This window comes from Variovorax multivorans, from assembly GCF_051216835.1.
GTDB lineage: Bacteria > Pseudomonadota > Gammaproteobacteria > Burkholderiales > Burkholderiaceae_C > Variovorax.
Genome location: NZ_JBPJZL010000003.1, coordinates 217,178 through 271,584, shown reverse-complemented (window position 1 = coordinate 271,584; position 54,407 = coordinate 217,178). Strand labels below are relative to the sequence as shown.

General features: G+C 66.7%; 56 protein-coding genes (2 of these 56 running past the window's edge). 27 read left to right on the top strand and 29 right to left on the bottom strand.

Features of this window, described 5'->3' with window-relative positions:
- From ACSFCA_RS08310 to ACSFCA_RS08290, 5 genes are all read left to right on the top strand, one after another.
- Nucleotides 1-1,776, top strand: the 3' portion of a protein-coding gene (locus ACSFCA_RS08310) for a DUF4118 domain-containing protein (RefSeq protein ID WP_435459285.1). It extends 969 nt beyond the left edge of the window; 1,776 of the gene's 2,745 nt are visible here — the last part of the coding sequence; the start codon falls outside the window, past its left edge; its stop codon occupies nt 1,774-1,776.
- Nucleotides 1,777-1,781: 5 nt separating this feature from the next.
- Nucleotides 1,782-2,474 (top strand): two-component system response regulator KdpE, encoded by a 693-nt coding sequence (kdpE, locus tag ACSFCA_RS08305; protein ID WP_093179898.1) that lies wholly within the window; start codon nt 1,782-1,784, stop codon nt 2,472-2,474.
- Between the two features lie 125 nt (nt 2,475-2,599).
- Nucleotides 2,600-3,496 carry a TorF family putative porin gene (locus tag ACSFCA_RS08300; RefSeq protein WP_435459286.1) on the top strand — a complete coding sequence of 299 codons (897 nt, stop codon included), beginning with the start codon at nt 2,600-2,602 and terminating at the stop codon, nt 3,494-3,496.
- Between the two features lie 427 nt (nt 3,497-3,923).
- Nucleotides 3,924-4,268, top strand: coding sequence for a hypothetical protein (locus ACSFCA_RS08295; protein WP_435459287.1), 345 nt, complete (start codon nt 3,924-3,926; stop codon nt 4,266-4,268).
- Nucleotides 4,258-4,968, top strand: coding sequence for a DUF1826 domain-containing protein (locus tag ACSFCA_RS08290; protein WP_435459288.1), 711 nt, complete (start codon nt 4,258-4,260; stop codon nt 4,966-4,968). Before ACSFCA_RS08295 ends, ACSFCA_RS08290 begins: the two co-directional genes overlap by 11 nt.
- Before the next feature lie 72 nt (nt 4,969-5,040).
- Here ACSFCA_RS08290 and hpaI read toward each other — a convergent pair whose 3' ends face one another.
- From hpaI to ACSFCA_RS08270, 4 genes are read right to left on the bottom strand one after another with little or no spacing between them, the layout of a single operon-like run.
- Nucleotides 5,041-5,850 (bottom strand): 4-hydroxy-2-oxoheptanedioate aldolase, encoded by an 810-nt coding sequence (hpaI, locus tag ACSFCA_RS08285; RefSeq protein ID WP_435459289.1) that lies wholly within the window; start codon nt 5,848-5,850, stop codon nt 5,041-5,043.
- Between the two features lie 41 nt (nt 5,851-5,891).
- Nucleotides 5,892-7,364 (bottom strand): NAD-dependent succinate-semialdehyde dehydrogenase, encoded by a 1,473-nt coding sequence (locus tag ACSFCA_RS08280; protein WP_435459290.1) that lies wholly within the window; start codon nt 7,362-7,364, stop codon nt 5,892-5,894.
- A gap of 31 nt (nt 7,365-7,395) precedes the next feature.
- Nucleotides 7,396-8,919, bottom strand: a complete 1,524-nt coding sequence (locus ACSFCA_RS08275; protein WP_435459291.1) for a UxaA family hydrolase — start codon at nt 8,917-8,919, stop codon at nt 7,396-7,398.
- A gap of 55 nt (nt 8,920-8,974) precedes the next feature.
- Nucleotides 8,975-9,970 carry a tripartite tricarboxylate transporter substrate binding protein gene (locus ACSFCA_RS08270; RefSeq protein WP_258353135.1) on the bottom strand — a complete coding sequence of 332 codons (996 nt, stop codon included), beginning with the start codon at nt 9,968-9,970 and terminating at the stop codon, nt 8,975-8,977.
- 139 nt (nt 9,971-10,109) lie between these two features.
- On the opposite strand from ACSFCA_RS08270, the gene ACSFCA_RS08265 reads away from it, so the two are divergent.
- Nucleotides 10,110-11,042, top strand: a complete 933-nt coding sequence (locus tag ACSFCA_RS08265) for a LysR substrate-binding domain-containing protein (RefSeq protein WP_435459292.1) — start codon at nt 10,110-10,112, stop codon at nt 11,040-11,042.
- On the opposite strand, the gene ACSFCA_RS08260 is transcribed toward ACSFCA_RS08265, so the two are convergent.
- On the bottom strand, nt 11,039-11,485 hold the full coding sequence (locus ACSFCA_RS08260; RefSeq protein WP_258353137.1) for a universal stress protein: 447 nt from the start codon (nt 11,483-11,485) through the stop codon (nt 11,039-11,041). The two genes, ACSFCA_RS08265 and ACSFCA_RS08260, sit on opposite strands and share 4 nt — an antisense overlap.
- A gap of 132 nt (nt 11,486-11,617) precedes the next feature.
- On the opposite strand from ACSFCA_RS08260, the gene ACSFCA_RS08255 reads away from it, so the two are divergent.
- Nucleotides 11,618-11,980 (top strand): FlxA-like family protein, encoded by a 363-nt coding sequence (locus ACSFCA_RS08255; RefSeq protein WP_258353138.1) that lies wholly within the window; start codon nt 11,618-11,620, stop codon nt 11,978-11,980.
- Between the two features lies 1 nt (nt 11,981).
- Here ACSFCA_RS08255 and ACSFCA_RS08250 read toward each other — a convergent pair whose 3' ends face one another.
- The gene (locus ACSFCA_RS08250) at nt 11,982-12,530 is read right to left on the bottom strand and encodes a MarR family winged helix-turn-helix transcriptional regulator (protein WP_435459293.1); all 549 of its coding nucleotides are present in this window, start codon (nt 12,528-12,530) and stop codon (nt 11,982-11,984) included.
- 188 nt (nt 12,531-12,718) lie between these two features.
- Here ACSFCA_RS08250 and ACSFCA_RS08245 point away from each other — a divergent pair, with 188 nt between their 5' ends.
- Nucleotides 12,719-13,705: a tripartite tricarboxylate transporter substrate-binding protein gene (locus tag ACSFCA_RS08245; RefSeq protein WP_258353140.1), complete on the top strand. Its 987-nt coding sequence runs from the start codon at nt 12,719-12,721 to the stop codon at nt 13,703-13,705.
- Between the two features lie 27 nt (nt 13,706-13,732).
- Here the strand turns inward: ACSFCA_RS08245 and ACSFCA_RS08240 are convergent, their stop codons facing one another.
- From ACSFCA_RS08240 to ACSFCA_RS08225, 4 genes are read right to left on the bottom strand one after another with little or no spacing between them, the layout of a single operon-like run.
- Nucleotides 13,733-14,899, bottom strand: coding sequence for a mandelate racemase/muconate lactonizing enzyme family protein (locus ACSFCA_RS08240; protein WP_435459294.1), 1,167 nt, complete (start codon nt 14,897-14,899; stop codon nt 13,733-13,735).
- A gap of 35 nt (nt 14,900-14,934) precedes the next feature.
- Nucleotides 14,935-15,642, bottom strand: coding sequence for an SDR family NAD(P)-dependent oxidoreductase (locus ACSFCA_RS08235; RefSeq protein ID WP_435459295.1), 708 nt, complete (start codon nt 15,640-15,642; stop codon nt 14,935-14,937).
- Complete coding sequence (locus ACSFCA_RS08230) at nt 15,632-16,603, bottom strand: Bug family tripartite tricarboxylate transporter substrate binding protein (protein WP_435459296.1); 972 nt, start codon at nt 16,601-16,603, stop codon at nt 15,632-15,634. The genes ACSFCA_RS08235 and ACSFCA_RS08230 overlap by 11 nt, the downstream gene beginning before the upstream one ends.
- A gap of 59 nt (nt 16,604-16,662) precedes the next feature.
- On the bottom strand, nt 16,663-17,601 hold the full coding sequence (locus ACSFCA_RS08225) for a dihydrodipicolinate synthase family protein (RefSeq protein ID WP_093057350.1): 939 nt from the start codon (nt 17,599-17,601) through the stop codon (nt 16,663-16,665).
- 108 nt (nt 17,602-17,709) lie between these two features.
- Here ACSFCA_RS08225 and ACSFCA_RS08220 point away from each other — a divergent pair, with 108 nt between their 5' ends.
- Nucleotides 17,710-18,645 carry a LysR family transcriptional regulator gene (locus ACSFCA_RS08220; RefSeq protein WP_435459430.1) on the top strand — a complete coding sequence of 312 codons (936 nt, stop codon included), beginning with the start codon at nt 17,710-17,712 and terminating at the stop codon, nt 18,643-18,645.
- A gap of 11 nt (nt 18,646-18,656) precedes the next feature.
- Here the strand turns inward: ACSFCA_RS08220 and ACSFCA_RS08215 are convergent, their stop codons facing one another.
- Nucleotides 18,657-19,328: an RraA family protein gene (locus ACSFCA_RS08215; protein WP_097198134.1), complete on the bottom strand. Its 672-nt coding sequence runs from the start codon at nt 19,326-19,328 to the stop codon at nt 18,657-18,659.
- A gap of 29 nt (nt 19,329-19,357) precedes the next feature.
- Complete coding sequence (locus ACSFCA_RS08210) at nt 19,358-20,572, bottom strand: aspartate transaminase (protein ID WP_435459297.1); 1,215 nt, start codon at nt 20,570-20,572, stop codon at nt 19,358-19,360.
- Between the two features lie 136 nt (nt 20,573-20,708).
- Between ACSFCA_RS08210 and nac the strand changes: the two genes are divergently transcribed.
- The 12 genes from nac (at nt 20,709) to ACSFCA_RS08150 (ending at nt 30,797) form a co-directional block, all read left to right on the top strand.
- Nucleotides 20,709-21,647, top strand: coding sequence for a nitrogen assimilation transcriptional regulator NAC (gene nac / locus ACSFCA_RS08205; protein WP_176928866.1), 939 nt, complete (start codon nt 20,709-20,711; stop codon nt 21,645-21,647).
- Nucleotides 21,648-21,783: 136 nt separating this feature from the next.
- Complete coding sequence (locus ACSFCA_RS08200) at nt 21,784-22,212, top strand: acetyl-CoA carboxylase biotin carboxyl carrier protein (protein WP_093077628.1); 429 nt, start codon at nt 21,784-21,786, stop codon at nt 22,210-22,212.
- A gap of 13 nt (nt 22,213-22,225) precedes the next feature.
- Complete coding sequence (gene accC, locus ACSFCA_RS08195; RefSeq protein ID WP_258353146.1) at nt 22,226-23,578, top strand: acetyl-CoA carboxylase biotin carboxylase subunit; 1,353 nt, start codon at nt 22,226-22,228, stop codon at nt 23,576-23,578.
- A complete protein-coding gene (gene pxpB, locus ACSFCA_RS08190; RefSeq protein WP_435459298.1) occupies nt 23,575-24,246 on the top strand; it encodes a 5-oxoprolinase subunit PxpB in 672 nt (223 codons plus the stop codon). Before accC ends, pxpB begins: the two co-directional genes overlap by 4 nt.
- Complete coding sequence (locus ACSFCA_RS08185; protein ID WP_435459299.1) at nt 24,243-25,226, top strand: 5-oxoprolinase subunit C family protein; 984 nt, start codon at nt 24,243-24,245, stop codon at nt 25,224-25,226. Before pxpB ends, ACSFCA_RS08185 begins: the two co-directional genes overlap by 4 nt.
- A 272-nt stretch (nt 25,227-25,498) precedes the next feature.
- On the top strand, nt 25,499-25,894 hold the full coding sequence (locus ACSFCA_RS08180; protein WP_435459300.1) for an acetyl-CoA carboxylase biotin carboxyl carrier protein: 396 nt from the start codon (nt 25,499-25,501) through the stop codon (nt 25,892-25,894).
- Nucleotides 25,895-25,915: 21 nt separating this feature from the next.
- A complete protein-coding gene (locus tag ACSFCA_RS08175) occupies nt 25,916-26,680 on the top strand; it encodes a LamB/YcsF family protein (protein WP_435459301.1) in 765 nt (254 codons plus the stop codon).
- A gap of 165 nt (nt 26,681-26,845) precedes the next feature.
- A complete protein-coding gene (locus ACSFCA_RS08170; RefSeq protein ID WP_093057360.1) occupies nt 26,846-27,598 on the top strand; it encodes an SDR family oxidoreductase in 753 nt (250 codons plus the stop codon).
- A 37-nt stretch (nt 27,599-27,635) separates the two neighbouring features.
- Nucleotides 27,636-28,337 carry an amino acid ABC transporter permease gene (locus tag ACSFCA_RS08165; protein ID WP_258353152.1) on the top strand — a complete coding sequence of 234 codons (702 nt, stop codon included), beginning with the start codon at nt 27,636-27,638 and terminating at the stop codon, nt 28,335-28,337.
- Between the two features lie 12 nt (nt 28,338-28,349).
- The gene (locus tag ACSFCA_RS08160) at nt 28,350-29,108 is read left to right on the top strand and encodes an amino acid ABC transporter permease (protein ID WP_258353153.1); all 759 of its coding nucleotides are present in this window, start codon (nt 28,350-28,352) and stop codon (nt 29,106-29,108) included.
- A gap of 53 nt (nt 29,109-29,161) precedes the next feature.
- The gene (locus tag ACSFCA_RS08155) at nt 29,162-29,896 is read left to right on the top strand and encodes an amino acid ABC transporter ATP-binding protein (protein WP_093077570.1); all 735 of its coding nucleotides are present in this window, start codon (nt 29,162-29,164) and stop codon (nt 29,894-29,896) included.
- 58 nt (nt 29,897-29,954) lie between these two features.
- Entirely contained in the window at nt 29,955-30,797 is an 843-nt protein-coding gene (locus tag ACSFCA_RS08150) for an ABC transporter substrate-binding protein (RefSeq protein ID WP_307616686.1), read from the top strand.
- A gap of 16 nt (nt 30,798-30,813) precedes the next feature.
- Here ACSFCA_RS08150 and ACSFCA_RS08145 read toward each other — a convergent pair whose 3' ends face one another.
- Genes ACSFCA_RS08145 through ACSFCA_RS08130 form a run of 4 tightly spaced genes read right to left on the bottom strand, consistent with a single transcriptional unit; the run spans nt 30,814 to nt 35,718 of the window.
- Nucleotides 30,814-33,198, bottom strand: a complete 2,385-nt coding sequence (locus tag ACSFCA_RS08145; protein ID WP_435459302.1) for an LPS-assembly protein LptD — start codon at nt 33,196-33,198, stop codon at nt 30,814-30,816.
- Nucleotides 33,199-33,233: 35 nt separating this feature from the next.
- The gene (locus ACSFCA_RS08140; protein WP_258353156.1) at nt 33,234-33,923 is read right to left on the bottom strand and encodes a response regulator; all 690 of its coding nucleotides are present in this window, start codon (nt 33,921-33,923) and stop codon (nt 33,234-33,236) included.
- A 4-nt stretch (nt 33,924-33,927) separates the two neighbouring features.
- Nucleotides 33,928-34,689, bottom strand: coding sequence for a nuclease-related domain-containing protein (locus ACSFCA_RS08135; protein WP_435459303.1), 762 nt, complete (start codon nt 34,687-34,689; stop codon nt 33,928-33,930).
- Nucleotides 34,690-34,707: 18 nt separating this feature from the next.
- The gene (locus ACSFCA_RS08130; RefSeq protein ID WP_435459304.1) at nt 34,708-35,718 is read right to left on the bottom strand and encodes a hypothetical protein; all 1,011 of its coding nucleotides are present in this window, start codon (nt 35,716-35,718) and stop codon (nt 34,708-34,710) included.
- 306 nt (nt 35,719-36,024) lie between these two features.
- On the opposite strand from ACSFCA_RS08130, the gene ACSFCA_RS08125 reads away from it, so the two are divergent.
- Nucleotides 36,025-37,185 (top strand): porin, encoded by a 1,161-nt coding sequence (locus tag ACSFCA_RS08125; RefSeq protein WP_258353159.1) that lies wholly within the window; start codon nt 36,025-36,027, stop codon nt 37,183-37,185.
- A gap of 153 nt (nt 37,186-37,338) precedes the next feature.
- Nucleotides 37,339-39,459, top strand: a complete 2,121-nt coding sequence (locus ACSFCA_RS08120) for a type IV pilus secretin PilQ (protein WP_435459305.1) — start codon at nt 37,339-37,341, stop codon at nt 39,457-39,459.
- A gap of 9 nt (nt 39,460-39,468) precedes the next feature.
- Here ACSFCA_RS08120 and ACSFCA_RS08115 read toward each other — a convergent pair whose 3' ends face one another.
- The 9 genes from ACSFCA_RS08115 to ACSFCA_RS08075 form a co-directional block, all read right to left on the bottom strand.
- Nucleotides 39,469-40,017, bottom strand: coding sequence for a hypothetical protein (locus ACSFCA_RS08115; RefSeq protein WP_258353161.1), 549 nt, complete (start codon nt 40,015-40,017; stop codon nt 39,469-39,471).
- A gap of 307 nt (nt 40,018-40,324) precedes the next feature.
- Nucleotides 40,325-40,588: a hypothetical protein gene (locus ACSFCA_RS08110; RefSeq protein ID WP_435459306.1), complete on the bottom strand. Its 264-nt coding sequence runs from the start codon at nt 40,586-40,588 to the stop codon at nt 40,325-40,327.
- A 74-nt stretch (nt 40,589-40,662) separates the two neighbouring features.
- Complete coding sequence (locus tag ACSFCA_RS08105) at nt 40,663-44,682, bottom strand: pilus assembly protein (RefSeq protein WP_435459307.1); 4,020 nt, start codon at nt 44,680-44,682, stop codon at nt 40,663-40,665.
- Between the two features lie 48 nt (nt 44,683-44,730).
- A complete protein-coding gene (locus ACSFCA_RS08100) occupies nt 44,731-45,345 on the bottom strand; it encodes a pilus assembly PilX family protein (protein ID WP_435459308.1) in 615 nt (204 codons plus the stop codon).
- Nucleotides 45,339-46,523: a PilW family protein gene (locus tag ACSFCA_RS08095; protein ID WP_435459309.1), complete on the bottom strand. Its 1,185-nt coding sequence runs from the start codon at nt 46,521-46,523 to the stop codon at nt 45,339-45,341. The genes ACSFCA_RS08100 and ACSFCA_RS08095 overlap by 7 nt, the downstream gene beginning before the upstream one ends.
- 8 nt (nt 46,524-46,531) lie before the next feature.
- Nucleotides 46,532-46,990: a type IV pilus modification protein PilV gene (gene pilV / locus ACSFCA_RS08090; protein WP_093077553.1), complete on the bottom strand. Its 459-nt coding sequence runs from the start codon at nt 46,988-46,990 to the stop codon at nt 46,532-46,534.
- Between the two features lie 2 nt (nt 46,991-46,992).
- The gene (locus ACSFCA_RS08085; RefSeq protein WP_258353166.1) at nt 46,993-47,667 is read right to left on the bottom strand and encodes a GspH/FimT family pseudopilin; all 675 of its coding nucleotides are present in this window, start codon (nt 47,665-47,667) and stop codon (nt 46,993-46,995) included.
- Entirely contained in the window at nt 47,613-48,083 is a 471-nt protein-coding gene (locus ACSFCA_RS08080; protein WP_309148859.1) for a type IV pilin protein, read from the bottom strand. The genes ACSFCA_RS08085 and ACSFCA_RS08080 overlap by 55 nt, the downstream gene beginning before the upstream one ends.
- Nucleotides 48,084-48,263: 180 nt before the next feature.
- Nucleotides 48,264-48,494: a hypothetical protein gene (locus ACSFCA_RS08075; protein ID WP_435459310.1), complete on the bottom strand. Its 231-nt coding sequence runs from the start codon at nt 48,492-48,494 to the stop codon at nt 48,264-48,266.
- A 147-nt stretch (nt 48,495-48,641) separates the two neighbouring features.
- On the opposite strand from ACSFCA_RS08075, the gene ACSFCA_RS08070 reads away from it, so the two are divergent.
- Together ACSFCA_RS08070 and ACSFCA_RS08065 are read left to right on the top strand one after the other, a co-directional pair.
- Nucleotides 48,642-49,151 carry a hypothetical protein gene (locus tag ACSFCA_RS08070; protein ID WP_435459431.1) on the top strand — a complete coding sequence of 170 codons (510 nt, stop codon included), beginning with the start codon at nt 48,642-48,644 and terminating at the stop codon, nt 49,149-49,151.
- Between the two features lie 125 nt (nt 49,152-49,276).
- On the top strand, nt 49,277-49,504 hold the full coding sequence (locus ACSFCA_RS08065; protein ID WP_143062583.1) for a hypothetical protein: 228 nt from the start codon (nt 49,277-49,279) through the stop codon (nt 49,502-49,504).
- 55 nt (nt 49,505-49,559) lie between these two features.
- On the opposite strand, the gene ACSFCA_RS08060 is transcribed toward ACSFCA_RS08065, so the two are convergent.
- Both ACSFCA_RS08060 and ACSFCA_RS08055 read right to left on the bottom strand, forming a co-directional pair.
- The gene (locus tag ACSFCA_RS08060) at nt 49,560-50,045 is read right to left on the bottom strand and encodes a pilin (protein ID WP_309148860.1); all 486 of its coding nucleotides are present in this window, start codon (nt 50,043-50,045) and stop codon (nt 49,560-49,562) included.
- Between the two features lie 224 nt (nt 50,046-50,269).
- Entirely contained in the window at nt 50,270-52,471 is a 2,202-nt protein-coding gene (locus ACSFCA_RS08055) for an ATP-binding protein (RefSeq protein ID WP_435459311.1), read from the bottom strand.
- 222 nt (nt 52,472-52,693) lie between these two features.
- Between ACSFCA_RS08055 and ACSFCA_RS08050 the strand changes: the two genes are divergently transcribed.
- Entirely contained in the window at nt 52,694-53,503 is an 810-nt protein-coding gene (locus ACSFCA_RS08050; protein WP_258353169.1) for a response regulator, read from the top strand.
- A 20-nt stretch (nt 53,504-53,523) separates the two neighbouring features.
- Nucleotides 53,524-53,823 (top strand): hypothetical protein, encoded by a 300-nt coding sequence (locus tag ACSFCA_RS08045; protein WP_435459312.1) that lies wholly within the window; start codon nt 53,524-53,526, stop codon nt 53,821-53,823.
- Here the strand turns inward: ACSFCA_RS08045 and ACSFCA_RS08040 are convergent.
- Together ACSFCA_RS08040 and ACSFCA_RS08035 are read right to left on the bottom strand one after the other, a co-directional pair.
- Nucleotides 53,768-54,085, bottom strand: coding sequence for a response regulator (locus tag ACSFCA_RS08040; RefSeq protein ID WP_435459313.1), 318 nt, complete (start codon nt 54,083-54,085; stop codon nt 53,768-53,770). The two genes, ACSFCA_RS08045 and ACSFCA_RS08040, sit on opposite strands and share 56 nt — an antisense overlap.
- A 43-nt stretch (nt 54,086-54,128) precedes the next feature.
- Nucleotides 54,129-54,407: the 3' portion of a hypothetical protein gene (locus ACSFCA_RS08035; RefSeq protein WP_435459314.1), read on the bottom strand. 102 nt of this gene lie beyond the right edge of the window; the window shows 279 of its 381 coding nt (coding positions 103-381); its start codon lies off the right edge, out of view — the gene reads right to left on this strand; its stop codon occupies nt 54,129-54,131.

The following is a 54,407-nucleotide window of genomic DNA, read 5'->3' as shown; positions in this document are numbered from 1 at the left end:
CTGGGCGCCGTGACTGCGGTGCTGACTGGCGTCGACGTTGCGGCGGAACTTGCCGGACAAGCCCAGCGGCTCAACTGCGCAACGCTGGTCGTGGGGCGTGCCGAACCGGCCGAAGGCTGGTTGCGGTGGTGGCCTTCGGCCGCGCTGACGCGTGAGCTCGCCCGCCACGCTCCGGGCCTCGACATCGTCGAGGTCGCGCGAGCCGAAAGCTCCCGACGAATCGCGCATGGGCGCCCTGGCCGGCTTGCCGACGACAACGTGGAAGACACGGACAGGCCACGGGCGCGATGGCCCGGCTATGCCTTTACCGCGGCGATCAGCGTGGGCATGACGCTGGTTGCCATGCCGCTGTCGAATGTGCTGGAGCTGACCAACATCGTGATGCTGTTCCTGCTCGGTGTGGTCGGTTCGGCGCTGCGCTTCGGGCGTGGACCGGCGGCTTTCGCCGCGTTGCTCAACGTTGCGGCGTTCGACTATTTCTTCGTGCCGCCGCGGCTGTCCTTCAGCGTCAGCGATGTGCAGTACGTGCTGACCTTCGTCGTCATGCTCGGCGTTGGCCTGCTGGTGGGGCAGCTGACCGCCGGGCTGCGCTTCGCGGCCGGCGTTTCGGCAAGCCGCGAGCGGCGGGCGCAATCGCTGTTCGAACTGACGCGCGAGTTGTCGGCTGCGCTCGAGAGCACGCAGGTCGTCGAGCTCGGAGCCGCGGCGGTCGAAGGCCATTTCGGCGGCCGCGCGCTGGTACTGGTGACGGACGCGAACGACCGCCTCGTGATGCCGTCGCAGGCGCCCAAGGGATTCGACGCCTCCGTCGCCGATTGGTCGTTTCGCCAGGGCCAGCCGGCCGGACTCGCAACCGCCACGCTGGCGGCGCAGCCCTGGCACTACGTGCCGCTGCAGGCGCCGATGCGCATTCGCGGCGTGCTCGCGCTGTCGCCGGCGCAGCCTCGATGGCTACTGATTCCCGAGCAGGCGCAGCAGCTCGAGACGCTGGCGCGGCAGATCGCCATCGCACTGGAGCGTGTGCACTACGTCGAGGTGGCCCAGCAGGCGGTGGTCGAAATGGAATCGGAGCGCCTGCGCAACGCCTTGCTCGGGGCGATTTCGCACGACGTACGCACCCCGCTCACCGCGTTGATCGCACTGGCCGAGTCGCTGCAGAGCCTGCCATCTGGCGAGCATGTGGAGGCAGCTCGCGCAATCGTCTCGCAGGCACACCAGCTCCACGCGCTGGTCAGCAATCTGCTGGACATGGCGCGCCTCGAAAGCGGAATTACCGGCGGCGCCGTGAACCTGCGGCGCGACTGGCAGTCGGTGGAAGAAGTCCTCGGGTCGGCGATCCGGGCGGCCGAACCGGCGCTGGGCGGCGTGCATGTGCAGACGGTGCTGCCGGTCGACCTGCCGCTCGTCGAGTTCGATGCCGTGCTCATCGAGCGCGTGCTCGTCAACCTGCTGGAGAACGCCGCGAAATACGGCGCGCCGCCGATCGTGGTGAGTGGCTCCGTCACCGACACCGCCCTGGTGCTCACGGTGCGCGACCACGGGCCCGGCCTGCCCGACGTCGTGAAGGGCCATGAGCAGACGCTGTTCGACAAGTTCACGCGTGGCCAGGCGGAATCGGCCACGCCTGGCGTCGGCCTGGGTCTTGCCATCTGCAAGGCCGTGGTCAATGCGCACGGCGGAGACGTGACCGCCACGAACGCGCAGGACGGTGGCGCCGAGTTCGTCGTGACATTGCCGCGGCGGGCCCCGCCGGTATCCATGGAAGCCCAACTCTGAAGAACATGTCCTCCCACACAGCCGTTGTTATTGAAGACGAGCCCCAGATCCGGCGGTTCGTGCGCGGTGCGCTTGAAACCGAAGGCTGGCAGGTGCACGAGGCCGGCACGCTGCGCGAAGGCCTGACGGCCGCAGGAACCCGCAGGCCCGACCTGCTCGTTCTGGACCTTGGACTGCCGGACGGCGACGGCGTATCGCTCATCCTCGACGTTCGCCGGTGGTCCGCCGTACCGATCATCGTGCTGTCGGCACGCACCAGCGAGGCCGACAAGATCACCGCGCTGGATGCCGGCGCCGACGACTATCTGACCAAGCCCTTCGGCGCCGGCGAGTTGCTTGCGCGCGTGCGCGCCACGCTGCGTCGGCCGCGCCCGATCAGCGGTGCGGAGGAGGCCGAAGCCGTCTTTCGCTTCGGCGAGGTGGAGGTCGACCATGTTGCCCGGGTGGTGCGGCGCGCCGGTGTCGAAGTGCACCTCACGCCAACGGAATATCGCCTCCTGTCGGTGTTGATTGCCAACGTGGGGCGCGTGTTGACGCAACGCCAGTTGCTGATCACCGTGTGGGGGCCGGCGCAGACGGAGCAGAACCACTATCTGCGCATCTACATGGGGCATCTGCGCCAGAAACTGGAAGTCGACCCTGCACAGCCGCGCCACCTGCTGACCGAGACGGCGGTGGGCTACAGGCTGTCCGTCTGACCAGGTCCGGCAGCGCCGGAGCACGAAGCCGCGATGAAATCTTTATGCGCACGGCGCTACTTTTTACGAGGCTTTTACGAGGCGGCTTCTAGGCTATGCGCTTCCGTTTTTTTAACTTTTGCCTCATGAAAAAAATCCCCAGCAGGGCCGCTTCCACCATCGCAGTCAAGCATGCGCTCGTGTTGATCACTGCATTCGCCGCTTCGGGCGCAGCCCTGGCGCAGACCGCAACGACGGATGCCGCGGCGGCCGCTCCTGCCCCCGCCTCGAATCTCACAGGCAACGTCTCGCTGACCACGAACTACAAGTTCCGTGGCCAGGATCAGGACATGATCGGCAAGAACGACTACGCCAAGACCAAGGGCTTCAAGCCCGCCATCCAGGGCGGCCTGGACTACGCCTTCGGCGACAGCGGCTTCTACGTGGGCAACTGGAACTCCAGCGTCAACTGGCTCAAGGGCAACAGCATCGAGAGCGACATCTACGGCGGCTACAAGTTCAAGGCCGGCCCGCTGGACATGGACGTGGGCGCACTCACCTACATCTACCCGGGCAACTCCTCGGGCAACACCACCGAGCTGTACGTTGCGGGCACCTACGCCAACGAAACCCTCGGTTCGTTCACCGCCAAGTACTCGCACACCGTGTCGAAGGACTACTTCGGCTACGCCGGCAACAAGGCCGGCTCGGGCCTGAAGGGCACCAACACCGGCTACCTGAACCTGTCGTACAGCAAGGAAATCGTGCCCAAGGTCACGCTGAAGGCAGCCGTGGGCTACACGAACATGTCCAGCGACATCCGCAGCCTGGGCTACAAGAGCTATGTCGACTACAACGTCGGCGCGAGCTATGACTTCGGCAACGGCCTGTCGCTGACCGGCTCGGTGCAGGGCGCCAACAAGAAGAGCTCGTACCTCGCAGTGGCCAACCCGGGCGTCGACCTGGGCTTCGGCACCTTCGGCCAGACAACCTACTCGCCGAACAAGGCGCGCTTCATCCTCACGCTGACGAAGACGCTCTGACCCTCAAGGCGACAGGCGGGCCGCGGCCCGCCTTCGTGCACACCATGCGTCCAGGAGAAACGATCTGGTCTCGCGCTGCGGCGCGGGTTCGGGCGGCTCGTGCCTTGCCCGACATGAGCCTGCATTGGTCCTGCTGCGGCACGCCCATGCTCGATCCCGTGCAGGAGCGCCTTCGAAGCGAAGACGGCGCTGAAGTTCTCCTGGCTTCCTGCGCTCATTGCGCAGCGCGTTGGGTGAGCGTTGTTCCGCAAGAGGGCTGCCCGGGTTGCTGGGAAATCTATTGCTCGTCCACGGCCAGTTCCAGATCGGGCCAGCGCTGAAGCCAGCATATTTACGCGGCATTTCCACCGCAGGGTGCATTGTTTACACCGTTTTCACACGCGCCTGCCGATACTGAAGCCGTGTTCTTTTCCATTGCAGGAGTTTCATGGCTTACGCCGCTTATCGGGAATACGCAGGCACTGTGCGTGCCAAGAGCGAGACGGTTTTCAAGGTGCTCGATGTCACGGTGCCGTCGGTCGACGCGTGCCGCGTGCGGCGCGGCATCGCCGCATGCAAGGGTGCCGGCGTGCTGCGTTGCGAGCCCCTGATGCGTGTGAATGCAACGTGCGCAAATAGCGCTCCGCGCGCCCGCCTCATGATTCGTCTGCCCCTGGAGAGCTATGCCTCCGTGGTGCACTGTCTGCTCGAATGCGCGCCCGATGGCGAGATCGGCCACCTCACAAGCTGGCGCGAGCATCTCCGGCGTTGTGGTCTGGCCAATGGCGGCTGACCTGGAGAGCGCGGTCGCGGATGCGGCGGCCGGCTACGGCAAGACCTTTGTCCGCGATTGCCTGAGTCGGCCAACGCCCTTGCGGCTCCCACCGGAGATACTGCTCGGCCAGGACATCGACGTGCTCGAACGCATCCTGGAACCGGGCATCGACCTGGCACTGTGGCGGCGCGAACCGCAGGCTCCGATTGCTGCATGGCTGGATGCCTTGCCTCCGGCCAGGCATCCCACGGCGCAACTGCCATTGCGTGCGGCCGATGTAGCGGCTGCGCTGCACGCAGCGTGCAAGACCTCGCGCACGCCGCGTGGGCCCGGGCGAGACGCTTTGCTGGCAGACATCGACATGCTCGCCACACGCTTCGCGCTGATCACCGGAAGCCCCCGGATGAGCCTTACGCTGCAGGTTCGCGGCTGCGGCATCGATGAGAACTGGCACCTCGACCATGCCGGACTGCATCTGCTGTGCAGCTACAGCGGCCTGGGCACGGAGTGGGTGGCATCTCCGCACGCAGACACGGCACTGCGGATGCCTAAGGGCTTTACTGGGCCCTTCGAGCGCATGCCGCTTCAGGCCGTTGCGCTCCTTCAGGGCCGTGGCGTGGATACGCAAGGCAGTGATCGAGGGTTGGTGCACCGTTCGCCGCAACTGCGCAACCTCGGGTCGCATCGCTACGTGTTGCGTCTGGACGAACTGCGGTAGAGGCGCGCTGACCGGGCGCATATTCTTGTTGCGGCGACGGCAGTACTTGTCGTTCTGCCGATGCGCCGCGGCTCAGTACGCCCCGCGCGATTCAGGCGGCACGGGGGTGGCAACCGGCGCGCCGAGGAAGTCGGCCGCCAGCTTGCGCGCAGCGCCCGCGTACAGCAGCACGTCGACGCCAACGGCGACGAAGGTGCAGCCGAGTTCGAGATAGCGGCGCGCCAGCTTCGGATCTGAAGTCAGCGTGCCCGCGGCCTTGCCGGAGGCCACGATGTTCCGCATCGCACCTTCGATGGCCGCCTGCACCTCGGGGTGGCCGGGCCGGCCGCGATGGCCCATCGAGGCTGCGAGATCTGCGGGGCCGATGAACACGCCGTGCACGCCATCGACCTCGCAGATCGACGCGAGGTTGCCCAGCGCCTGCACCGTCTCGGCCTGCACCAGCAGGCAGACTTCGTCGTCGGCCGCGTCGAGGTAGTCGGTGCGCGCACTCCATTGCGATGCGCGCCCGACCGCGCTGCCCACGCCGCGAATGCCGCGCGGCGGATAGCGCGTGGCAGATACCAGCGCACGCGCCTGCTCGGCGGTGTCGACCATCGGCACCAGCAGGTTCTTCGCGCCGATGTCGAGCAGCTGCTTGATGAGCGCGGTGTCGCCCTGCACGGCGCGCACCACGGGCTGGGCCCGATGCGGCGCCACCGCCTGTAACGCGGCGAGCGTCGAGCGCAGGTCGTTGGGGGCGTGTTCGCCGTCGATCAGCAGCCAGTCGAAGCCGGCGGTTGCGCTGACCTCGGCCATGTATGGATCGGCCATCGAAAGCCAGAGGCCGACCTGCGACTGGTTTGCGGCCAGGGCCGCCTTGAAGGGGTTGTGAGCGGGCATGTGGGATCTGTCGAAGAGTGGTGATGAATTGGCGCCGGCCGTCAGTCCAGCTGCCCCTGGCACACGTACTTGGTGTGCAGGTAGTCGTCCAGCCCGTGGACCGAGCCCTCGCGACCGTAGCCCGAGTCCTTCACGCCACCGAAGGGCGCGGCCTCGGCTGCCAGGGCACCTTCGTTGATGCCGACGATGCCGGTCTCCAGCGCATCGGCCACGCGCCAGATGCGGCGCACATCGCGTGAATAGAAATACGCGGCCAGGCCGAAGGGCGTGTCGTTCGCCTGCGCGATCACCTCGGCCTCGCTCGAGAAGCGCGTCAGGGGCGCGACCGGGCCGAAGGTCTCTTCGCAGGCGCAGGCCATGGTGGCGTCGGCATCGGCGAGCACGGTTGGTGCGAAGTAGTTCGTGCCGAGTTCGGGCAGCCGCGTGCCGCCGGTGAGCACGCGCGCGCCGCGCGCCACAGCGTCCTGCACGTGGCGCTCGATCTTCTCGACCGCGCGTGCGTTGATCATCGGCCCGATCTGCGAGGCCGCATCGCTGGCCGGGCCGACGCGCAGCGCCGCCACGCGTGCAACCAGCAGTTCGGCAAAACGCTCGTGCACTGCCTCGTGCACGAAGACCCGGTTGGGGCACACGCAGGTCTGGCCGCCGTTGCGGAACTTGGCGGCCATCAGGCCTTCCACCGCGGCTTCGATGTCTGCATCTTCGAACACGATGAACGGCGCATTGCCGCCGAGTTCGAGCGAAAGCTTCTTGAGCGTGTCGGCCGAACGGCGTGCGAGGTGCTTGCCCACCGGCGTGGAGCCAGTGAAGGTGATCTTGCGCACGCGCGCATCGTCGAGCCAGGCATCGACCACCTCGGGCGTGTGCTCGCGCGATGCCGTCACGATGTTCAGCACGCCCGGCGGCACGCCGGCTTCGGCGGCCAGCGCCACGAGGGCCAGCGAAGTCAGCGGCGTGTCCTCGGCCGGCTTGCACACCACGGTGCAGCCCGCGGCAAGCGCCGGAGCGATCTTGCGCGCGATCATCGCGGCCGGAAAATTCCACGGCGTGATCGCCGCGACCACGCCGACCGGTTCGCGCAGCGCGAACATGCGCCGGCCCGGCACGGGCGCCGGAATGACGTCGCCGTTGACGCGCGTGGCTTCCTCGGCAAACCACTCGATGTAGCTGGCCGCATAGGCAACTTCGCCACGGCCCTCGGCCAGCGGCTTTCCTTGCTCGCGCGAGATGAGCCGCCCCAGGTCTTCCTGATGCGACATCACGAGATCGTTCCAGCGCTTGAGGATTTGCGCGCGTTGCTTGGCGGGCGTCTTGCGCCAGGCGGGAAAGGCGGCATGCGCGGCATCGACGGCCGCGCGCGAGTCGATTGCGTTGGAGTCGGGCACCTGCGCGATGAGGGCACCGGTGGCCGGGTCGGTCACGTCGAGCGTGCGGCCGGAAGCGGAGCGCAACCATTCGCCGGCGATGAAGTTGGCCGCGCGTTGCAGGCTAGGGCGCGAGAGAGTCAGGGGCATGGCGAGAAGAAGAAAGGAGGAAAGAAGGCAGTCAGCTCACGATGCCAAGGTGCCATGGCACGAACTCGTGGTCGCCCAGGCCCAGCGTCTCGCTCTTGGTCGGCTCGCCCGAAGCGTGGCGCAGGATCTGCTCGAAGATCTGCTGGCCCAGTTCGGGCACGGAGAGTTCGCCATCGATCACCACGCCGCAGTTGATGTCCATGTCTTCCTCCAGGCGGCGGAACATCGGCGTGTTGCTCGCGAGCTTGATCGTCGGCGCGGGCTTGCTGCCGAACATCGAGCCGCGTCCGGTGGTGAAGCAGATCAGCTGCGCGCCGCTGGCGATCTGCCCCGTTGCGGCCACCGGGTCGTAGCCCGGCGAGTCCATGAAGACGAAGCCGGGCTCGTCGATGGGCTCGGCGTATTCGTACACCGCGCGAAGCGGCGTGGTGCCACCCTTCATCGCAGAGCCCAGCGATTTCTCGAAGATGTTGGCCAGCCCGCCGGCCTGGTTGCCGTGGCCCACCACGCCGTTGAACTGCGCGTTCTGGCCGGCCGCGTAGCGCTCCCACCAGGCCAGCCGGTCGAGCAGCTTCTGCCCGACCTCGGGCGTTACGGCGCGACGCGTGAGCATGAATTCCACGCCGTGGATCTCGGGCGTCTCCGACAGGATGGCCGTGCCACCGTGGCGCACCAGCACGTCCATCGCCGCGCCCAGTGCCGGGTTGGCGGTGATGGCCGAGAAGCCGTCGGAGCCGCCGCATTCGAGCCCTATCTTCAGGTGGTGCGCGCCGACGCGCGTGCGCCGCGCGGCGTTGGCCTCGGGCAGCATTTCTTCGATGGCGCGGATGCCGGCCTCGATGGTCTGGCGCGTGCCGCCCACCTCCTGCATCACCAGCGTGCGCATCAGTCGGCCCGCTTCGAGCCCTTGCGAATCGACCAGTGCATCGACCTGGTTGCGCTCGCAGCCCAGGCCCACGATCAGCACGCCGGCCAGGTTCGGGTGTCGCGCATAGCCCGCCAGTGTGCGGCGCAGCACGTCGAAATGCTCGCTCGGCGAAGACATGCCGCAGCCACTGGTCTGCGCGAAGGCGGCCACGCCATCCACGTTGGGAAAGGCGGCCATACGCTCGGGCGTGAAGTGCGCGGCAATGCGCTTGATGACCGTGGCCGAGCAGTTCACCGACGACAGGATGCCGATGAAGTTGCGCGTACCGACCCCGCCGCCGGCTCGCTCGAAGCCCATGAAGGTCGCGCGCTCGGCAACTGGTACGAAGTCCACCGGGCGCACGTCCTGGCAGAAGGCGGGGTCGCGGTAGCTGTCGACCAGCGTGAGGTTGTGGCTGTGTACGTAGTCGCCGGCCTGCAGGTCGCGCGAAGCCACCCCGATCACCGTGTCGTACTTCTTCACTTCCTCGCCGGCCGCGATGGCGCGCGACGCGATCTTGTGGCCGGCAGGAATCTGCGCCCTGGCGCGCACGCCGAATTCGGCGATGGTCTCGCCCAGGGCAATGGCGCTCTTGGCGACCAGCACGTTGTCGTTCGGGTGCAGGCGAAGCAGGGGGCTGTCGTTCATGGCGTGGCGTGGGGTTGCTTCGAGCAGGTTCGGATGCCGGTGGGCGAAGGCTTCATCAGCCCTTTTCCATCAGCTCCTTGAGGTTGAGCTTGCGGATCAGGTCGGTCTCTTGCCGGTACACGGTCTGCACGTACTTCTGGTAGTCGGGGCCGTCCTGGTACATGACCGGCGCATCGATGCTTTCCGCCACCTTGCGGAATTCTTCGCTGTTGACGGCTGTGCGGAACGCATCGCGCAGCCGCTTCTCGACTGCGGGCGGCAGGCCTTTGGGCGCACCGATACCGTTGGGCGCTTCCACCACCACGTCGAAGCCGAGTTCCTTGAGCGTGGGCGTGTCCTTGAAGCGCGGCGTGCGCGCCTCGCCCCAGGTGGCGAGCAGGCGCAGCTTGCCGCTTTCCACATGCGGCGCCCACGAGCTGCTGTCGGCCAGCATGTCGACCTGTTCGCCCAGCACGTCCTGCAGCGCGGCCGAGCCGCCCTTGTAGGCGATGGCGTTGAACTTCACGCCGGCGGCCTGCGCGAACTGTTCCATGCCCACGTGCGTGGCGCCGCCGATGCCGGCATGCGCATAGGTGATGGTGCCGGGATGGGCCTTGGCCTGCGCCACCGCGTCGCGCAGCGACTTGAATGGTGAGCGCGCCGGCACGGCAATGCCGAAGGTCTGGCCTGAAGTGCGCGCGAGGTAGGTGAGGTCTTTCAGCGGATCGAGCTGCACGGTGCCGATCTGGGAGAAGCGCGTGACCGAAATCGGTATCTGGCCGATGGTGTAGCCGTCGGGCCGCGCCGAGGCCAGGGCCTTGGTGCCGATCATTCCCGAGGCGCCTGCGCGGTTTTCCAGCGCAATGGGCTGCCCGAGTTCGCGTGCGGCGATCTGGCAGATGATGCGCATCGACCGGTCGGCCGTGCCGCCCGCGGGCCACGGGCAGATGAATGTGAGAGGGCGTTCGGGGTAGTCGGCGGCCAGTGCGCGAGCGGGGGCGGTGGCGAGCGCGGCGGCGCCAAGGCCGCCCAGCACGAGCTGACGCCGCGCCATGTTGCGAGGGGTTTTCATCGTTGTCTCCAGAAATCGTTGTTCGGCAAGCAAGGCGGATTCTTCCGGAGACAATCATTGCCATCCAATGAAATAGCGGACTCTCTTCATGAGCTCCAGGTTATGAAGAAGAAAGCCCGCTCAAAACCCCTGCGACCCCATGAGCCAGATCGACCGCGTTCTTCGTTCCAACCTCAAGCTGCGTCATCTGCAACTGCTGGTGGCGTTGGATGAGTTCCGCCACCTCGGGCGGGTTTCGGAGTTTCTTTCGATCACGCAGCCGGCCGTTTCGAAGATGCTGGCAGAGATCGAGCGCATGTTCGATCTGAAACTGTTCACGCGCTCCACGCGCGGCACCGAGCCCACGCCCTTCGGCGTGACGGTGGTGCGCTTTGCCCGCTCGGTGCTGGCCGACTACCAGCGCACGCGCGACGAGATCGATGCCGTGGCCAGCGGCGGTGCCGGCCGCACCAGCGTGGGCGCGATGGTGGTGGCTACGCCGAGCCTTCTCGTCAAGGCCATCCAGCAGCTCAAGAAGCAGTCGGCGCTGACCACCGTGATGGTGGAAGAGGGCGACCTCACACGGCTGCTCCCCCGCCTGCGCGTGGGCGAACTCGACCTGATCGTCGGCCGGCTGGAGCCCGGCTATGCCTCGCCGGACCTGGAGACCGAGGCCCTCTACACAGAGCCGATGTGCATCGTGGTGAGCCCCGAGCATCCGTTGGCGCAGGCTGCCAGGCCGAGCTGGAAGATGCTCGCCGAACTGCCCTGGGTGGTGCCCCCGCCGTGGGCTTCGTCACGCTCGAAGCTGGCCCAGATGTTCTACAAGCACCGCCTCGTGCCGCCGGCGGACATCGTCGAGACAGCGTCGTTTCTTGTCACGCTGTCCGTCATGCATGAGCGGCCGGCCGTGGGGTTCCTGGCGCGAAGTGTCGCCCGGCACTTTGCGAAGCATGAGCAGCTGTGCATCCTGAAGATCAACGTGCCGATCGAACTACCGCCGGTCGGCATCATCACGCTGCGGGGGCGCTCGCAGACGCCCGCCAGTCAGCTCCTGATGGAGTGCCTGCGAAAGGTTGCGCCGTCGCGCTAGCGCAGCACCAGCACCGGAATGTGCGAGTGCGTCAGCACATGCAGCGTCTCGCTGCCCATCAGCAGGCGCGCCAGGCTGCGCCGTCCGTGCGAGGCCATCACGATCAGGTCGCACTGCTGGTTCTTTGCGGTCGTGATGATGGCCTCGGCCACCTGGTTCGACTTCATGACGATGGCCTGCGGGTTGCGAACGCCCTTGGCGCCCGCAGTGGCCACGACCTTGTCGACCAGTTGCTGGGCGGCGCGGTCCGTATGCTCCTGAGTGGCCTGGATGTCTCGCTGGCTCAGCATCATCGAGCCTTCGAAGTAGCCGACCGGCTCGATGTGCGCGACGGTGACGCTCACCAGTTCCGCGTTGGTCAGCAGGGCCAGGTCGACGGCGGCGTTGACTGCTTGCTCCGACAGCGCGGAGCCGTCGGTTGCGACAAGAACACGCTTGTACATGGCAGGCTCCTTGGCCCCCGGCACCGCGGGTGCCCTCATGTTCAGTCTAGTTCGCGATCGCGGTCATGCAAGGCCCTTCAGTTTTCGCCTCGGTTGCCGATAACCCTCTTGAGGACACAACAGAGGACCCAGATGCTGAATGCCATCAGTGCGACCGGCAGCGCCAGAAGCGGAGGCGACGTCAACGCCGAAATCGCGAAGATCCAGCGCCAGATCACGACGACTCAGAAGCAGATCGCGGAAACGCAGGGTCAGCTGCTCGGCACACCCGAGGGCGATGCACGCGATGCGATCCGGCTGCAGCTCGACGCGCTGGCGGCCCGGCTTGCCATGCTGCAGCAGCAGATGAATGCGCTGCGCACGGCCAGCGTTCAAAAGAGCGCGATGGCTTCGATGGACGAGAGCGACAGCAGCAGTGGCAGCACATCGCAGCGTGTCAGTGCCGGTGGCGCTGGCGGCACTTCGATCGGCAGCATGCTGGACGTGAAGGCCTGACTCAGCCTCCGCGCTCCGGCCACCGGTGCCGCGTGCCCCCCGAGCGCCGGTCCGCCTTCTCCATGACAACGCCCTGCACGAGCAACTGCTCTCCGCGTTGTTCCAGGTGCTGCAGGCAGCGAAGAAAGACATCGAGATCCGCAGGCTCGATGCCTTCGAGCAATTCGGTGTTCAGCCCCGCGATCCGGGGGAACAGCCTGCCGAACAACTGCTGGCCCGAAGCGCTCAGCCGCACATGCACTTCGCGGCGGTCCTGAGCGTCCTGTCGCCGCACCACCAGCTTCTTGTCGACCAGGCTGCGCAGTCCGCGCGAAGTGCGCACGCGGTCCAGGTGCAGGTGCGTGGCCAGCGTCGACGCAGTCATCTCGCCCTCCTGCGCCAGCGTGGCAATCATTCCCCACTCGCGGCGCGTGATGCCGAAGCCTCCTTCGACCAGGCGGGTTGCCATGCCGTTGCCCGAGCGCATGGCTCGTGCCAGGCGGTACAGCAGCAGGTCGTTCAGGGAACGGGGCGCGCGCAACGCTGCCGCATCGGGAAAAGCTTGTTGCATACGGATGAAAAGTGGGATGGGGAGTGTGGTTCGCCCGCCTCGGAGCACCGGTAGTTGATTAGATCAACTGTTTGCCCATACGTATAAACCGGTAACAAATTTGAACGAACAGAAACATTCTTGGCGCGCGATTTTCGCCGTGAAAACTCGCGCGGGCCCGTTCACGACAACCGCTCGCAGGAGATCCGATGCCCGCATTTCTTTCCAGGCGCAAGCTCATCATGGCGTGGGGCATTGCCCTGGCCGCTTGCGCTCCCATGGTCCACGCCCAGGCGCCCGCCGCGCTGGACGGCGGGCCGATCACCCTCGTGGTCGGCTATGCGCCGGGCGGCAGCACCGACCGCATCGCGCGCCTGATCGCCGAGCGGCTGACGCCCAAGCTCGGCGTTCAGGTGACCGTGGAAAACCGCCCGGGCGAGGGCGGCCGGCTTGCGGCCAAGGAAGTGAAGCGCACCCCCGCTGGGCAGAACGTGCTGATGCTCGGCAACCCCGCCGTGATGGTGGTCGCACCGCTGGTCTTCAAGGACGCGGGCTACGACCCCGACAAGGACTTCGTGCCCGTGTCGCAGGTCAGCAGCTACGACTTCGCACTCGCGGTCGGCAACAAGCTCCAGCTCGACCGCGCGATGTTTCTCGTCAGCCGGCTATGGGCGCATCCGGAAGAGGCGATTTTCGGCGTGCCCGCCACCGGCAGCCTGCCCCACTTCTTCGGCCTGATGGTGGGCGATGCGCTGAGCGTGCAGCCGCAGATCAAGGGCTACGGCGGCTCGGCGCCGCTGGCGGCCGACCTGAGCGGCGGCAGCCTGCCCATTGCCATCGACACGCTCGATTCGCTCTATCCCCAGCACGTGGCCGGCAAGATCCGCATCCTGGCCACCTCGGGCAAGAAGCGCGCGAGCTTCGCGCCCAACATTCCCATCTTCCGCGAAGCCGGCATGAAGATCGATGCCGACGGCTGGAACACCTTCTTCGCGCCCAGCACCATGCCGCCCGCCAAGGTGCAACTGCTGGCCAACGCGATCCGCGACGTCATGAAAGACCCGGGCCTGCAGAAGGCGGCCGACGCGCTCTACATCACGCCCGTGGTCAGCAATGCGGCCGAGACTGCGCAGATGCTGAAGGCCTTTCGCGCGCAATGGGAGCCCGTTGTACGGCGCTCCGGCTTCCAGCCCTGAGACTTCCAGCCCTGAGACTTTCTTTCGTCAGGCAGCAAGCGCCCGCATCTCCGCAATGAGATCGGCCTTGCCCTCGAAGCCGATGCCCGGCAGCGGCGGCAGCGTGACGTAGCCGTTGTCCACCTTCACGCCATCGGGGAAGCCGCCGTAGGGCTGGAACAGGTCGGGGTAGCTCTCGTTGCCGCCGAGCCCGAGGCCGGCCGCGATGGCCAGCGACATCTGGTGGCCGCCGTGCGGAATGCAGCGCGAGGGTGACCAGCCGTGCGCCTTCAGCATGTCGAGCGTGCGCAGGTACTCCACCAGCCCGTAGCTCAGCGCGCAGTCGAACTGCAGCCAGTCGCGGTCGGGGCGCATGCCGCCGTGGCGGATGAGGTTGCGCGCGTCCTGCATCGAGAACAGGTTCTCGCCCGTGGCCATGGGGCCGGCGTACACCTCGCCGAGTTTGGCCTGCAGTTCGTAGTCGAGCGGATCGCCGGCTTCCTCGTACCAGAACAGCGGGTACTGCGAGAGCGCGCGGCCGTAGTCGACGGCGGTCTTCAGGTCGAAGCGGCCGTTGGCGTCCACCGCCAGCTGCTGGCCGGGGCGGAGGATCTTCAGCACCGACTCGATGCGCTCGCAGTCTTCAGCGAGCGTGGCGCCGCCGATCTTCATCTTCACCACCGAGTAGCCGCGTTCCAGGTAGCTGGTCATCTCGTGCTGCAGCCCATCCACGCCTTTGCCGGGGTAGTAGTAGCCGCCCGCTGCATAGACGAACACGCGCGGGTTCGGCGTGCCGTTGCCGTAGCGCTCGGCCAGCAGCTGGTACAGCGGCTTGCCCGCGATCTTGGCGGTGGCGTCCCACACCGCCATGTCGATGGTGCCCACGGCCACCGAGCGCTCGCCGTGGCCGCCGGGCTTCTCGTTGATCATCATGCGGGCCCAGATCTTGTGCGGATCGAGGTTGTCGCCGGCTTCGTCGAGCAGCGACGCGGGCTCGGCTTCGAGCAGGCGCGGCAGGAAGCGCTCGCGGATCAGCCCGCCCTGGCCGTAGCGGCCGTTGGAGTTGAAGCCATAGCCGATGACGGGCTTGCCGTCGCGGATCACGTCGGTGACAACGGCCACGAGGCTCAGGGTCATCTTCGAGAAGTCGATGTAGGCGTTGCGGATGTCCGACTTGATGGGGCGGGTGGATTCGAGGATGTTGACGATTTTCATGGTCGGGTTCGGGGGATGGAGAAAGCAAAAGACGTTCAGCGGTGCAGCGACGAGCCGCCGCAGATGGCGACGTCCTGCCCCGTGATGGCCGCCGCCGGTGGCGACAGAAGAAAGCCCACCAGCGCGGCGATTTCCTCGGGCTGTATCAGCCGGCCGATGGGTGGCATGCGCGGTGCGCTGCCCGCGCGGGCCGGGTCCTGCAGCATCGAGGTCTGCGTTGCGCCGGGCGACACCACGTTGACGGTCACGCCCTGTGCCGCGACCTCCGCGGCCCAGCTGCGCGCGAGCGCGATCAGCGCCGCCTTGGTCGCGGCGTACTGGCCACGACCGGGCAGGCCTTGTGCGACGCGACTGCCGACGAACACGACGCGGCCGTGGCCGCGCGCGGCCATCGCGGGCACGAGCGCATCGGCCAGCCGCGTGGCCGCGTCGACGTGCAGGCGCCACATCAGCTCGCCGCCCGCGTGGTCGAGCGAGCCCAGCGGGCCGACACGCAGCACGCCGGCCGCGTGCACCAGCGCATCGGCGTCCTGAAGCGCGGCGGCTGTGCGCGCGATGGCATCGGCATCGCACAGGTCGACAGCCACATGCACGAAGTCCGCGTGAGACAACGTGGGCGCGGCCAGGTCGAGTCCGCTCACGCGCCAGCCCGCTTCCAGCAGGTGCGACGCGATGGCACGGCCGATGCCGCCGCTGCTGCCCGTCACCACCGCATGCGGTGCCGTGGCGGCTTCATTCGACATGGATGTTGCCCTCCACGATGATCTTCTTGGAGCGCGCCATGTCGTCGGCCTGGAACTTCACGAAGTCCTCGACGCTGCCCGGCGTCAGCAGCAGGCCCTGTACCCCCAGCGTCTCGCGCATGTCGGTGCCCAGCGCCTTGTTGACCTCGGCGTTGAGCCGCTGCGTGACGGCGGCCGGCAGCTTCGCCGGCCCCCACAGGCCATACCAGCTGTAGAACTCGTAGCCCGGAATGCTCTCGCTCACCGTGGGCACGTTGGGCAGGCTGCTGGCGCGCGTGGCAGAGGTCACGGCAATCACCTTCAGCATGCCGCTCTTGTGGTACTGCAGCGAGCCGAGGATGGGGTCGATGAAGCCGTCGATCTGCCCGCCGATCAGGTCCTGGAACGCGGGCGCCGTGCCCTTGTACGGCACGATCAGATAGTCGAGCCCGCCGCCCGCGCGCTTGAGAAGTTCGGTAGACAGGTGGCCGGCCGATCCGATGGAGCCCACCGCGAAAGTCATCTTGCCCGGGTGCGCCTTGGCGTACGCAATGAGCGACTTCACGTCCGTCACCGGCAGGTTCTTGTTGACGGCCACCGACAGCGGCGCCTTGGCGACCAAGGCTACCGGCGTGAAGTCTTTCACCACCTCGTACGGCACGGCCTTCATGGTCATCGGCGCCGTGGTGAAGGTCGATGCGTTGAACAGCAGCGTGTAGCCATCGGCCGGCGCCTTCGACACCACGTCGGCACCGATGACGCCGTTGCCGCCCGCGCGGTTCTCCACGATGAAGCTCTGGCCCGTCTGCTCGCCGAGCTTCTGCGCCAGCAGGCGGCCGATGGTGTCGAGCGTGCCGCCGGGCGGAAACGGAATCACCATGCGCACCGGGCGGCTGGGCCAGGTCTGGGCGAAGCCGGTGGCGGACACCGCGGCCAGCGCTAGGGCGGCCAGCGTGGCTCGCAGGAAATGATTGCGTTGCATGTCTCTTGTCTCCTTGTGGTTCTTCATCGGGGCATCGCGGGTGTCGCGGCCCCGTGGGCTCAGCGCTTCGACAGGCCAGCCTGCTGCACGGCGGCGTGCAGCGCATCCATCTCGCGCGCGTTCGGCGCTTCCGTCGGCGGGCGCACGGTGGCGTTGTCGAGCACGCCGGCCAGGAACATGCCGCCCTTCATGCGCGCATGCGCCTCGCCGGTCGGCTCGCCGCCGCCATACACCGCGTCTTTCAGCGGCGTGATGAGCGCCTGCACCGCCATTGCTTTCTTCAGGTCGCCGGCCTTCACCGCGTTCCACAGGTCGATGATCAGTTGCGGAATGAAGGTCGCGAAGCCGACCAGCGCGCCGTCCACGCCCTGCACCATCGAGGCCAGCAGGTACTCGTCGTGGCAGGTCAGGATGGCCTTCGACGCATCGGCCTCGCGGATCGCCTGGATGTCGCGGGCGTACTTGTTCATGTCGCGCTGGCCCACCTTGAAGGCCTGCAGGTAGGGCAGGCGCGCCAGCTCGGCCAGCAGCTGCGACGAGTACGAGGCCCGCGTCCATGCCGGGTACACGTGGCAGACCAGATCCAGTTCCGGCGCGGCGCGGTGGATGGCCTCGAAGTACTGCAGCGCATGGCCGGGCGTGAAGCCGAAGCGCAGCCAGTGGTGCGGCGGCATCACGTCGAGCGCCACCGCGCCGGCGGCCTGCGCGGCGCGTGCATGCTCGGCGGCCTCGGCCAGGCCTTCGCACACGATCGACGAAATCACCGGCGTGCGGCCGCGCAGCTCGTCGGCGACGATGCGCGTCACCTCGGCGCGCTCCGAGGGCGTCAGCGAAAACACTTCGCCGGTGTGGCCATTGGTCATGATCGCCACCACGCCGTCATGGCCGGCCAGCCACGAGGCCAGCTTGCGCAGCGCCGGCTCGTCGATGCGGTGGTCGGCCGTGAAGGGGCAGGAAATGGCGGGGATGATCCCGCGATAATTCGCGATGGAAGGCATGCTGTGTCTCCGTTGTGGTTCAAGGTGCAGGAATGGGTGCATCTTTTGCCGGCGGGGCGCGAGCCGTCCAATACTCGAATCGCATACAACTATTCAACTGCGCTGCGCATGGGCCCCGGCAACCGACCCCTCGACCTCGAATGGCTGGAAGATTTCCTGGCCCTGGCCGAGTCCGGCAATTTCTCGCGTGCCGCGCAGGCGCGCTCCATTGCGCAGCCCGCCTTCAGCCGCCACATCCGGTCGCTGGAGGAGTGGGTGGGGGTCGACCTGTTCGACCGCAGCGGGCACCCCACCGCGCTCACGGCGGCGGGCAAGCGCTTCCAGCCCCTGCTGCAGGAAGTGCTCGCCGATCTCGAAGCCGCCCGCATCAAGGCCCGCGCCGCACACGACCTCGACGCCGCCAGCTTGAGCTTCGCCGCCACGCACGTGCTGTCGCTCACCTTCTTCCCGCGCTGGCTGGGCAGCGTGGAGTCGCGCCTGAGCATGGGCCCGATCCAGACCGTTTCCGACAGCTCGTACGCCTGCGAAGACCTGATGCTGCAGCGCCGCGTGCAGTTCGTGCTGTGCCACGGACACGCAGGCGCGCCGGGGCGGCTCGACGACACCGGTTACCCCGTTCAGCGTTTGAGCGAAGATGTGCTGGTGCCTGTGAGCGCGCCCGATGCGAACGGCGCTCCGCTGCATGCGCTGGGTGCAGGCCAGTCGCCCGCCGTGCTGGCCTACAGCGATGCCTCGGGACTGGGCCGCATCATGCGGGCCATGCAGGACAGCGAGTTTGGCAAGGACTTCGCTGCGTCGCTGTCGATCGTTTTCACGGCCCACCATGCCGCGCTGTTGCGCACCATGGCACTCGAAGGCCGTGGCCTCGCTTGGCTGCCGATGAGCCTGGTGGCAGATGACCTGCGCAGCGGCACGCTGGTCGATGCCGGCGCGGGCGGATGGCGCGTGCCGGTGGACATCCGGCTGTACCGCCAACAGGCGCACATGGCGCCGGTGGCCGAGGCGCTGTGGGCGCTGGTCAGTGGTGGCGCTTCAAGCGCCTGATCGCGCCAGTTTCAATTCGCGCAGCGTGCCTCGAGCGCATCGAGGAACGAACGGTCCCAGCGGCCTTCCTTCATCGCCTGGATCGTGCGCGCTTCCGTCTCCAGGTGCGCGCGGGCCTTCTCGATCAGCAACTCGGCCTCGTCGGGCGAGAAGGCGAGCAGCCCGTCCTGGTCGCCCACCACGATGTCGCCCGGGTTCACGATCATGCCGCCGACCGACACCGGCACGTTGATCTCGCCGGGGCCGTCCTTGTACGGGCCGCGATGGTTCACGCCGCGCGCATACACCGGGTAGTCGCGCTCGCGGATTTCGGCCACGTCGCGGATGGCGCCGTCGAGCACCAGGCCTGCGGTGCCGATGGTCGCGGTATAGAACGACAGGATGCCGCCGATCACGGCGTTCGTGATGTCGCCGCCCGCGTCGATCACCAGCACGTCGCCGGGCCGGCAGAACTCGAAGGCGCGCATCGGCGTGAGGTTGTCGCCGCCGCGCGTTTTCACCGTGACGGCCGTGCCTGCCATGGTCTTGTGTCCGGGGCGGTGGTACGGCTGCAGGCCGACGCTGCCGATGTTGCGGTGCAGGTTGTCGCTGAGCGCGGCCACCGGAATGTCTTGCAGCGCGGCGATGATGGCCGGCGCCACTTGCGGGGCTGACGGGTTCTTGCGGATGGCTTTGTAGGGCATGACTGGTCCTTGTGAGTTTTCAGCGCGCGTCAGCGCAGTGCGGCCACGGCACGCGCGATGCGCGTGCAGCCTTCTTCCAGCGTCTCGATCGACGTGGCAATGGAAAGGCGGAAGTAGGGCGACAGTCCGTACGCGGTGCCCGCGACCACGGCTACGCCTTCGCTTTCGAGCAGGTACATCACCACGTCGCCGTCCTCGTTCAGGCGCTTGCCCTCGGGCGTGGTCTTGCCGATGAGGCCGCCGCAGTTGATGTACAGATAGAAGGCGCCGGGCGGCGTGGCGCAGCTCAGGCCGGGAATGTCGTTGATGAGTGCCAGCGTGCGGTCGCGCCGCTGCTTGTACACGGCCACGCTCTCGGCCACGAAGCCCTGGTCGCCGTTCAGCGCCGCGGCCGCGGCCGCCTGGCTCACCGAGCAGCAGTTGCCGGTGGACTGCGACAGCAGCGTGTCCAGCGCCTTGATCAGGTCCACAGGCCCGGCCGCATAGCCGATGCGCCAGCCGGTCATCGCATAGGTCTTGGAGACGCCGTTCACGATCAGCGTGCGATCGCGCAGGGCCGGTGCCACCGAAAGGATGTGCGGCAGCGGCTCGCCGTCGAAGCGGATGTGCTCGTAGATCTCGTCGGTCATCACCATCACGTGCGGATGGCGTTCCAGCACCTCGGTCAGCGCGCAGTATTCGGCGGCGGTGTAGCTCGCGCCGGTCGGGTTGCTCGGCGAATTGATCAGCAGCCAGCGCGTGCGCGGTGTGATGGCGGCCTCGAGCTGCGCGGGCGCGAGCTTGAAGCCCTGGGATTCGGGGCAGGCCACGGTAACGGGCGTGCCCTCGCAGGCGAGCACCATGTCGGGGTACGACACCCAGTAGGGTGCGGGAATGATCACCTCGTCGCCCGGCTCCAGCGTGATCGCGAAGGCGTTGTAGATAGCGCTCTTCGCGCCGCTGGTGGCAATGATCTCGTTCATCGCGTAGCGCAGGCCGTTCTCGCGTTCGAGCTTGGCGACGATGGCTTCGCGCAGTTCCACCGTGCCTGCCATCAGTGTGTAGCGCGTGGCACCGCGCTCGATGGCGGCGGCCGCGGCCTGGCGGATGTGGGGCGGCGTGTCGAAGTCGGGCTCGCCCACCACGAGGTTCACGATCGACTTGCCCTGCCTGCGCAGTTCGTTGGCGCGGTCGGCGGCCGAGGTGCTGGGCGAGGGCTTGATGCGCCGCACGCGGGCGGCAATGCGGGAGGTAGTGGCTTGCATGGACCGAACGGTACGCACATCGAACAGCCGAGGCCAAGACGACTTTTCACTGGTTGTATAGGCGCAGCTTATGGTGAGCCCCGATACCGGCCGCGCAGGGCCGGTGCTAGGCTTGGCTTTTGCTTGGGGACAAGGCGTGAACCTGCGACGCCTCAAATATTTCGTGAAGATCGTGGACATCGGCAGCCTGACGCAGGCCGCCGAGGTTCTTTTCATCGCCCAGCCCGCGCTGAGCCAGCAACTGGCCACGCTCGAGGGCGAGGTGCGCCAGCAGCTGCTGGTGCGTACCAAGCGCGGCGTAACCCCCACCGAAGCCGGCAAGGTGCTGTACCGCCATGCGCAGATCATCCTGCGCCAGTGCGAGCAGGCTCGCGTCGACATGGAGGCTGCGGGCGAAGGGCTCTCCGGTCAGGTTTCCGTGGGGCTCGCGCCCGGCACGGCGGCCTCGGCACTCTCTTTGCCGCTGCTGCGCACCGTGCGTGCGCGCCACCCGGGCATCCTGCTCTACCTGAACGAGAACTACGGCACTACGCTGAGCGAACTCATCATGAACGGCCGCATGGACCTGGCCGTGCTCTACGGCGACAAGGCCATCCATGGGCTCACCTTCCTGCCGCTGCTCAAGGAACCGCTGTTCCTGGTCGGCCCCGCATCGATGCCCGCGCCTTCTCAACCGGTGAAGCTGGCCGACCTGCGCGACATCGAGCTCTTCTTGCCGCGCCCGTACAACGTGGTGCGCAAGCTGGTGGATGCGGCCTTCGTGCGCGCGGGCATGGTGCCGCGCGTGGTGGCGGAGATCGAATCGGCCTTTACCCTCACTGCGGCCATTGCCGACGGGCTGGGCGCCACCATCCTGCCGGCGTCGATGGCGCGCGAGGTGGTCGCGAGCTGCGGGGCCTGGCAATTCCCCATCGTCGACCCGGTCATCGAGGCGCCGCTGGCGCTGTGCCAGTCCGACCACCTGCCGCTGTCCGAACCCGCACAGGCGGTGAAAGACATCCTGCTCGAACTCGTGGTCGACCTGGCCCGCACCGTCGCATCGACGCCTGAACCCGAGCTCGCCGCCTTGTCTTGAGCTGATGGGCTGCCCGTCATAAGGCGCCCTTATCCCGGCACAGCCAATCCGTCTTTGGCTTCGAGCCCGCGGCCCGTTACCTTTCATGCATGCCGTCACGCGTTCGCGGAATGCGTCGGCCATCACAGCCATCGGCATGAAGCAGGAACAGATCAAGACGCTCATCGACGCTTTGGCCGCATCGGACCTGGCGGAACTGGAGTACAGCGAGAACGGCAGCACGCTGCGGCTGGTGAAACTGTCGGCGCTGGGCGTCGCAACTGCCGTGCGAAGCCCGTCCGCTGCACGGAAGGCTCCGCGACAGGCTTTGGAAGAAACAACCGCGGTGGCCAACGCCGAATGCCTTGCACCGCTGTTCGGCGTGGTGCACCTGCAGCCCGCGCCCGGCGAGCCGCCCTTTGTGCAACCGGGGCAGGCTGTGGAAGCCGGCCAGCTGCTTTGCGTGATCGAGGCGATGAAGATGTTCAACGAAGTCCGCTCCGACCGCGCCGGCACCGTGCAGCAGGTGCTCGTGCATTCGGGCCAGGAAGTGGAAGCAGGGCAGCCCCTGTTCCGCTTCGGATGAGGAGGCACGCGCGATGTTCGACACCGTGCTCATTGCCAACCGGGGTGAAATCGCCTTGCGCATCCAGCGCGCCTGCCGGGGCCTTGGCCTGCGAACGGTAGCCGTGTATTCGGAGGCCGACCGCGACGCGATGTATGTCGCGCAGGCTGACCAGGCGCTGTGCATCGGGCCGGCCGCACCGCGCCTGAGCTACCTCAACCAGTCCGCCATCCTGTTCGCCGCCGAAGTGAGCGGTGCGCAGGCAATCCATCCCGGCTACGGCTTTCTCTCGGAGAACGCGGGCTTCGCCGCGCGCGTCGAGCAGGCCGGCCTCGTGTTCGTCGGGCCCAGCGCCGCGTGCATCCGCACCATGGGTGACAAGGTCTCGGCCAAGCGCGCGATGCGCAAGGCCGGCGTGCCCTGCGTGCCCGGTCCCGACGAGGCGCTGCCGGACGACCCGGCCGCAGTGCTGGCCCTGGCGCGCGACATCGGCTATCCGGTGATCGTGAAGGCCGCGGGCGGGGGCGGCGGGCGCGGCATGCGCGTGGTGCACGAAGAGGCCGCGCTGCTCGACGCCATGGCGCTCACGCGCGAGGAAGCGCGCCAGGCCTTCGGCAACCCCGAGGTCTACATCGAGAAGTTCTTGCTGCATCCGCGGCATGTCGAAATCCAGGTGCTGGCCGACAGCCACGGCAACGCCGTGTGGCTGGGCAGCCGCGACTGTTCGCTGCAGCGCCGCCACCAGAAGGTGATCGAGGAGGCGCCCGCGCCCGGCATCGACGACGCGCTGATGGCCGAGGTGGGCGAGCGCTGCGCGGCTGCGTGCCGGCAGATCGGCTACTGCGGCGTTGGTACCTTCGAGTTTCTCTACGAGAAGGGCGCCTTCTATTTCATCGAGATGAACACGCGCCTGCAGGTCGAGCACCCCGTGACCGAGATGACCACCGGCATCGACATCGTGCAGCAGCAACTGCGCATGGCGCTCGGCGAGCGCCTGTCGCTGGCTCAGGCCGACGTGCGCTGCCAGGGCCATGCCATCGAGTGCCGCATCAATGCCGAGAACCCCGACACCTTCGCACCCGCGCCCGGTCGCATCACCGGCTGGCAGGTGCCCGGCGGCTTCGGCGTGCGCGTCGATTCGCACGCGGGCGCCGGCTACCGCGTACCGCCGTACTACGACTCGATGATCGCCAAGCTCATCGTGCACGGCGACACCCGCGCCGATGCGCTCGACCGCATGCGCCTGGCGCTGGCCGAGACGCATGTGGAAGGCATTGCCACCAACGTGCCGCTGCACCGCGCGCTGCTGCGCGACGACGGCTTTGCCGCCGGCGGCGTCGACATCCATCACCTCGAACGCTGGCTGCAGCAAAGGAGCGCGGCGTGAGCGCACAGGCATCCCGTACCGAACCATCCATCAGCCTCCTGGGCACCACGGCGCTGCTGTTCGAAGCGCCCGGCGACATGAACCTGCCGTCGCAGCAGCGCATCTGGGCGCTGGCACATGAGGCCGAGAGCTGGCCCGAAGTGCGCGAGGCCGTGCCGGGCATGAACAACCTGATGCTCACCTTCACGCGCGCGCCGCGCCATCTCGATGCGCTGTGCGCGCGCCTGTGCGACGCCTGGAGCGTGGCCACCGCCGTGCCGCGCGAAGGCCGCGTGGTCGAGCTTCCCGTGGTCTACGGCGGCGAGGGCGGCCCGCACATGGCCGACGTGGTGGCGCACACCGGCCTGAGCGTCGAGGCCATCGTCGAACTGCACAGCGCGCCGCTCTACCCGGTGTATGCGCTCGGCAGCCATCCCGGCTACTGCTATCTGGGCGGCATGGACCCGTGTATCGCCACGCCGCGTCGCAAGACGCCGGTGCTGAGCATCCCGGGCGGCGCGGTGTCGATCGGCGGTGCGCAGACGGGTGTGTCGGCATCGGCCGGCCCCAGCGGCTGGAACACCATCGGCAGCACCTCGATGGTGTTCTTCGACCCCGCGCAAGACCCGCCCGCCATGCTGCAGCCGGGCGACATGATCCGTTTTCGCGTGGAGGGCATCGTCCGATGATCGAAATCCTTTCGTCCGCCGCGCTCGCCACCGTGCAGGACCTGGGCCGCACCGGCAGCCTGCGCTGGGGCGTCGGCACCTCGGGTGCCATGGACAACCTCGCGCTGGCCGCCGGCAACCTGCTGCTGGGCAATGCACTCGGTGCGGCTGCCGTCGAGGTGCCGGTGTTCCCGTTCAAGGTGCGCTTCGACGAAGACTGCGCCTTCGCACTGACCGGTGCCGACTGCGCCGCCAAGCTTGACGAGCAACCCCTGCTGCCCTGGTGGGTGCATCAGGCACGCGCCGGCCAGGTGCTCACGCTGGGCCTGCCGCAAGGCGGCGCGCAGCGCGGCAGCCGCGCAGTGTTGTGCGTGGCCGGCGGCATCGACGTGCCCGAGGTGCTGGGCTCGCGCAGCACCCAGCTGCGTGGCGCGTTCGGCGGGCATGAAGGGCGTGCACTGCGCCGCGGTGACGTGCTGCGCGCAGCCGGCGCAGGTAACGCATGCCGCACCGGCTTCGGCTTGGTGCCGCCCGCGCTCGCACTGCCGCTGGAGCGCGATGGCGTGGCGGCCGTGCGCGTGCTGCCCGCGGCCGAGTACCTGGCCTTCGAGCCGACTTCGCGCGAGGCCTTCTGGTCCGGCGAATGGAAAATTACCTCCCAGAGCGACCGCTACGGCTACCGGCTCGACGGCGAGGCACTGCGGCCCATCGCACCGATGGAACTGCGCTCCCACGGCATCGTGCCCGGCGTGATCCAGGTGCCGCACAACGGGCAGCCCATCATCCAGATGCGCGACGCCCAGCCTTCGGGCGGTTACCCAAAATTCGGCACTGTGATCGAGGCCGACATGTGGCGCCTCGGCCAGGCGCCCATCGGCAGCCGCATGCGCTTCATTGAAACCACCTGGGACGAGGCCCTTACCGCGCTCGACGAAGTGCGCGCGTGGCTCGACAAGGTAGCGCGCGTGGTGGAACTGCATCGGGGGGCGCCTCATGTGTGAGATTCGTTGTTCAGGGCGCGCTCACGCCGACGGGGTACCTTGCTCCGCGAATGTCCCCCGGCCTGCGGCCTCCTCCTTTATTTCGCTGCGCAAGGTACCCCATCGGCGTGATCGATGGACGCTGCGCTCGTGCGACCGGCACAACGGCCGCGCTCATTGGGCGAAGAGCACCGGGTGCTCCCCGCAGCGAAATAAAGGAGGAGCCGAAGGCGGGGGACATTCGCGGAGGGGAGTACCCGGTGTTCTTCGCACGCACCCTGGAAAAAACTGACATGCAGGACGCCGCACTGCGCACTCCGCAACTCGCCGCCTGGCTGGCAGGCACCGACATAGGCCTGCTGGAACTGCGCACGCCAGAAGGCACCTTGCGCCTCGGCCGGCAGGGCGACGAAATCGTGGAGCTGCCGGATGAAGAAGCCGAGCCCGAGCTCCTGAAGATCCACGCCCCTTCGCTCGGCGTATTCCTGCAAAGCCATCCAATGGCCACCACACCGCTGGTGCGCATCGGCCAGCGCGTGGAAGCAGGCCAAATCGTCGGCCTGCTGAAGATCGGCCCACTGCTGCTCCCCGTGACCACACCGCAAGCCGGCATCGTCGACAGCATCCACGCAACCGACGGCCTCGCAGTCGGCTACGGCGCACCGCTGTTCGACCTGCACCCCCTCTGACGAACGAGACAAGGATTCACGATGGACATCGATCTGAATGCAGACCTCGGCGAAGGCTTCGGCCCCTGGCGCATGGGCGAGGACGAAGCCCTGCTCGACATCGTCTCTTCCGCCAACGTGGCCTGCGGCTTCCACGCGGGCGATCCGGTCATCATGGACCGCACCGTGCGCATGGCGCGCCAGCGTGGTGTCGACGTGGGTGCGCACGTGGGCTTTCCCGACCTCATGGGCTTCGGGCGTCGGCCGATGCAGATAGAGACCAAGGAACTGGTGGCGTACGTGCTCTACCAGCTGAGCGCGCTGGAAGGCATGGCGCGCACTGCCGGCCACCGCATGACGCACATGAGCTTTCACGGAGCGCTCGGCAACATGGCCGCGGCCGACGCCGCACTGGCCGAGCCGCTGGTGCGCGCCGTGGCCGACTTCGATCCCTCGCTCACCGTCAGCACATCGGCCAGCCGCGCCATCGAGGGTGCGGCCGAGCGCTGCGGCCTGCGCGTGCGCACCACCTTCCTGGCCGATCGCGCCTGTGGCGACGACGGCCTGCTCGTGCCGCGCAAGCTGCCCGGCGCGGTCATCCACGAGCGCGACGCGGTGCTGGCCCGCGTGCGCCAGCTTCTCGAAGAGGGCACCGTCACCAGCAGCACCGGCAAGAAGATCCCGATGCGCGTGCATTCGATCCTGCTGCACGGCGACACGCCCGGCGCCGTCGACCTGGCCCGCGCCGTGCGTGGTGTGGTCGAGAAGGCGGGGCGCGTGGTGCCCATCTCCAGGCAATCGACCTGATGCATCGGGGCACGAACATGGTGCTTACCCTTACTCATATGCACAGATGCCGGGCGACATAAGGGGGGCTTATCGCTCCACAGTCAATCCGTCTTGGCGCCGCCCGCAGGCGCTGGCTACAGTGAAATCCAGGCAGTCATCTGCCCCTTAACGAAAGAACCCGATATGCCGTTTTCCGACTACAAGACCGCGCTGGTGACCGGAGCCTCTTCAGGCATCGGCGCCGCCGTCGTCGAGCGCCTGAGCAAGGAAGGTCTGAAGGTCCATGCGCTGGCGCGCAGCGCCGACAAGCTGGCCGACCTGGCCGCGCGCACCGGCTGCATTCCGCACGCCATCGATGTGAGCGACCTCGCCGCCGTCACGCGCCTCGCGAAGGAAGTCGAGTTCGACGTGCTGGTCAACAACGCCGGCGTGGACCGCCCCGGCTCCATCCTCAAGGCCGACGCCGAAGGCATCGACCTGCTGGTGGACGTCAACCTGCGCGCCGTGCTGCACCTGTGCCGGCTCGTGGTGCCCGGCATGGCGGCACGCGACCGCGGCCATGTGGTGAACATCAGCTCCATAGCCGCGGCCTACAACTTCGGCGGCAACAGCACCTACCACGCGACCAAGGCGGCCGTGAGCATGCTGTCGCGCCAGCTGCGCATCGACTGCTTCGGCAAGCGCGTGCGCGTCACCGAAATCTGCCCGGGCCGCGTGGCCACCGACATCTTCGCGCACGTGCACGGCGACTCCGAAGACACCTACAAGCGCTTCGTCGAAGGCTACGAACTGCCGCAGGCCGAAGACATCGCCAATGCCATCGCCTTCGCCATTGCCGCGCCCATCGCGGTGAACGTGGGCCACATGGAAATCACGCCCACGCTGCAGGTGCCCGGCGGCCTCTCGACCACGCGGCCGGAAACGCCGCGCGACTGAGCCCCCGGCCCATGCACGCCACGCAAAGGAACAGCGCATGAAGGACTTCGACCTGCTGGCGATCCTGCTGAAGCCGGAGTTCGGCGACATGCTGCTGCACGGCATGCTGGAGACGCTGAAGATCGCGGCCGGCTCCTGGCTGCTGGCGATGACCATGGCTGTCGTGCTGCTGGTGGTGCGGCTCACGCCGAACCGCATTGCCGAGCGCATCGTGGCCGGCTATGTCTCCTATCACCGCAACGTGCCCACGCTGGTGCAGCTCATGTTCTGGTACTTCGGCATCTTCAGCCTGCTGCCCGATGCGCTGCAGGGCTGGCTGTCGGTGCACAACGCAGAGAGGCTGCTGTCGATCGTCGCGCTGGGCCTGTGCCAGGCCGCCTACTTCAGCGAAGACATGCGCTCGGGCCTGCGCGCCATTCCGTCGGGGCAGGCCGAGGCCGCGCGCGCGCTGGGCCACGGCTACATCGGCTCGATGCGCCACGTGATGCTGCCGCAGGCCATCCGCAACGCGGTGCCGGCGCTGGTGAACCACAGCGTGTCGCTCTTCAAGAACAGCAGCCTGGCCATGGCCATCGGCGTGGCCGAGCTGACGCACGCGGTGAAGGAAATCGAGAGCCAGAGCTTTCGCACCTTCGAGGCCTACAGCGTGGCCACCGTGCTGTACCTGGTGTGCTCGCTGCTCATCATGGCGGTGGGTGGCTGGCTGTCGCGGCGCTATCGCATCGTCGGTGCACGTTAAGCAGGAGCCACGATGTTCAGCGTCTACGAAATCCTCCGCGACAACTGGCTGCTGCTGCTGGTCGGCCAGTACCCCACCGGACCGCTCGGCGGCATCGTTGCCACCCTGATCCTGTCGGTGCTCGGCATCGTGCTGGCCTTTCCGCTGTCGGTGCTGCTTGCGCTGGCACGGCTCTCGCCCTGGCGCCTGCTGCGCTGGCCCGCCACCGTGCTGGTGTACGTGGTGCGCGGCGTACCGCTGCTCATGGTGATTTTGTGGGTCTACTTCCTGGTGCCCATCCTCATCGGGCGCGAGGTGTCGGGCTTCACCACCATGCTGTGCACGCTGGTGATCTACGAAGGAGCCTACCTCTCGGAGGTGGTGCGCGCCGGCATCCAGTCGCTGCCCAAGGGCCAGAGCGAGGCGGCGCGCGCGCTCGGCCACAGCCACCTGAGCACCATGTGGTTCGTGATCCTGCCGCAGGCGCTCTACAACATGCTGCCGAGCATGCTGAGCCAGTTCATCTCCACCATCAAGGAGACCACGCTGGGCTACGTGATCAACGTGCAGGAACTCACCTTCGCAGCCAACCAGATCAACAACCAGCTGCTGACCAAGCCGTTCCAGGTGTTCTTCATCCTGGCGATGACGTACTACGTGGTCTGCTTCAGCCTGACCCAACTGGCGCAGTGGCTGGAGCGGCGCATCGCGCACAAGCGGCTCGGCGCCGCGCCGGTGAAGGCCGCCGAAGACGGCGTGCCGCTTCCAACCCCTGTGGTGACCCAGCCATGACAACGCCCGCTCCACACCCCGCAGGGCGGCCCGCTGCCGCCAAGGACGACACCATGATCCTGTTCTCGAACATCAACAAGTGGTACGGCGACTACCAGGCGCTGGCCGACATCAATGCCGAGGTCAAGAAGGGCGAGGTCGTGGTGGTCTGCGGGCCCTCGGGCTCCGGCAAGTCCACGCTGATCCGCACCGTGAACCGGCTGGAAGAAGTGAAGTCGGGGCAGCTGCTTTTCGACGGCCATGACATCCATGCGCCCATGGGCAGCGCGGCGCTGAACAAGCTGCGCAGCCGCATCGGCTTCGTGTTCCAGAGCTTCAACCTGTTCCCGCACCTGTCGGTGCTGGAGAACATCATGCTGTCGCCGATGCGCGTGCTCGGCGTGAAGCGCGCCGACGCGAAGGCCAAGGCCGGGCAGCTGCTCGAACGCGTGGGCCTGTCGAACAAGGCCGGCGCGTACCCGGCGCAGCTGTCGGGTGGCCAGCAGCAGCGCGTGGCGATTGCCCGCGCGCTGGCGATGGAGCCGCCGGCCATGCTCTTCGACGAGCCCACCAGCGCGCTCGACCCCGAGATGGTGGGCGAGGTGCTGTCGGTGATGCGCGGGCTTGCCAACGACGGCATGACCATGATGTGCGTCACCCACGAGATGAACTTCGCCCGCGAGGTGGCCGACCGCGTCTGGTTCATGGACGCGGGCCGCATCCTCGAGAAGGCCGATCCCGAGACCTTCTTCGGCAGTCCGCAGCATCCGCGCGCGCAGCGCTTCCTGTCGGACCTGCGCGCGCATTGAGTCCAGTCCCTGTCGCTCACCTTTTGTTCACCCTTTCGCAATCTCCCAGGAGCTCACCATGTCGAACAAGACCGTCTTCCGCCTCGCCATTCTTGGCACCTGTCTCAGCGCGGCCTCGCTGCTCGCGCACGCCGACCAGTGGAGCGACATCAGCCAGCGCAAGGAGCTCAAGTGCGGCACCTTCGCCGACGTGCCCCCCTTCGCGGCACCCGACCCCAAGACGCGCGAGATGGTGGGCCACGACGTCGACCTGTGCAACGCGCTTGCCAAGGAGCTCGGCCTCACCGCCAAGGTCACGCCGCTGTCGGTGGAAGCGCGCGTGCCCGAAGTGAAGCTCGGCCGCGTCGACGTGACCATCGCCAACCTGGCCTACACCAAGAGCCGCGGCGAGCAGATCCAGTTCAGCGACCCGTACTACGTGGCCAAGGAAATGCTGGCCGTCAAAGCCTCCGACCCCGGCACGGCCAAGGCCGACTTCAAGGGCAAGCGCCTGAGCTCGACCAAGGGCTCCACCTCCGAGATGTCGATCAAGATGAACGGCTCGGAGCCGGTCACGTTCCAGGACACGGGCTCGGCCTTCATGGCGGTGCAGCAGAACAAGTCGGTCGGCATGGTCGCCAACACCATGACTATCACCAAGCTGGTCAACCAGTCGAAGACCGAAGGCGTGGCGCTGAAGATGATCAAGGACCCGATGGTGCTCCAGCCCATCGGCATCGGCATGAAGAAGGACGAGCCCGTGCTGCTGTCCAAGGTGAACGCCGCCCTCTATGCGCTGGAGAAGTCGGGCGAGCTCGACCGCCTCTGGGCCAAGTGGCTGGGCCCGAACACCGAATACAAGATGGTGCGCGAAGAGAAGGTCACGCCGCTGGCCGAACTCAAGTTCGAACTGCTGCCCTGAACCGGCCTGAAGCCCCTCAGTCGTAGTTCGTGAACCGGCTCGGCTCCTGAGTGGGGGCATTCAGCGGCTGATAGCCCTGGATGTTCTGCAGCAGCGTGCTCGTCGGGTTCGAGCCGATGTTGCCGAAGCCGTTGAACTGGATCTGGAACATCAGCCGCGTGTCGGGCGTCGTGCGGCCCGACACGAGGCGCTCGAGCACGATGCGGCCCACCCAGCAGCAGGCGTTGTATTCCGCGCCGATCAGGCTGTCGGACATCGCGTGGTCGTGCAGGCTGTAGCTCAGCCGCCCCACCGCATACCAGCGCCCCGGGTCCGTGGGCGACTTGTTGCCGAAGAGGCCTCTCGTCAGCTCGCTCAGCGGCCACTGCCAGTTGAAGTCCACCGTCTTCGTGCCGTCGTCCGCGGTCGAGCTGCTGTCCGCCTGGTAGCGGAAGGCCGCGGTGAGCGTGTGGTACGGCGCAGGCGTGTAGCGCAGGGTGAGTGCGTCGCGCGAGCTCTTGCCGGTGTCCATGTTGTATTGCGCGATGCCGTCCACGCTCCATTTCGGGTTCCAGTGGACCAGCCCGCCGACGATGAAGTCGCCCGTACGGTCGGTCACGGCGGTGCCGCTGGGCAGCGTGACGTTCTGGTCGCTGAAGCGAAAGCGCTGCGCGATGCCGAAACGAGCCGACTCGGCGCCGGTGGCCGGGTCGATCAGGCGCGTGCTCACGCCCGTGGTCAGCGTGTTGGTGTCCGAGACGCGGTCGTTGCCCGAGAACGCGTTCTCGGTGTAGAGCGTGGCAAAGCTGATGTCATTGGCAGCCGTGTCGTACACCGGCAGCTGGCTCTGGTCGCGGTAGGGCGTGTGCACGTAGTAGGCGCGCGGCTCCAGCGTCTGGCGCCATGCGCGCCCGAACAGATTGGTGTCGCGCTCGAACACCAGGCCGCTGTCGAGGCTCACGGTCGGCACCACGCTGGTGATGGAGGTCGCGCCGCTGGCCAGCGCCGAATCGAGCTGGTAGGCGGCGGTGTGCAGCAGCAGCTTCGGAATCACGTAGCCGCCCGGCGTGACCCACGGCCGGCTGATCTGCAGGTTGCCGACCATGCGCTCGCCGTTGGGCTGCTTGATGCCGTTGAGCGTGGGCGAGTAGGCGGAATCGATCTCGAAGCGCGTGTAGTCCAGCGTGCCCGACACGTCGAAGCCGTGCCAGTCGTACTTGTTGTAGTTGGCCGTGATCTGCGGCACGCGGTTGTACGAAGGCGTGATGGGCGAGGCCGCGTACTGCAGCGTCTGGTAGGCGAGGGTGCGCGCCTGGCCGCTCCAGTCGCCCTTGGTCCAGTTGAGGTCGAACTCGTTCGTGAGCGTGCGCGAGGTCAGCGTGGGCGTGTGCGAGAAGTCGCGCCAGTAGTCGTCGTCGCTCACCCGGTTGATGTTGAACGAGGTGCTGAGCGAATCGAGCCCGAAGGGCTTGGGATCCAACTGCTGGTTGTGCTGAGCCCACAGGCCCCAGCGGTTGATGCCGCGCAGGCTGTCGCTGGGCATTTCGTCCACGCGTATCTGGCCGCTGTAGGTTTTCTCGAGGTAGCGGAACTCGGTGCCCAGGTTCACGCCGCGGCTGGTCATGATCTCGGGGTACAGCGTGAGGTCGCGGTTGGGTGCGATGTTCCAGTAGTAGGGCTGCAGGTACTCGAAGCCGTTGGTGGTGTCGTAGCCGATCACCGGCGGCAGCAGGCCGCTCTGGCGCGCGTTGCTCAGCGGAAAGCTCACCGACGGTATCGAGGGCGTGGTCACGCCGAGGAAGCTGATCTGCGCGTCGGTGGCTGTCGCGAGGTTGGTGTCGGTGTCGGTGGTCATCGTGACCGCCGTGAGCATCCACGCGGGCACCCAGCTCGAGTAGTTGTCGCGCAGGCAGGTGGTGTAGGTGGCGTGCCGCGCGATCGACACCTTCGGGTCGACGAAGTCGATGCGATCGGCCTCGCCATGCCCGCCGTTGGCCAGCAGCGTGTAGCGCACGTGGTTGAAGAAGCCCTCGAAGCTCTCGACCTTCAGGTGCAGCTCGGGGCCTTCGTACACGTTGCCGGCCTGGTTCAGGTGCACGTTGCCGGTGGCCGTGGCCAGGTCACCCGGCGGCTGGTATTCGAGCCTGTCGGCCGTGATGCGCGTGTCGCCGCGCCTCAATGAGGCATTGCCCTCGACCACCACTTCGAGGTCAGGCCGACCGCTGAGCTTGTCACCGTCGACCAGGCTGGGGCGCATGCTGCGCTCGGTCGGCGCGATGGTCTCCGCGAGCTCTGGCGTTCGGCGCAGCGTCATCGGCGCCTCGGTCCATGTTTCCTGTGCCGGGGCTGTTTGCGCACGCAGCAGAAGCAGCGACAGCAACACCATCGGCGGCCGCGGAAAGCCGCGCCAGCGTAATTTCATGTGAGAGGATTTCCAGGAAGCAAGCCGGCGTCGGGTCAGGCGTCTTGCCTGGCCTGCGATTCCCATGCAAAGCCGACGCCATAGACCGAGCGGATCCAGTCGTGCTCGGTCGAGACGGTGGCCAGCTTCTTTCTGAGGTTCTTGATGTGGGTGTCGACCACGCGTTCGTTGACGTCGAGCGCCTCCGGGAACGCGGCCTCGAGCAGCTTCGAGCGCGTCAGTACCCGCCCGGGTTCCTGCGAAAGCGCGCGCAGCAGCAGCGATTCGCGGCGCGTCAGCGGCAGGTAGTGGCCGTCGAGAATCGCGCAGCCGCGCACGGCCCCGAAGGTGATCGGCACCGAAGGGCGCGCGACGATGCGGCGCTGCGCATAGCGCCGCAGCACCGTGTGGATGCGCACCACGACTTCCCTCGGAGAAAAGGGTTTGCACACGTAGTCGTCCGCGCCGAGCTCGAAGCCGCGCAGCCTGTCGGCTTCGTGTGCGAGCGCCGTCAGCATGATGATCGGGTGGTCGCTGCGCGCGCGGATCTTCTCCAGTATCTGCAGGCCACTGACGTGCGGCAGCTGAACATCGAGCAGGGTGAGCGCGGGCGGCGAGGTCAGGATGCGATGGAGCGCGACCGCGCCGTCGTCGATGTGGTCGACCTCGTGCCCGGCGCGATGCAGTTCGTCCAGCAGCACCGACGCGGCGTCGCGCCCTTCCTCCACCAGCAGGATCCGGCTCATCGCGTCATTGCAGCTTCAGGACGCCCGGGTGCGCAGGCCTGACCGGAGCCGGCGCGCTCTTTTCGCGGCTGTTCCTCATGTGGTCGTCGACTGTCAGGTTGCCCTGCAGGCCGGTCAGCAGCCGCAGCGTGCGGTCGATGGCGTCGTCGTCGAGCATCGCATAGCCCTGCTCGGTGCGCCCGTTGTTGCGCGCCACGCGCGCGATGTAGGGCAGGTCCTGCGGCGTGATGACCACGGACGGCATCACGCCCTGCAGCTCCACGCCCTCGAACGGCAGGAGCACGAAGTACTGCACCCGCAGGTCGGGCGGCAGCAGGCTGCGCAGGTGTGTGGTCTTGCGACCGCACTGCCAGGCCGGGTCTTTCACCTCGCGCGCCAGCGAATGCCCGTTCTGGCGCAGGAACCAGCGCGGCAGCGCCTGGGCGGCGGTCTTGCGATACACGACCGCGTTGCGCCAGCCCTTCACCTCGAACAGGTACACGCCGGCCTCGCACACCAGTGCCACGTCGAAGCGGGCCGTGGGCACGGCGCTGCCTTCGTACATGGGGATGACAAGGTCCCGAAGCACATGCATCCGGTCGAATGAGGGCTGGAACGCGCTCACGAGTTGCTGGATGGCCAGCGTGGTCGCCGTGGTGTTGTTCGCCTGCTCGCCATCCGCGGAGCACGCGCGGCGCACGGGTGCGGCAGTGTCGGGCTTCGGGTGTCCGTGGCCGGCCAGTTTCAGCACGGGGCGGGTGGGGACTTTATGCAAGGCAGTGGTCATGTAAGGCTCCTTCGAACTTCAAGGATTGCGCAACTTTCGGGAGACTTTGTGCAGAAACGGCAATTGATCCGCTTGTTCGGCCTGCGCGGATTGCGGGCCCGCGATTGCGTCGATCGACGGGCTGTTTCCGATGCTTCCCATGAAGACGACCCACGCGAGCGCCAGCTCGCCGTTGGCCGCGGCCAGCACGTGCAGGTCGAGCAGCAGGCCCTGGAAGTCCTCCATCAGCTGCACTTCGGAGATCTCGCCGCGGTCGCGGCGCTGCTTCGACGATTCGAACTCGGCCCTTGCATTCGCAACGCGCGCGTACGCGGTGTTCGCGATGTCGCTCTGCGCCTGCAGGCGGCGCAGTGCCTCTGAAACCTGCTCTCGTGCCTGCGCGACCGCGTGCACGTAGAAGGGATTGCCGGGCACGTCGATGCTCTGTTGCCCTTCGTTCGTCGCCTCGTTCGTCGCTTCGATCACGCCGTCGGGCATCGCGCTCGGGTCGGCGCCGTAGAGTGCGGCGGCCAGGTTGACGTCGTTCCTGTTGGCAAGCACCGCCATCGGGAGCTCGCGCGGCACCTCGGCTGCGAAGCGGGGCAGCGACTTGTCCTGCAATGCGTCGGCGAGCATTTCGTTCAATGCGGCTTCCGACATGTGGCACTGCTTTGCCAGATAGGAGATGTAGCTTGCGCGCTGCGCCTGCAGCTTGCCGATGGTCGTTTCCGCGCTGGCGTGCCGTGCCGCAAGCTGCTTCGCAAAGTCGTCGTACGGCTGCGTGGTGCCCTGGATGAGCATGGTTTGCCGCACGACGGCGGAGCGCGTGTTCTCCAGATAGAGCAGCTCGAGCGTCTTTACCTTGAGCGCGATGTAGGTTGCGGCCACGCCCGATTCGTTGGCGTTGCCCGATGCGGCCATCAGCCGGTTCATCGCCGTGTCCTCGAAGCTGGCCCACCAGTGTTGCTGCTGCGTGTTTGCCTGCGCCTGCGTGCGCACCTTGTGGTCGACGAACATGCTCGCCGCAAGCACGGAGGTGGAGTGAACCATTGCGATGCTCGTGCTGGCGCATGCGATGGCCAAGGCACCGCAAATCGCCGCCATCAGGATTCGTGAGCGCTTCACCTGTGAGTCTCCAGCTTCGTCATGCGTGGATCTTTTCAGGCGATCTGGGAGAAATTTGAAGGACGGTGCAATGGCCCTGCCGCATGAGGCTTGTGCGTGTGTGATGTACGCGCACAACACTCGAAGCCGCAGAAAACGGAACCACCAAATTCCTCCTGATTTGGGCGAAACCATGCGTACAGCCGGTCGATACCGAACGGCCGCATCAGACCTGAAACTGGAGAACCCTGAATGAAGAAAACCCTCACGGCATTCGCTGCCCTGGCCGTCTGCGGCCTGGCTTCTGCCCAATCGTCCGTCACGTTGTTCGGCGTCGTGGACGCTGGCCTGACCTACCAGTCGAGCACTTCGCGCGACACGACCACCGGCGCGTCGGTCAAGCAAAGCAAGACGAGCCTGGGCAACTCGGCCTACAACTCCAGCCGCATCGGCTTTCGCGGCACCGAAGACCTCGGCGGCGGGCTGGCAGCGAGCTTCTGGCTCGAAGCGCCCATCACCAACGACGACGGCGCCACCGGCGTGTCCACCTTCAGCCGCCGCTCCACCGTGAGCCTGTCGGGTGGCTTCGGCGAACTGCGCCTGGGCCGCGACTACACCGCCACCTTCTGGAACGACACCGTGTTCGATCCGTTCGGCACCAACGGCTCGGGCACCAACGTCATCAGCACCGTCAGCGGCAACACCACCATCAACAACGCCAACTACGTGCGTGCCAGCAACTCGATCGGCTACTTCCTGCCGCCGAACCTGGGTGGTTTCTACGGCCAGGTGCAGTACAGCCTGCACGAGAACGCCAGCACCGACGCCACCAGCACCACGGCCGCTTCCAGCAGCACGGCAGGCCGCTACGTCGGTGGCCGCTTCGGCTACGCCAACGGTCCCCTGGACGTGGCACTGGCCGTGGGCCAGAGCACCGTCGTGGACACCACCGCGCTGGAGCGCAGGGTGCAGACCATCAACCTGGGCGCTTCGTACGACTTCGGTCCCGTCAAGCTGTTCGGCGAGCTGTCGAACGTGAAGAACAAGTTCGACTACGCGGCAGCGGCTGACACGCACGACACCTACAACGGCTACCTGATCGGCGCGACCGTGCCGGTGGGCGCAGGCCTGATCCGCGTGGCGTACTCGCAAGTGCGCTACAACGAAGGCACGGCCGGCATCACGGGCGAAGACCCGATGGCGCGCAAGTTCGCAGTTGGCTACGTGCACAACCTGTCCAAGCGCACGGCGCTGTATGCGACGGTGGCGCGCGTGAACAACCGCAACGACGTGAACTACACGGGCAGCCTGGTGTCGGCCAGCACCACGGGCTACGGCAGCACGGGCACGGCCTACACGGGCCTGCCGCGCTCTTCCACCGGCTACGACTTCGGTATCCGCCACGCGTTCTGATGACGTGAGGACGTGACGGGGGCAGCGCGGCCGACAAGCCGCCGCGCTGCCCGCTCCCGCTGCGCATGGACTGCGCGGCGCCGGAGCATCGCTGCGCTCGGGAGGGACCTCAGGGCAGCGAGGAGATGGAGCCGCAGTTTCAAGGCAGGTGAAATGAAAAAACAGTCATTCGTGCTCGCGCGCTGGTTGCGCGCGTCCGTCTTTTTGCTCGTTGCCTTCGGGTCGCTCGCAGCGGCACAGGCACAGAACAGAATCGAATCAGTCACGGGCTCCGTGCAGGCAGGCAGCGAAGTGCTGCGTGTCGATTTTTCCGAACCGTTGGCAGCAGCGCCCAACGGCTTCGCCATCCAGTCGCCGGCGCGCATCGCGCTCGACTTTCCTGGCATGACCAGCAGCCTGGGCCGGGAAGCCATCGACATCAGCCAGGGCAACCTGCGCTCCGTCAACGTGGTGCAGGCGGGCGAGCGCTCGCGCCTCGTGCTCAACCTGAAGCAGGCGACCGCCTACACGACCGAGCTGCGCGGCAAGTCGCTGCTGGTGGTGCTGCAGCCCGCGGCGGGCCCCGCGCTGGTGGCCTCCACGCCCTTCGAGTTTGCCGAGAACCGCAACCGCGACGTGCTGCCATTGCGCGACGTCGATTTCCGCCTGGGCAGCGAGGGTGCTGGCCGCGTGATCGTGTCGCTGCCCAACGACCAGGTGGGCGTGGATATTCGCCAGCAGGGCAAGGGCCTCGTGGTCGAGTTCACCAAGTCGTCGCTGCCCGAGGGGCTGAACCGCCGGCTCGACGTGTCCGATTTCGGCACGCCGGTTCAGTCGGTGAGCATGCAGCAGTCAGGCGACCGCGTGCGCATGGTGATCGACCCGCGCGGCGAATGGGAGCACAGCGCCTACCAGAGCAACAGCCAGTTCGTGGTGGAGGTGCGTCCGCGCAAGGAAAACCCCAACAAGCTCGCGCAAGGCACGGGCTACAGCGGCGAGAAGCTGTCGCTGAACTTCCAGAACATCGAGATCCGCTCGCTGCTGCAGGTGATTGCGGACTTCACCAACTTCAACATCGTCACTTCCGACTCCGTCAGCGGCACGCTCACGCTGCGCCTGAAGGACGTGCCCTGGGACCAGGCGCTCGAGATCATCCTGGAGGCGAAGAACCTCGGCATGCGCAAGAGCGGCAGCGTGCTGCGCATCGCGCCTGAAGACGAGCTCAACGCCAAGGAAAAGATCAAGTACGAGGCGCAGGCCACGCTGCAGGGGCTGGAGCAGCTGCGCACGCAGTCCTTCCAGCTCAACTATGCGAAGGCCGCCACGGTGGCGCAGGGCCTTACCGGCACCGGAAGCAGTGGAGGCGGCGGTGGCAGCTCGGGCTCGACCACCCGCATCCTGAGTTCGCGCGGCAGCGTGCTGGCCGAGGTGCGCACCAACCAGCTCTTCGTGACCGACATTCCCTCGCGGCTGTCGCAGGTGGCTGACCTCCTGCAGAAGCTCGACGTGCCGGTGCGCCAGGTGCTGATCGAGGCGCGCTTCGTCGAGGCGACCGACACCTTCAGCAAGTCGCTGGGTGTCAAGCTCGGCGGCGGCTCCGTCAATTCGAACTCGTCGGTGGGCGTGACGCCTTCCGTCAGTTCGACCACGACCGGCGGCGTGACCACCACCACCAGCACAAACACCTATTCGAGCACCAGCTTCGTCAACCTGCCGGCTACCAGCACGACTGGCGATGCAGTCGGCACCTTCGCGCTGTCGCTGTTCAACTCGAGCCTGACGAAGATGCTCAACCTCGAAATCTCCGCGCTGGAGGCGGACGGCAAGGGCAAGGTGGTGTCGAGCCCGCGCGTGGTGACGGCCGACCAGACCAAGGCGCTGATCGAGCAGGGCACCGAGCTGCCCTACCAGGTAGCTACATCGAGCGGCGCCACGTCCATTGCGTTCCGCAAGGCCAACCTCAAGCTCGAGGTAACGCCGCAGATAACGCCCGAGGGCAACATCATCCTGGCGCTCGACGTCAACAAGGACACCGTGGGCCAATCGACCACCGCGGGCTACGCCATCAACACCAAGCACATCCAGACCGAAGTGCTGGTGGAGAACGGCGGCACCGTCGTCATCGGCGGGGTCTTCGAGCTGACGGACACCAATTCGGAATCGCGCGTGCCGGTGCTGGGCGAACTGCCGGTGGTCGGCGCTCTGTTTCGCACCCGCAGCCGGGTCAACAACAAGACCGAGATGCTGATCTTCATCAGCCCGAAGATGATTTCGGATCGGAACGCGGCGCGTTGAGGCGGATCGCTACAGGCGCATCAGGGATCGCTTCTGGCTCTCGGCCTTCTTCGCGGCCTGCAGTCTCAGGCCCAACGCTGTCGCCTGGGCTGCAATCTGGTCTCTCAGGGCCCTCACCCGGTCCCTGAGCGCGACGAGATTCGCCGTGATGGTGGCGCGGCGCACGGGGTCGGCGCCGTCGACCAGGCGGCACACGTTTTCTATGCCCGACAAGAGGCCTTCCAGCTGGGTGATGAGGAACAGGCATTCCTTGCGCAGCAAAGTGAGCTTCTTCACCAGCGCCTTGAGGGTCTGCAGGTTCCCCGTCAACGTCACCGCGAGCTGTTGTGTGATCTCTGTCGCATGTGGCTGCCACTGCGTCTGGAATCTGAAGAGCACGTTGGTGAAGATCGGTACGGTCGCCAGATGCATGTCGGACCCCAGTGCCAGCTGGGTCAGGTGGCGCGTCCGTTGGCTCGTTCGGCGCAGCGCGCCCAGTACCGGCACCAGCCCGGGTCCGATGTTGGTCAGGATCAGGTGGAGTATTTCCACGGGCATCGACAGCAGGCCGACCGGCATGGGCTGGTGTGCGATGGGAACTATCGTGATGGTGTTGGAGGCGGACTGAACAGCCACTGAGCCGCCTGGGGGCGGTGGCAGATCGGGAGGCGGGTGAGGAGAGTCGGGCGCCAACTCCTGCGGCAGAGTGCCTTCGTCAACAAAAGGACCGCAGCTCGGGCGTCGCGTGCAATAGACCGGGGGAGCGTGCGGGTCCCAGCATTTCAGACCGCAGCTGCAGACGTAGGGTGGCATCGCTGTTCTCCTCGAAGTGCGATGGAGGCCGTCGTTCCGCTCGCAATTCTCGAAGAGTGCCGTCCGTCTGCAATCACCCGATCATGTGATCCGCCCCTGGTGCCTGCCGGATGGCCGTCCCGCCCGGCGCTGCCTCGGCTTCTTCCTGCTCCACCCAATGCGTCCCTGCACCGTGAGCCCTGTTGCCGGCCTCCACGGCCGCCTGGAATGCGGCACGCACCGACGGTGTGTCAGGCTCCCACAGCCAGTGGCCCTCGACGGGGTGTCCGAACAGGCCCACGCACGGCAACCGCCAGCGCAGGCGGATCCATGGGCGCGAAGCTGCAGGAGTGCACATGCCGGCGAGTCTGCGCGGCGATGTGGGAGACATCTTGAGGGGGCCGCCTTGCGTGCAGTCGGCAATGCTCTTCTTTACTGCCCATCGGTCAGCCGCCGCCACGAGAGGCGGCGTGTGCTGCTCGAGGAGGAGACCGGAATGGTGGTTGTCGTCACGGCACCGGTCGAGTCCTTGGTGGTGGCGACGGTCTTGCCGCTGCTGGTTACCGCGAGCGCAGCCGAACTCGACAAGCCCGAACTCGACAGCAGCACGCCCGTATTGCTGGCGCCCGACACCGCGAGGCCAGTGGCGTAGTTGACGTAGTTGATGTAGCTGGAGCCGCCGGTGCTGCAGGCGCCCGAGGTGCTGGGCGTGTTGGAGACGTAGACCAGCGTGCCGGAAGAAAGCACCGGGTCTTCGTCGACGCGTTCGCCCGACTCGGGCATGTCCACGAACCAGCCGTACATGGTGCTGAAATTGGTGGTGTAGCTCACTGAACTGGCAGCCGTGCGCACCCCGGAGGAATCGGTGAGTGTCAGCTTGACGAAGCAGTTGGTCACCGTTCCCGTGCCGCATGCATTGCTGCGCGGGTTGCTGTAGATGGCGCTGGTGGTGGAGCTGCCGCTCAGCGAGTCCTTGATGGCGTACATGGACTGCACCTGTGTCGTCGTGATATCGGTCACGCCCAGGTAGGAGCCGGTGCCCACGAAGACCACGTGCTGGCTGCTCACCAGCCCCAGTTCCGGCGCGGTGGTGATGGGCTGGCGGGTGCCCGAGCTGTCCGACAGCGTGCCCAGAAGTTGCACCGTGGCGCTGCCGCTGCTGGAGGCCAGGGCGCTGATGTCGAAGCGCCAGAGATTGCCGAACAGGTCGCCGCCGTAAAGCTGGGTGGTCGTGTTGTCGGTGGAGCTGCTGGTCCAGCCGCTGATCTTCGCCAGGCCGCTGGGGCAAGGCGCGACGGAACAGCCGGTCACCGTGCCACCGCTGGAGGTGGTGCCCATGCCGTTGTCGATCTTCTTGATCAGCGCGCCGGTCATGGCGTTTCTCACCCACAGGTGGCCTTCGCCGTCGCCGTCGGAGACGTTGTTGTAGCCGGAGCTGAGGATGACAGCCCAGGTCCCGTCCGACAGCTTGGTGATCACCGGGGCGCCATAGGTGTAGCCCAGGTCCACGTCGTACAGATTGGGCGTGAGCGTGCTGCTCGAACTGAACTCCCACAGCACCGTCGGAGAGGCCGGGTTCGTCACGTCCAGCGCGTAGTACGCGCGGCCGCCATCGCCCAGGCCGCCCACGATGATGGTGTGCCAGGCACTGTTGTAGTAGACGTCGGCCTGCGTGATCTGGCCGTCCACGAAGTAGACGTGGTTGGACGCATAGTTCTTGTCTGCCAGCTTGTACAGATTGGGCAGCAGAACCGAAGGGATGTACGCCCAGGTCTCGGCGCCCGTGTCGGCGTTGAAGGCATGCAGCATGCCGTCGTTGGAACCCACATAGACCATGCCCTGGCGCGAGGCGTAGGTGGACTTGAAGGTGGCATAACCCGAGTCGCTGTAGCTGCGCGAGGGGGCCTTGATGTACACCGGCGTGGAGTTGACGACGTCGCCCAGGACGTGGGTGCGCGAACGGTAGTACTTGGTGTTGGTGGAGCCTTCGTTGCTGCGGTCGCCGCGCAGGTAGTTCACCAGGTTCACTGCGCCCGCGCCGGTGGTAGTGCCGGCGGTGGAACTGCCCACCTGGGATGCCGTCGCCAGACAGGCGCTGCCCGAGCTGCACAGCTGGGACAGTGAGCTGATCGACGCGATCTTGAAGTAGCCCTGCATCGTTGTCGTGAGCGCATCCCAGGAAAAACTGAGCTTCGTCGCGGTGCTGGGGTCGTAGGTGAAGATGGTGCGCGAGGCGTAGCCGACGTTGTCCAGCAGTGCCGTGGTGGTGAGGCTGCCCGAAGTACTCGAGCAGTCGGAGCCCGCGCCCGACTCGGCCCAGTCCGCCGTGGTGGAGGTGACCCCGGTGCTGGAATTGACTGCATAGCGCGCCAATTCGCCAAACCACTTGCCGGAACAATAGGTGGTCGAGAAGGTGTAGCCAGTCGAGGTGGAGGTCAGCACGGCGGCGCTTTGCGTGACCGCTGCGGAGCTGCTGGTCGTGGCGTCCACGGTGTTGAGGAAGTTGGTCAGGCTGGTCTTGATGTCGGATGCATTCGAGGCGCTGTAGTAGCCGCCCCGGCCGTTGACGGCGGCATGCCAGAGGTCGTCGATGGCGGTTTGAGTGTTGCTGACCGGCGTGGGCCAGTTGCAGCTGCCGGAACTCTGCCAGTTGCATACCCCCGCAGCCTGCGTCGTGCTGCTGGTAGCGGTGCCGTTGGCGATGTCGTAGTAGTCGCCGCTCGTGGCGTTCGCATAGTCCGCGTCGAACAGCATGTAGCCCGAGGCACCCAGGCCGATGGTGGATGTCACCATGTTCTGGCGCTTGTTGGAATAGCTGTTGCTGGAGACGTCCGTGCCGCTCGTGTTTGTTGCGTTGCTCAGGGAGGATGAGCGCAGATCGGTGACGTAGTAGTACTCCGCCGTGTCGGCCAAGGTGTTGGACACCGCATTGCCATCGAGATAGGGGCGGGACTCACTGCCGTCCTGATCGCCGATGGCGGTCGTGCCGTCGACCTTGTAGGGCGTTGCGGTCTCGTTCCAGTAGCCGTCGGTCGACAGCAGCGTGTAGTTGCGCTGGCAGGCGTACTGCATCGGATCGGTGGTCGTGACGCCATTGATGGAGGAAACCTTGGCGGCGTAGTAGCGGCCGGCATTCGACAGTGCGGTGCGAAGCGGCGTGGTGCCGCTGGCCTGGGCCGCCAGGAGCTTGCCGTACCACAGCGACTTCTGCCCGCCGCTGGTGGTGGTGTTGTCGGCGATGTTCAGGAAATCCGTCGAACTGCTGACCTTGTTGATGGTCATGTAGCCCAGCCGGTAGCTGGAAGTCAGCCCGCTGAAGGCGAGGGTCGTGGCGCTCTTCATCGCTTGCATGCGGGTGTGGTAGTAAGCCCACCAGTTGGCGAAGTTGGTCATCTCCTCCGCATAGGTGCAGGTGGTGCTGTTGGTGGTGCAGTCGGTGCGCGTCGTGGAGCGGGCGCTCGTGCCGGGGTAGGCATAGGACGTTGTGCTGCTGCTGATGGTGGTCTGCACCCAACTGCCTGGCGTGCCTCCGCTGAAGGCGGTGACGGTGGCCGTCATGCTGCCGGATTGCGTGACCACGGGCGAATAGCCATAGGCATCGGCGCCTTTGGGCGAGGTGATGGTCACGGTACTGCCGCTGCGGCTGGCGCTGTAGCCGGCAATGCCGCAGTTGCCGGTCTTGCTGCTGGTGCAGTTGTTGATGGCCGTGACGATGTTGGTGGCCACCGTGGTGGACGACGTGCTGGCCGAGGTCGTGGCCGAGAGAATCTGCACGCCGTTGACCGTGATGCCGCTGATGCTCGTGCTGCCCGATCCGCTGATGACGATCGTTGCGGTGGAGCTTATGCCCGGATACCGCGGGTACTTGTAGGTGGCCGGTGCGGAGGTGCTGTCGACGTAGACGGCCTGGCAGGTGCTCAGTGCGGACGTGGTGCACCAGCGCAGGTAGGCCGGGTAGGCATAGGCGGTGGTGGCCGCGCTCTGCTTGTTGCAGGTGCGCAGGTTGGCCGAGGAGCAGTACTCGCCAGGAATGAAGGTGTAGTACGTGGCGGGGGTGCTTGTTCCCGTGAGGTCGGTCGTGCCCGTGGAGATGATGCCGAAGCCGTCGGTTGGCACCTTGGCCCATGCCGACGTGTTGGCCGAGGTCATGCTGGTGTAGCTGGTGCTGGCGTAGTTGACAGGCGGTGTATAGGTGACCGACGGGTCGTAGTAAATGCCGTTGAAGCGGCTGTTGCGGTAGAGGTACGGATAGCTGCTGGCGCTGTAGTCGTCTGCCCAGTCCGGGAGGTAGGCAGAGCTCATGCTGCCGGAGTTGTCCAGGATGAACATGATGTTCGGCTTGACTAGCGTGGCCGAGGATGTTTCCAGCGGGGCCGTGGCCAGGTCGGTGAGAGCACCGAAGGCGGGTGCTCCGAGGATCAGCCGCCAGGGCGCCCACATAGGCGCCCACATGGGCACGCCAGCGGCCGGCGATCGACCTGCGGCCGGGAAAGAACATATTCATAGGGCGACCATGGCTTGCGTGAAGGAGACGGTATTGCGCGGCCCGCTCACCTTGACGGTGATGCGGTAATAGACCTGGGTACTGGACGTTTGGGTGCTGCCGGACTTCTTGCTTCCGCCGGTGTTCACGGTCAGGGGTGAACTGCCACAACCGTTGGTGGATGACGCATCGCCTGTGCTGGCGCACATGCGCTGGATCAGATAGGCCGCGGTATTGCCCGAGCTGTCCTGGCTCAGCTGGATGGCGGTGTAACCCGCACTGACCAATTGGGTCCACAGCTGCGACCAGGACTGCGTGCTGCTGGGGTCGGTGCGTGTGGCGGCGTAGCCATGACTCGCCTGGTTGCAGGCCAGCACGGAGGTTCCTGTCGAACAAGTGCTGGCGGTGCTGGAACTGGTCTGTCCGCTGTTGTTCTCCAGCCAGGTCACCGCCGTCTCCACCGCCTGGTCGGCAGAGGTGGAAGCCGCCTGTTCGAAGGCCAGGTTGCCGGCGATGCTCGCCGAGCTGGAGACGGTGCGCATGAGGCCGATCGCGGCCATGCTCATGATCGCCAGTGCAATCAGGACGATGATCATGACGAAGCCACTCTGCCTGCGCTGCGGGCTCAGCATGCAACGTCTCCGCTCTGGTAGGTGACCTGGTTGCCGTTCCAGATGATGTCGCGCAGCGGCACCGTGGTCTCGATGGTCTTGTAGCGGTAGTGTTTCCAATCCGAGTTGGCGCTGAGGTCAATCGCCAGAGCGGTAGGCGTCACGGTGGTCAGCGTGCTGGTGGTGCTGGTGTTGGTGCTGCTGCCGGACCAGGTGGGTGCGGTGGTGGTGACCGTGTCCTTGTCGTATTGCTGGCTGCGCGTGACCACCGCGAGCCGCAGGCCAACCACTCGCAGCCAGCCACAGTAGCTGGACAGGCCCGAGGTATCGCTCGTGCTGCCGGGGGTGGTCTGGTCGTAGCTGTCGACCACGCCGTCCATCTTCGGCGTGCTCAGGTCGCTGGTGTCGCGGCCGTACTGGGCCCGCAGGCTGGCGACGTGGCTGGCCACCGGGACCCAGACGCTGCTGTTGAGCGTGGTGGTGTAGCTGGTGTCGCCGCAGTTGTAGACCGCGTAGTCGCACACAGTGAGGTTGCCGTTGCGGATCGCATAGGCATGGATGACCGGGGCGGCCCCCAGGTTGTAGACGGCGGCCTCCGCAGCCGCCAGGCCCGCGGTGCCGCTGGACACAGTCAGCACATAGCTCGCAATGGCAGTCACCTTGCCGAGAGTCATGGCGCAGGAAGAGGTGCTGTCGCGTGTGGTCGAGGCGGCCATCACCCAGTCGCCCGTGGCGAAGGACGACGGGGTGGTCACGGTGTAGCTGGTGGCGGTGCTGGTGCCCGCGAGGGCGTCCCCCTCGGTGGGGCTGGCCGAGCTGCCGCTGACGACAAGGAGCGTGTCGGTGCTGGTGTCACCCGCGGGTACCAGCGAAGTGCCTGGATTGATAGTGACCGGGGCCAGCGACGACAGCGTAACGCTCTTGCTGTCCGAGGTCGTGGTGTACGTGAGACTGCAGCCCAGCAGCGTATAGGCACTGATGCCCAGGCCGGCCTGGCTCAGTTCACGCGTCAGGATGTGAGTGGCCGTGGCGGCGTTGATTTCAGCGTCGCCGCTGGTACTGGTCAGCCGCTGCTGTGTGCTCGTGGAGTACAGCAACTGCACAACGATCAGCACTGCCAGCATGCCGACCAGCAGGCCGACCATGAGTTCGATGATGCTGAAACCGTGCTGGCTGCGAATGGGGTGTGGGGCGGGCATGAAGGTTCTCACGGCTTCATCTGCGCCATGGCCACGTACTGGTGGGCGCTGCTGTCGCCCGGGCCCTTCCAGTAGATGGTGATGGTGGCCAGACTGCTGCTGACGGCCGAGCTGCCGCCGCCGGCTACCGTGCTGAAAGTGACGGTCGGCGGCAGGCTGCTGATGCCCGGCAGGTTCGATTTGTCGACGGTGGCCTTCCAGCTCGTGTAGCCTGTGCCGGCGGCAGTGCTCCCGTAGTTGGCCTGGAGGGTGGCTGCCGTGCGGTCGCTCATCCACATGCGACTGATCAGGTCGCTGGCGAGCATGGCGGCGGTTGTACGGAATTCGGCACCAGTAGCAGTGCGCGCTGCGCTGGCGTAGAGGCCGGTGATGCCCAGCAGGCCGATGGCGAAGATGAGCAGCGCAGCCATCACCTCGATGAGGGTGAAGCCGCCCATGGCGGATGAAGGTGTTTGGCGGCGCGGCATGGTCAGCAGGTCATGGGGTCGGTGCTCCCGCTGCGCGCGGGGTCGCAGATGCGGGCATCACCGCCCGGCGAGACGATCACGTTCAGGCAGCGCACCGAACCACCAGAGGCGACGCAGGTGCTGCTTGCGCTGGTCAGCTGCACCGTCAGCGTGGCGATTGACGTGGTCGGGTTGCTCGTGGCCGACTGGCGGCCCAGTGCATCGAAGCCCACGGTGCTGCGCGATGCGGTGAGCACCAGATCCGAGCTCTTGCTGGATTCGATCGGGCTCTTGCTGATCAGGTAGGGCGTACTGGTGGCGCTCGGGGCATTGCCGCAGGCGCCGGCCGGTGTCTGGGAGATGCCGGCGTTCACCACCCAGATCGCCACGCTGGTACTCAACGCGCAACTGGCGTCCAGTGAGCTGACGAACTGCAATCGCGTGCCGGTGTTGCGGCGGATGGCTTCCGCCCGGGCCGTCTGCAGATCGGAGCGCAGCGACTCGGCCGTGCTGCGCAGGCGGTTGTTGCGTGTCCAGTCACTGAACCCGGGTGCGGCCAGCAAAGTCAGGATCGCCAGGATCGTGATAGCCACCATCAACTCGATCAAGCTGAATCCCGCCGACGAAGGCTGCCGCGTGCGCATCAGCAGCTCCCGCCCCTGGTTGTGATCCAGCAGCTCGACGAGGTTGCGGTCCATCCCGACACGCCGGTGATGGTGGTAGTCCGCGTGCCGTCCTGGTCGATGGTGTAGACGAAGCCAGCCATGGCAGACGTGCCGGTGGCGGTGATGGTGTAGCTCGTGGACGAACTGGGCGAGCAGGTGAGCGTGAAGTACTTCAGGTTGGTATTCGAGATGCTCACGCCGCATGCACTGGTGGAGCCGGTGGCGTAGTAGCTCTTGGCATCCTGGAACCACTGCTCCATCTTTGCGTTGCTGGCGGAGAGATTGGAGGTCGCCTCCGGAATGCGGCCGCGCCGCACGTAGTCCGTGTAGGAGGGCAGGGCGAGGGACGCCAGGATCGCCACGATCGCCACGGTGACCATCACCTCGATCAAGGTGAAGCCGAGCACTCGCGCACGGAGCTCTTGAGGCTTCTTCTGCAGCCGCGTCATGGTGGTTCTTCTCCTCGTGTAACCGGAAGCAATCAGAAACTTCCTGGACGCCGAGTCGAACATGCAATTTGGGAGAAAGCTGGCTGATGCGTTGGGGTTTGTGTGCGCGTGGGCGCAGTGAATCCGACGTTTCTCCGACTTTGTTGTCGAGCATCGCTGCTGCATCGGATCGACCGATGTTCAGGAGAAGTGATCGATGAAAAAGAAGATGTTGCCGTCCCTCGGGATGGCGTGTCTGGTGGGCTGTTCGGCCGCGGCGTGGGCTGCATCGACGACCACGGAAAGCAGCAGCGCAAGCACCAGCAGCACTGGCGGCAACTCGGCCGTTGATGCTGCATTGAAGACCTGCGCGGCCAGCGTGGCCAAGGATTCGAACGGCGGCCCCGACGAGACCGCGATGACCGCGTGCATGACCAAGGCGGGCTTCACCAAGCCCGCGCAGGACGGCGGCAGGCCACCAGCACCCCCTGGCAGTGCACCCCGGAAATGACGGTACGGCAGCGGTTACCTCGCAGCAACCGACGCCGGCAGGCGACTGAGAGCGAGACGTTGCCGCATGTGTACGACGGCCTCGCACCCGAGGGTGGCCCGGAGCTGAGGTCGGATGCCATCAGCCTCGAGGCCGCCATCGCGATGACCGGCATCAGCAAGCGCACGCTGTGGCGTCGCGTGTCCGACGGCACCATCGCCAAGCACAAGGAAGACGCGCGGGGACGGGCGATGCTCGCCTTTGCGCAGATCGCCGGTCTGATCAAGCTCGAGCTGTCCGATGAAGACCTGCACATGATCGTGAAGGCCGACAGCGGCGATGCGAACGCGCAAGCCGATGTTGGCGAGATGTTCTTCGTCGCGGGCCGCTTCGATGCGGCCGTCTACTGGCTCGATCTGGCGGCCGCGCAAGGTAATGCCGACGCCATGCAGTGGCTCGGCAACTGCCATGCATCGGGCCTGGGCGTGCCGAAGGACGACAGCCTCGCGATCATGTGGATCGCCAAGGCGGCTTCGCTGGGGCATCCGGTGGCCTGCCAGCAGATTCAGGGCATGAGGGCGGGATGCGGCGAGCCGTAGGCGTCCGGTTGTCTGCGTGGATTGTTTGCCCTGCACTCGTGCTCACAGTACTGGCAGCTTGCGTAGGCTCACGTAGGCCTGGTGATGAGCCGGCCGATTTCGGTGCGGATGTCGCGGTGCGCAGCATGATCGTCGCGCAGCAGAAATGCAATGCGGCGGGAGTGCCGGATCTCTACGAGTGTGCTGAAGCGCCGCCTTCGTCAACAGGTGAGCGACTGGCGGCTCGCGCGGCGCTCGATATGTATCAGCTCTTTCAGCGAGGCTGTCTCGATACCACGGGTGCGGGGCAGTGCGAGGCGCTGGTGGAGGCCGCATACCGCAAGGCCAGCGCGCAACAGATCTCGTCGCCCTGACGCAGACGCAAAAAAAGCCGCCATAAGGCGGCTTGCGTTAAGCGATGCGGCTGAATCAGGTGCCGTTAGGGCAGCCCGCCGGTGCGTACTTCGAGTCAGCTGTAGTTGCGCAGGTCCAGCTGCCCGCGGTGCTTCGAGTCCAGGTGATCGTGTAGGGCGTCGCTTTCAGCGTTGCAGCCGCACTGCCGGCGAATGTGGCTGAAATGGTGCCGCTAGTAGTCAGCGCGACAGTATTGGTGGTCGTGCTAAGTGCCGTGCCAGCAGTCGAAGCCAGGGGGGATGTATAGCTCAAGATGTTGGAGCTGGTAGCGCCGAGGTCGCAAGCGGCCGCATCAGTCTTTCCATTGTTCAGGCAATCTTCATACGCCGTCTTCAGGGCGCCGGTTTCGCCCATGGCGCGAGCCACTTGCGACTTGGCGATGTAGGTCTGGTACTGCGGAATCGCAATAGCAGCCAGAATGCCGATGATCGCCACGACGATCATCAACTCGATGAGGGTGAAACCCTTTTGCACGTTGCGTGCGAAGGAACGATGGTTCATTGTGAAACTCCTGCAGTTGAGAAAGTGCGCCCGGAAAAACTCACCGGGACGAACTTCTTTCTGCAGTCCGCATGCCACCCGTCTTGCGGTGGTTCATGCGTGTTTTGACAGGTGTTTCAGGAGGTAAAGGCGCGGACCTGTTCGTGCCGCTTCGTCATGACGCGCGGCGGCGCGTGCCATGGCATCTGAAGGGTGGTGTCATCGCGCGTGTGCGCGGGCTTTGCTCAGTGCGCCGCAGACGCCAGCCGTTGCGCCTCGAGCGCCAGAGGCACGCGAACCTGCGCAACAAGCCCATGCGAGCCAGACCTCAGCACCACGTCGCCGCCATGCGCGCGCGCGATGGAGCGGCACACGGCAAGGCCAAGTCCGCTACCCGCAGCACGCGAGGACCGCGCCTGTGCCGTCCGATAGAACGGCTTGAACACCTGCTCGATTTCGTTTGTGGGCAGCCCCGGCCCACGGTCGCCGATCTCGACCACTGCGTCGTGCCCATCGGTGAACAGCCGCACGCGTGCCAGGTGCCCGTACTTGACGGCGTTCTCGATCAGGTTGTCGAGCACGCGGCGCATGCCGATCGGGTCGACCTCCACCTGCGCGCTCTCGACGCGTCGCAGCTGCACGTTCTTGCCGACGAACACGGCCTGCTCGACCACGTCCTCGACAAGGCTCGAGAGGTCCATGCGTTCGCGCGCGCTCACCACCGAGGCATCGCGGATGAAGCTGAGCACGGAGCCGATCATCAACTCCATCTCCTGGACGTCTTCGAGCATGCCGGCGCGCACGTCGTCGGGCACGTCCTCGATGCGAAAGCGCAGCCGCGTGAGGGGCGTGCGCAGGTCGTGGCTGATGGCGCCGATCATCACCGTGCGGTCGTCTACGAAGCTGCGCAGCCGCGCCTGCATGCGGTTGAAGGCCTGTGCTGCGCGGCCGATTTCGGCGGGGCCCTCCAGTGCCAGCACCGGCGCCGCAGGGTCGCGGCCCAGTTGGTCGGCCGCGCGCGCGAAGCCGGCAATCGGCCGCACCAGCCGGCGAGAGAACAGCCAGCCCGCAGGGGCGACGATTGCGGCAGCGATCAGGAACCACAGCAGCACGCGGCGCTGCCACGCGTTCGGAAAAGACTCGGGCACCGGCTGCACCACCACCCAGCTGCCTTCGGGCGTGTAGACCGCGGCGATGAAGTCGCCTTCGACGAATGGCGCGGGCGCGAGCCCGAAGAGGCCGCGCGCGGCGGGGCGTTCGTTGTCAGTGGTGGCGATGGGTGTCGTGATCGTCGTGTCGGTGTCTCTGGACGCGTGGGGCGGTTCGACAGGGGCGACGACGCGCGGCGGTGCAGTCGCGGTCACAGGTGGCGTACTGGCCGAAGACGGCCGCGTGGCGGGCTCGGCGCGCGGCGATTGCGCGGTAGGGGGGGCAACGGGTGCCTCGGCCCTGGCAGGGGCCTCGCGGCGTGGTGGGCTTTCGATGACCGGCGGCAAGGCTCGCATGGAGGGCCCTGACTGTATTGAGGGGGCTCCGGGCTGGCCTTGGGCGGGGCCCGATGGCGGCGCTGCGGACGAGAGGCCCGGTGGAGGGGCGGCACCGGTTGCGCCCGGCGCAGTCATTGAGCCTGGTGCAGTCGCCGAGTCCGGCGCGGTCGTCGTGCTCGGTGTCGCCGACCCGGGCGATGGCGGTGTGCCGGCGGGGCCTGCACCGCTACCGGGGGAAGCCGTTGCCGTGCTGCCCGGAGGGTTTCCGGCCGCGGGCGTGGGCGTGGATGGACCGCCCGACGCGTCCGGCGTAGTGGCCGGCGCATTGCCCGTCGCGGGATTCGTTGTCACGCTGCCGGGTGGTGGTGACGGCGGAGAAGTGCCCATCTGGTTTCCCCTCGGGCCTCCCATTCCACCCGGAAATCCCATGCCTCCAGGCCCACCGGGTCCTCCCGGTCCGCCGCCGCCTCCGCCGCCCCCCGGCCCACCTCTCGCCTGGACCCGCAGAAAGCCCGCTCCAGCAAAGGTGTTGGCGATGCGGCGCGGCACTGGCTGCGCTGCGTCATGCCCGTCTTCCGTTGCCGCGACAGGGCCCGTGGTGCCCGCGAACGGCAGCGGCGTGAAGAAGTACAGCCGCACCTCGGCCTCGTCGCGCGTCAGCAGTTGCGCCAGGTCGCGCCGCGAGCGTTCGGAGGTCAGCCAGCCTTGCCCCTTGGGTTGGGGCGCGTTCGCATGCAGCGTGCGCTGCAGCAGGTTCGCGTTGCGGCCTTCGGCGCTTCGGCCAGACAGCACGCGCGCAATGTCGCCCATCTCCCATTGGCGCTGTGGTTGCGGCGGGAGAAGCACGGTCAGCGCCAGTGTCACGACTTGCGCCACCACCAGCCCGCCCAGCAGCAGGCCCATGATTTGCCACGCGAGCGGCGGGCCCGACCAGCGGCGCGCGGTACCTTGGGAGTTCATGGGTTGATGCTGGCACGGACGGGAAGCGATGTCACGCCACCGTGGCTCGATCTTTGCGTTCCCATCTTTTTTCTCCCAGCTGTCAGCGCGAATGCGCGAGGCCAGGGCATGCGCAAACGTTCGAGCGTACGAGTCTGTGAAGCGGATGTTGCAGCCAGATTTCAGCGCATTGCAAATTATTTCAAGGCTCGCGGGGCTTCGGGCGGGGGCCGCGCCCGGCCTATGATCCGCTACCCGATCCGCCGTAACGTGAACCTGTCTACCCGAATCCTCATCGTCGACGACGACGCCGGCATCCGCAGCCTGGTGGCGTCCTTCCTGGAGAAGCACGGCTTCCATGTCGATGCGGCTGGCCATCCCGCGGAAATGCGCGAGCGGCTCGCGCAGGCCGACTACGCGCTGATCGTGCTCGACGTGATGATGCCCGGCGAAGACGGCCTGAGCGCGCTGCGCGAGCTGCAGCGCATCGGCGGGCCGCCCGTCATCATGCTGTCGGCCGTGGGCACCGACATCGACCGCATCGTGGGCCTGGAGATCGGCGCCGAAGACTACCTGGCCAAGCCCTGCAATCCGCGCGAGCTGCTGGCGCGCATCCGCACCGTGCTGCGGCGCACCGCGCACGCGGCCGCTGTCGGGCTGCCGGCGCAACAACCCGTGCCGCCGCCGCTTTCCGGCGCGGCCGCAGCGCAAGAGGCGCAGCAGCCCACGGTGCTGCACTTCGCGGGCTGGCGCATGGACCTCGAAACCCGGCTGCTGCATGACCCGCAAGACCGCCCGGTGGACCTCTCCGACGGCGAATTCCGCCTGCTGCGCGCGCTGGTGCAGCACCCGCGGCGGGTGCTCACGCGCGACCAGCTGGTGCAGTACGCGCTCGGCGCCGAGAGTGATTCGTACGACCGCGCCATCGACGTGCAGATCAGCCGCCTGCGACGCAAGCTGGCCTTTGGCGAGACGCGCGCCGACCTGATCCGCACCGTGCGCAACGAGGGGTACATGTTCGTGCCCGCCGTCACGCGCACCCGCGAAGCCTGAGCCCTGATCACCGCAACACGGTGAAATTCGCAGGCAATGCGAAGGGCTCAATCTCGGGGCTTCGCATCCATCACCTCTACCGACTCATGACTTCGTTCGACTGGCTGTGGGATTGGCGCACCCTGATCGCGCTGGCCGTGTGCGACGTCGTGCTGCTGGCGATGTTCCTGGCCTGGGATGCCCGGCGCCTGGCGTTCCTCCTTGCCCGGCGGTGCATCGTCGAGCACGAGCTGCCGCGCGAGAAGAAGCGTCTTCGTGTCGGCGTCAGCCTGGAAGACCGTGGCGTGTTCCCTCGGGAATCGCCGGGGTCGGGGATCTGAGCTCGAGCTTGCGGAAGGCGTCGGCGCAGATTGGCACCGTCAGCGTCTCGACGAACACCAGGTCGAAGGACAGCGTGGCCAGCATCGCATCGGCCTCTTCGCGCGCGGGCACAAACACCACGCACCGTCCCGGCGCGAGGACCCCCAGGACGCTATTCAGGCGGCTCGCGACAGCGGGATCGCTTTCCACCACAAGTGCACCGAAGAAAGGCTGTGGCCGGAACATTCCCGAGGCGCCGCCAGGGAGCTTGGTGTCGAACACGGATGTGCTTTCTTCGGGAGTGGGCCGTCGCGAGCGGGGCGTGCTAGAGCATCGTCTTCGGATGCTCGAGGCGGCCCGGCCCCTGCTTGCGCTTGCAACCGCCGCCGGCCGATGTGATCGGTGCGAGCGTCGATTGGCTGTAGTTGCCCGAAGCGCCGGCGTCACGCGCTGCGCAGCCAGTGTCGCTCGCGGCCACGAAGACACCGAACGCCAGTGCGCCGAAGGCCAGCAGGCCCGCGAGAAGCGACAGCCAGAAGGACTTCTTCAGCCGCGGCGCAGCGACGAGGGCGGGCTGTGTTCTGCGCCAGCGTGCTTGCATGGT

Bases quoted from the DNA above. Each gene is read 5' to 3' on its own strand.
- kdpE (WP_093179898.1), top strand. From the start codon at position 1,782: ATGTCCTCCCACACAGCCGTTGTTATTGAAGACGAGCCCCAGATCCGG.
- ACSFCA_RS08300 (WP_435459286.1), top strand. From the start codon at position 2,600: ATGAAAAAAATCCCCAGCAGGGCCGCTTCCACCATCGCAGTCAAGCAT.
- ACSFCA_RS08295 (WP_435459287.1), top strand. From the start codon at position 3,924: ATGGCTTACGCCGCTTATCGGGAATACGCAGGCACTGTGCGTGCCAAG.
- ACSFCA_RS08290 (WP_435459288.1), top strand. From the start codon at position 4,258: ATGGCGGCTGACCTGGAGAGCGCGGTCGCGGATGCGGCGGCCGGCTAC.
- hpaI (WP_435459289.1), bottom strand. From the start codon at position 5,850: ATGCCCGCTCACAACCCCTTCAAGGCGGCCCTGGCCGCAAACCAGTCG.
- ACSFCA_RS08280 (WP_435459290.1), bottom strand. From the start codon at position 7,364: ATGCCCCTGACTCTCTCGCGCCCTAGCCTGCAACGCGCGGCCAACTTC.
- ACSFCA_RS08275 (WP_435459291.1), bottom strand. From the start codon at position 8,919: ATGAACGACAGCCCCCTGCTTCGCCTGCACCCGAACGACAACGTGCTG.
- ACSFCA_RS08270 (WP_258353135.1), bottom strand. From the start codon at position 9,970: ATGAAAACCCCTCGCAACATGGCGCGGCGTCAGCTCGTGCTGGGCGGC.
- ACSFCA_RS08265 (WP_435459292.1), top strand. From the start codon at position 10,110: ATGAGCCAGATCGACCGCGTTCTTCGTTCCAACCTCAAGCTGCGTCAT.
- ACSFCA_RS08260 (WP_258353137.1), bottom strand. From the start codon at position 11,485: ATGTACAAGCGTGTTCTTGTCGCAACCGACGGCTCCGCGCTGTCGGAG.
- ACSFCA_RS08255 (WP_258353138.1), top strand. From the start codon at position 11,618: ATGCTGAATGCCATCAGTGCGACCGGCAGCGCCAGAAGCGGAGGCGAC.
- ACSFCA_RS08250 (WP_435459293.1), bottom strand. From the start codon at position 12,530: ATGCAACAAGCTTTTCCCGATGCGGCAGCGTTGCGCGCGCCCCGTTCC.
- ACSFCA_RS08245 (WP_258353140.1), top strand. From the start codon at position 12,719: ATGCCCGCATTTCTTTCCAGGCGCAAGCTCATCATGGCGTGGGGCATT.
- ACSFCA_RS08240 (WP_435459294.1), bottom strand. From the start codon at position 14,899: ATGAAAATCGTCAACATCCTCGAATCCACCCGCCCCATCAAGTCGGAC.
- ACSFCA_RS08235 (WP_435459295.1), bottom strand. From the start codon at position 15,642: ATGTCGAATGAAGCCGCCACGGCACCGCATGCGGTGGTGACGGGCAGC.
- ACSFCA_RS08230 (WP_435459296.1), bottom strand. From the start codon at position 16,603: ATGCAACGCAATCATTTCCTGCGAGCCACGCTGGCCGCCCTAGCGCTG.
- ACSFCA_RS08225 (WP_093057350.1), bottom strand. From the start codon at position 17,601: ATGCCTTCCATCGCGAATTATCGCGGGATCATCCCCGCCATTTCCTGC.
- ACSFCA_RS08220 (WP_435459430.1), top strand. From the start codon at position 17,710: ATGGGCCCCGGCAACCGACCCCTCGACCTCGAATGGCTGGAAGATTTC.
- ACSFCA_RS08215 (WP_097198134.1), bottom strand. From the start codon at position 19,328: ATGCCCTACAAAGCCATCCGCAAGAACCCGTCAGCCCCGCAAGTGGCG.
- ACSFCA_RS08210 (WP_435459297.1), bottom strand. From the start codon at position 20,572: ATGCAAGCCACTACCTCCCGCATTGCCGCCCGCGTGCGGCGCATCAAG.
- ACSFCA_RS08200 (WP_093077628.1), top strand. From the start codon at position 21,784: ATGAAGCAGGAACAGATCAAGACGCTCATCGACGCTTTGGCCGCATCG.
- accC (WP_258353146.1), top strand. From the start codon at position 22,226: ATGTTCGACACCGTGCTCATTGCCAACCGGGGTGAAATCGCCTTGCGC.
- ACSFCA_RS08185 (WP_435459299.1), top strand. From the start codon at position 24,243: ATGATCGAAATCCTTTCGTCCGCCGCGCTCGCCACCGTGCAGGACCTG.
- ACSFCA_RS08180 (WP_435459300.1), top strand. From the start codon at position 25,499: ATGCAGGACGCCGCACTGCGCACTCCGCAACTCGCCGCCTGGCTGGCA.
- ACSFCA_RS08175 (WP_435459301.1), top strand. From the start codon at position 25,916: ATGGACATCGATCTGAATGCAGACCTCGGCGAAGGCTTCGGCCCCTGG.
- ACSFCA_RS08170 (WP_093057360.1), top strand. From the start codon at position 26,846: ATGCCGTTTTCCGACTACAAGACCGCGCTGGTGACCGGAGCCTCTTCA.
- ACSFCA_RS08165 (WP_258353152.1), top strand. From the start codon at position 27,636: ATGAAGGACTTCGACCTGCTGGCGATCCTGCTGAAGCCGGAGTTCGGC.
- ACSFCA_RS08160 (WP_258353153.1), top strand. From the start codon at position 28,350: ATGTTCAGCGTCTACGAAATCCTCCGCGACAACTGGCTGCTGCTGCTG.
- ACSFCA_RS08155 (WP_093077570.1), top strand. From the start codon at position 29,162: ATGATCCTGTTCTCGAACATCAACAAGTGGTACGGCGACTACCAGGCG.
- ACSFCA_RS08150 (WP_307616686.1), top strand. From the start codon at position 29,955: ATGTCGAACAAGACCGTCTTCCGCCTCGCCATTCTTGGCACCTGTCTC.
- ACSFCA_RS08145 (WP_435459302.1), bottom strand. From the start codon at position 33,198: ATGAAATTACGCTGGCGCGGCTTTCCGCGGCCGCCGATGGTGTTGCTG.
- ACSFCA_RS08140 (WP_258353156.1), bottom strand. From the start codon at position 33,923: ATGAGCCGGATCCTGCTGGTGGAGGAAGGGCGCGACGCCGCGTCGGTG.
- ACSFCA_RS08135 (WP_435459303.1), bottom strand. From the start codon at position 34,689: ATGACCACTGCCTTGCATAAAGTCCCCACCCGCCCCGTGCTGAAACTG.
- ACSFCA_RS08130 (WP_435459304.1), bottom strand. From the start codon at position 35,718: ATGGTTCACTCCACCTCCGTGCTTGCGGCGAGCATGTTCGTCGACCAC.
- ACSFCA_RS08125 (WP_258353159.1), top strand. From the start codon at position 36,025: ATGAAGAAAACCCTCACGGCATTCGCTGCCCTGGCCGTCTGCGGCCTG.
- ACSFCA_RS08120 (WP_435459305.1), top strand. From the start codon at position 37,339: ATGAAAAAACAGTCATTCGTGCTCGCGCGCTGGTTGCGCGCGTCCGTC.
- ACSFCA_RS08115 (WP_258353161.1), bottom strand. From the start codon at position 40,017: ATGCCGGTCGGCCTGCTGTCGATGCCCGTGGAAATACTCCACCTGATC.
- ACSFCA_RS08110 (WP_435459306.1), bottom strand. From the start codon at position 40,588: ATGTGCACTCCTGCAGCTTCGCGCCCATGGATCCGCCTGCGCTGGCGG.
- ACSFCA_RS08105 (WP_435459307.1), bottom strand. From the start codon at position 44,682: ATGTGGGCGCCTATGTGGGCGCCCTGGCGGCTGATCCTCGGAGCACCC.
- ACSFCA_RS08100 (WP_435459308.1), bottom strand. From the start codon at position 45,345: ATGCTGAGCCCGCAGCGCAGGCAGAGTGGCTTCGTCATGATCATCGTC.
- ACSFCA_RS08095 (WP_435459309.1), bottom strand. From the start codon at position 46,523: ATGCCCGCCCCACACCCCATTCGCAGCCAGCACGGTTTCAGCATCATC.
- pilV (WP_093077553.1), bottom strand. From the start codon at position 46,990: ATGCCGCGCCGCCAAACACCTTCATCCGCCATGGGCGGCTTCACCCTC.
- ACSFCA_RS08085 (WP_258353166.1), bottom strand. From the start codon at position 47,667: ATGGACCGCAACCTCGTCGAGCTGCTGGATCACAACCAGGGGCGGGAG.
- ACSFCA_RS08080 (WP_309148859.1), bottom strand. From the start codon at position 48,083: ATGACGCGGCTGCAGAAGAAGCCTCAAGAGCTCCGTGCGCGAGTGCTC.
- ACSFCA_RS08075 (WP_435459310.1), bottom strand. From the start codon at position 48,494: ATGCACGCGGTCATCGCGGTCTCGTCGGGGCCGCCGTTCGAATCCTTG.
- ACSFCA_RS08065 (WP_143062583.1), top strand. From the start codon at position 49,277: ATGATCGTCGCGCAGCAGAAATGCAATGCGGCGGGAGTGCCGGATCTC.
- ACSFCA_RS08060 (WP_309148860.1), bottom strand. From the start codon at position 50,045: ATGAACCATCGTTCCTTCGCACGCAACGTGCAAAAGGGTTTCACCCTC.
- ACSFCA_RS08055 (WP_435459311.1), bottom strand. From the start codon at position 52,471: ATGAACTCCCAAGGTACCGCGCGCCGCTGGTCGGGCCCGCCGCTCGCG.
- ACSFCA_RS08050 (WP_258353169.1), top strand. From the start codon at position 52,694: ATGATCCGCTACCCGATCCGCCGTAACGTGAACCTGTCTACCCGAATC.